The organism is Staphylococcus sp. FSL W8-0056, assembly GCF_037963075.1.
Taxonomy (GTDB): Bacteria; Bacillota; Bacilli; order Staphylococcales; family Staphylococcaceae; genus Staphylococcus; species Staphylococcus aureus.
Map to the genome: position 1 here is coordinate 1,843,138 of NZ_CP150142.1, position 57,671 is coordinate 1,900,808.

The 57,671-nt window shown below is 33.5% G+C and carries 53 protein-coding genes and 2 pseudogenes (2 of these 55 only partly in view); 13 read left to right on the forward strand and 42 right to left on the reverse strand.

What is annotated here, in order from left to right; genetic code table 11:
- From atpA to fdaB, 21 genes are all read right to left on the reverse strand, one after another.
- A protein-coding gene (atpA, locus tag NSS86_RS09395) for a F0F1 ATP synthase subunit alpha (RefSeq protein WP_000974881.1) crosses the window boundary here: on the reverse strand, window positions 1–1,123 show its 5' portion. The gene continues 386 nt to the left of window position 1, outside the view; only the first 1,123 of its 1,509 coding nucleotides appear in the window; it begins with the start codon at window positions 1,121–1,123; the stop codon falls past the left edge of the window.
- Window positions 1,124–1,144: 21 nt separating this feature from the next.
- The gene (locus NSS86_RS09400) at window positions 1,145–1,684 is read right to left on the reverse strand and encodes a F0F1 ATP synthase subunit delta (protein WP_000241344.1); all 540 of its coding nucleotides are present in this window, start codon (window positions 1,682–1,684) and stop codon (window positions 1,145–1,147) included.
- The gene (locus NSS86_RS09405) at window positions 1,684–2,205 is read right to left on the reverse strand and encodes a F0F1 ATP synthase subunit B (RefSeq protein WP_000140679.1); all 522 of its coding nucleotides are present in this window, start codon (window positions 2,203–2,205) and stop codon (window positions 1,684–1,686) included. The genes NSS86_RS09400 and NSS86_RS09405 overlap by 1 nt, the downstream gene beginning before the upstream one ends.
- A gap of 197 nt (window positions 2,206–2,402) precedes the next feature.
- Window positions 2,403–2,615, reverse strand: a complete 213-nt coding sequence (gene atpE / locus NSS86_RS09410; RefSeq protein ID WP_001048816.1) for a F0F1 ATP synthase subunit C — start codon at window positions 2,613–2,615, stop codon at window positions 2,403–2,405.
- Window positions 2,616–2,657: 42 nt separating this feature from the next.
- The gene (atpB, locus tag NSS86_RS09415) at window positions 2,658–3,386 is read right to left on the reverse strand and encodes a F0F1 ATP synthase subunit A (protein WP_000349655.1); all 729 of its coding nucleotides are present in this window, start codon (window positions 3,384–3,386) and stop codon (window positions 2,658–2,660) included.
- A 20-nt stretch (window positions 3,387–3,406) separates the two neighbouring features.
- On the reverse strand, window positions 3,407–3,859 hold the full coding sequence (locus NSS86_RS09420; protein WP_001801792.1) for an ATP synthase subunit I: 453 nt from the start codon (window positions 3,857–3,859) through the stop codon (window positions 3,407–3,409).
- 67 nt (window positions 3,860–3,926) lie between these two features.
- The gene (gene wecB / locus NSS86_RS09425) at window positions 3,927–5,054 is read right to left on the reverse strand and encodes a UDP-N-acetylglucosamine 2-epimerase (non-hydrolyzing) (protein ID WP_000723418.1); all 1,128 of its coding nucleotides are present in this window, start codon (window positions 5,052–5,054) and stop codon (window positions 3,927–3,929) included.
- A gap of 23 nt (window positions 5,055–5,077) precedes the next feature.
- Complete coding sequence (gene upp, locus NSS86_RS09430; RefSeq protein WP_000048712.1) at window positions 5,078–5,707, reverse strand: uracil phosphoribosyltransferase; 630 nt, start codon at window positions 5,705–5,707, stop codon at window positions 5,078–5,080.
- 27 nt (window positions 5,708–5,734) lie between these two features.
- The gene (glyA, locus tag NSS86_RS09435) at window positions 5,735–6,973 is read right to left on the reverse strand and encodes a serine hydroxymethyltransferase (protein WP_000120494.1); all 1,239 of its coding nucleotides are present in this window, start codon (window positions 6,971–6,973) and stop codon (window positions 5,735–5,737) included.
- 26 nt (window positions 6,974–6,999) lie between these two features.
- Entirely contained in the window at window positions 7,000–7,524 is a 525-nt protein-coding gene (locus NSS86_RS09440) for a TIGR01440 family protein (RefSeq protein ID WP_000654187.1), read from the reverse strand.
- Between the two features lie 106 nt (window positions 7,525–7,630).
- Window positions 7,631–8,050: a low molecular weight protein arginine phosphatase gene (locus NSS86_RS09445; protein ID WP_000697334.1), complete on the reverse strand. Its 420-nt coding sequence runs from the start codon at window positions 8,048–8,050 to the stop codon at window positions 7,631–7,633.
- Complete coding sequence (locus NSS86_RS09450; protein ID WP_000379895.1) at window positions 8,047–9,093, reverse strand: L-threonylcarbamoyladenylate synthase; 1,047 nt, start codon at window positions 9,091–9,093, stop codon at window positions 8,047–8,049. The genes NSS86_RS09445 and NSS86_RS09450 overlap by 4 nt, the downstream gene beginning before the upstream one ends.
- Before the next feature lie 83 nt (window positions 9,094–9,176).
- Window positions 9,177–10,013, reverse strand: coding sequence for a peptide chain release factor N(5)-glutamine methyltransferase (gene prmC, locus NSS86_RS09455; RefSeq protein ID WP_000248728.1), 837 nt, complete (start codon window positions 10,011–10,013; stop codon window positions 9,177–9,179).
- Window positions 10,000–11,076 carry a peptide chain release factor 1 gene (gene prfA, locus NSS86_RS09460; protein ID WP_000460242.1) on the reverse strand — a complete coding sequence of 359 codons (1,077 nt, stop codon included), beginning with the start codon at window positions 11,074–11,076 and terminating at the stop codon, window positions 10,000–10,002. Before prfA ends, prmC begins: the two co-directional genes overlap by 14 nt.
- Window positions 11,077–11,676: a thymidine kinase gene (locus NSS86_RS09465; protein ID WP_000273358.1), complete on the reverse strand. Its 600-nt coding sequence runs from the start codon at window positions 11,674–11,676 to the stop codon at window positions 11,077–11,079. It abuts the gene before it with no gap.
- A gap of 346 nt (window positions 11,677–12,022) precedes the next feature.
- Window positions 12,023–12,277 carry a type B 50S ribosomal protein L31 gene (locus NSS86_RS09470; RefSeq protein WP_000808968.1) on the reverse strand — a complete coding sequence of 85 codons (255 nt, stop codon included), beginning with the start codon at window positions 12,275–12,277 and terminating at the stop codon, window positions 12,023–12,025.
- 117 nt (window positions 12,278–12,394) lie between these two features.
- Window positions 12,395–13,711 carry a transcription termination factor Rho gene (gene rho, locus NSS86_RS09475; RefSeq protein ID WP_001115101.1) on the reverse strand — a complete coding sequence of 439 codons (1,317 nt, stop codon included), beginning with the start codon at window positions 13,709–13,711 and terminating at the stop codon, window positions 12,395–12,397.
- A 246-nt stretch (window positions 13,712–13,957) separates the two neighbouring features.
- On the reverse strand, window positions 13,958–15,385 hold the full coding sequence (locus NSS86_RS09480; RefSeq protein WP_001206093.1) for an aldehyde dehydrogenase family protein: 1,428 nt from the start codon (window positions 15,383–15,385) through the stop codon (window positions 13,958–13,960).
- A gap of 237 nt (window positions 15,386–15,622) precedes the next feature.
- On the reverse strand, window positions 15,623–15,958 hold the full coding sequence (locus NSS86_RS09485) for a helix-turn-helix domain-containing protein (RefSeq protein WP_000451438.1): 336 nt from the start codon (window positions 15,956–15,958) through the stop codon (window positions 15,623–15,625).
- An 88-nt stretch (window positions 15,959–16,046) separates the two neighbouring features.
- Window positions 16,047–17,306 (reverse strand): UDP-N-acetylglucosamine 1-carboxyvinyltransferase, encoded by a 1,260-nt coding sequence (locus tag NSS86_RS09490; protein ID WP_000046602.1) that lies wholly within the window; start codon window positions 17,304–17,306, stop codon window positions 16,047–16,049.
- A gap of 465 nt (window positions 17,307–17,771) precedes the next feature.
- A complete protein-coding gene (gene fdaB / locus NSS86_RS09495) occupies window positions 17,772–18,632 on the reverse strand; it encodes a class IIb fructose-bisphosphate aldolase FdaB (RefSeq protein ID WP_001131841.1) in 861 nt (286 codons plus the stop codon).
- A gap of 217 nt (window positions 18,633–18,849) precedes the next feature.
- Between fdaB and NSS86_RS09500 the strand changes: the two genes are divergently transcribed.
- Window positions 18,850–19,371: a DUF2529 domain-containing protein gene (locus tag NSS86_RS09500; protein ID WP_000036002.1), complete on the forward strand. Its 522-nt coding sequence runs from the start codon at window positions 18,850–18,852 to the stop codon at window positions 19,369–19,371.
- A 108-nt stretch (window positions 19,372–19,479) separates the two neighbouring features.
- Here the strand turns inward: NSS86_RS09500 and NSS86_RS09505 are convergent, their stop codons facing one another.
- The 3 genes from NSS86_RS09505 to NSS86_RS09515 all read right to left on the reverse strand — a co-directional run bounded on the left by NSS86_RS09505 (window position 19,480) and on the right by NSS86_RS09515 (window position 22,928).
- Window positions 19,480–21,090 (reverse strand): CTP synthase, encoded by a 1,611-nt coding sequence (locus tag NSS86_RS09505; protein WP_000159960.1) that lies wholly within the window; start codon window positions 21,088–21,090, stop codon window positions 19,480–19,482.
- A gap of 335 nt (window positions 21,091–21,425) precedes the next feature.
- Window positions 21,426–21,956, reverse strand: coding sequence for a DNA-directed RNA polymerase subunit delta (gene rpoE, locus NSS86_RS09510; protein WP_000701483.1), 531 nt, complete (start codon window positions 21,954–21,956; stop codon window positions 21,426–21,428).
- A gap of 111 nt (window positions 21,957–22,067) precedes the next feature.
- Complete coding sequence (locus tag NSS86_RS09515) at window positions 22,068–22,928, reverse strand: GNAT family N-acetyltransferase (protein WP_001040743.1); 861 nt, start codon at window positions 22,926–22,928, stop codon at window positions 22,068–22,070.
- Between the two features lie 424 nt (window positions 22,929–23,352).
- On the opposite strand from NSS86_RS09515, the gene coaW reads away from it, so the two are divergent.
- On the forward strand, window positions 23,353–24,156 hold the full coding sequence (gene coaW / locus NSS86_RS09520; protein ID WP_000862728.1) for a type II pantothenate kinase: 804 nt from the start codon (window positions 23,353–23,355) through the stop codon (window positions 24,154–24,156).
- 130 nt (window positions 24,157–24,286) lie between these two features.
- On the opposite strand, the gene NSS86_RS09525 is transcribed toward coaW, so the two are convergent.
- The 3 genes from NSS86_RS09525 to NSS86_RS09535 form a co-directional block, all read right to left on the reverse strand.
- Entirely contained in the window at window positions 24,287–24,958 is a 672-nt protein-coding gene (locus tag NSS86_RS09525) for a DUF2750 domain-containing protein (RefSeq protein ID WP_000120549.1), read from the reverse strand.
- Window positions 24,959–25,356: 398 nt separating this feature from the next.
- The gene (locus NSS86_RS09530; protein ID WP_000183717.1) at window positions 25,357–26,550 is read right to left on the reverse strand and encodes a hypothetical protein; all 1,194 of its coding nucleotides are present in this window, start codon (window positions 26,548–26,550) and stop codon (window positions 25,357–25,359) included.
- The gene (locus tag NSS86_RS09535; RefSeq protein ID WP_001291497.1) at window positions 26,550–27,734 is read right to left on the reverse strand and encodes a M20 family metallopeptidase; all 1,185 of its coding nucleotides are present in this window, start codon (window positions 27,732–27,734) and stop codon (window positions 26,550–26,552) included. The genes NSS86_RS09530 and NSS86_RS09535 overlap by 1 nt, the downstream gene beginning before the upstream one ends.
- Before the next feature lie 310 nt (window positions 27,735–28,044).
- Between NSS86_RS09535 and NSS86_RS09540 the strand changes: the two genes are divergently transcribed.
- Window positions 28,045–28,515 (forward strand): S-ribosylhomocysteine lyase, encoded by a 471-nt coding sequence (locus NSS86_RS09540; protein WP_000164421.1) that lies wholly within the window; start codon window positions 28,045–28,047, stop codon window positions 28,513–28,515.
- 151 nt (window positions 28,516–28,666) lie between these two features.
- Here the strand turns inward: NSS86_RS09540 and NSS86_RS09545 are convergent, their stop codons facing one another.
- From NSS86_RS09545 to deoC, 3 genes are all read right to left on the reverse strand, one after another.
- Window positions 28,667–29,017: a membrane protein gene (locus NSS86_RS09545; RefSeq protein WP_001024035.1), complete on the reverse strand. Its 351-nt coding sequence runs from the start codon at window positions 29,015–29,017 to the stop codon at window positions 28,667–28,669.
- 13 nt (window positions 29,018–29,030) lie between these two features.
- On the reverse strand, window positions 29,031–30,332 hold the full coding sequence (locus NSS86_RS09550; RefSeq protein ID WP_001242298.1) for a pyrimidine-nucleoside phosphorylase: 1,302 nt from the start codon (window positions 30,330–30,332) through the stop codon (window positions 29,031–29,033).
- 278 nt (window positions 30,333–30,610) lie between these two features.
- Window positions 30,611–31,273, reverse strand: coding sequence for a deoxyribose-phosphate aldolase (gene deoC, locus NSS86_RS09555; protein ID WP_001083318.1), 663 nt, complete (start codon window positions 31,271–31,273; stop codon window positions 30,611–30,613).
- Between the two features lie 313 nt (window positions 31,274–31,586).
- Between deoC and deoD the strand changes: the two genes are divergently transcribed.
- Complete coding sequence (deoD, locus tag NSS86_RS09560; RefSeq protein ID WP_000160304.1) at window positions 31,587–32,297, forward strand: purine-nucleoside phosphorylase; 711 nt, start codon at window positions 31,587–31,589, stop codon at window positions 32,295–32,297.
- Between the two features lie 120 nt (window positions 32,298–32,417).
- Here the strand turns inward: deoD and NSS86_RS09565 are convergent, their stop codons facing one another.
- The 6 genes from NSS86_RS09565 to NSS86_RS09590 all read right to left on the reverse strand — a co-directional run bounded on the left by NSS86_RS09565 (window position 32,418) and on the right by NSS86_RS09590 (window position 38,276).
- Window positions 32,418–32,861, reverse strand: a complete 444-nt coding sequence (locus NSS86_RS09565; RefSeq protein ID WP_000070866.1) for a Dps family protein — start codon at window positions 32,859–32,861, stop codon at window positions 32,418–32,420.
- A 199-nt stretch (window positions 32,862–33,060) separates the two neighbouring features.
- A complete protein-coding gene (locus NSS86_RS09570) occupies window positions 33,061–33,474 on the reverse strand; it encodes a thiol-disulfide oxidoreductase DCC family protein (RefSeq protein WP_001123303.1) in 414 nt (137 codons plus the stop codon).
- 456 nt (window positions 33,475–33,930) lie between these two features.
- On the reverse strand, window positions 33,931–35,304 hold the full coding sequence (locus NSS86_RS09575; protein WP_000123398.1) for an EVE domain-containing protein: 1,374 nt from the start codon (window positions 35,302–35,304) through the stop codon (window positions 33,931–33,933).
- Window positions 35,305–35,975: 671 nt separating this feature from the next.
- A complete protein-coding gene (locus NSS86_RS09580; protein WP_000808817.1) occupies window positions 35,976–36,206 on the reverse strand; it encodes a hypothetical protein in 231 nt (76 codons plus the stop codon).
- Between the two features lie 30 nt (window positions 36,207–36,236).
- Window positions 36,237–37,175: a type I phosphomannose isomerase catalytic subunit gene (locus NSS86_RS09585; RefSeq protein WP_001127960.1), complete on the reverse strand. Its 939-nt coding sequence runs from the start codon at window positions 37,173–37,175 to the stop codon at window positions 36,237–36,239.
- Window positions 37,176–37,610: 435 nt separating this feature from the next.
- A complete protein-coding gene (locus NSS86_RS09590) occupies window positions 37,611–38,276 on the reverse strand; it encodes an SDR family oxidoreductase (RefSeq protein ID WP_001024095.1) in 666 nt (221 codons plus the stop codon).
- A 151-nt stretch (window positions 38,277–38,427) separates the two neighbouring features.
- Between NSS86_RS09590 and czrA the strand changes: the two genes are divergently transcribed.
- From czrA to NSS86_RS09610, 4 genes and pseudogenes are all read left to right on the forward strand, one after another.
- A complete protein-coding gene (gene czrA, locus NSS86_RS09595; protein ID WP_000003759.1) occupies window positions 38,428–38,748 on the forward strand; it encodes a Zn(II)-responsive metalloregulatory transcriptional repressor CzrA in 321 nt (106 codons plus the stop codon).
- 1 nt (window position 38,749) lies between these two features.
- Window positions 38,750–39,727, forward strand: a complete 978-nt coding sequence (gene czrB / locus NSS86_RS09600) for a CDF family zinc efflux transporter CzrB (protein WP_000019734.1) — start codon at window positions 38,750–38,752, stop codon at window positions 39,725–39,727.
- A gap of 265 nt (window positions 39,728–39,992) precedes the next feature.
- Entirely contained in the window at window positions 39,993–41,084 is a 1,092-nt protein-coding gene (locus tag NSS86_RS09605; RefSeq protein ID WP_000495669.1) for a hypothetical protein, read from the forward strand.
- Window positions 41,085–41,403: 319 nt separating this feature from the next.
- Window positions 41,404–41,478, forward strand: a pseudogene (locus NSS86_RS09610) (hypothetical protein); the annotation flags it as partial.
- Between the two features lie 38 nt (window positions 41,479–41,516).
- On the opposite strand, the gene NSS86_RS09615 reads toward NSS86_RS09610, so the two are convergent.
- Window positions 41,517–41,621, reverse strand: a complete 105-nt coding sequence (locus NSS86_RS09615) for a hypothetical protein (protein ID WP_001802298.1) — start codon at window positions 41,619–41,621, stop codon at window positions 41,517–41,519.
- 160 nt (window positions 41,622–41,781) lie between these two features.
- Window positions 41,782–41,880 (reverse strand): annotated as a pseudogene (locus tag NSS86_RS09620) (resolvase); the annotation flags it as partial.
- A 420-nt stretch (window positions 41,881–42,300) separates the two neighbouring features.
- On the opposite strand from NSS86_RS09620, the gene NSS86_RS09625 reads away from it, so the two are divergent.
- Window positions 42,301–42,459 (forward strand): hypothetical protein, encoded by a 159-nt coding sequence (locus NSS86_RS09625; RefSeq protein ID WP_001792784.1) that lies wholly within the window; start codon window positions 42,301–42,303, stop codon window positions 42,457–42,459.
- A gap of 657 nt (window positions 42,460–43,116) precedes the next feature.
- Here the strand turns inward: NSS86_RS09625 and NSS86_RS09630 are convergent.
- The 3 genes from NSS86_RS09630 to glmS form a co-directional block, all read right to left on the reverse strand.
- Window positions 43,117–43,974: a Cof-type HAD-IIB family hydrolase gene (locus NSS86_RS09630; RefSeq protein ID WP_000370925.1), complete on the reverse strand. Its 858-nt coding sequence runs from the start codon at window positions 43,972–43,974 to the stop codon at window positions 43,117–43,119.
- Between the two features lie 67 nt (window positions 43,975–44,041).
- On the reverse strand, window positions 44,042–44,824 hold the full coding sequence (locus NSS86_RS09635) for an ABC transporter ATP-binding protein (RefSeq protein ID WP_000908182.1): 783 nt from the start codon (window positions 44,822–44,824) through the stop codon (window positions 44,042–44,044).
- 231 nt (window positions 44,825–45,055) lie between these two features.
- Window positions 45,056–46,861, reverse strand: coding sequence for a glutamine--fructose-6-phosphate transaminase (isomerizing) (gene glmS, locus NSS86_RS09640; RefSeq protein WP_000334463.1), 1,806 nt, complete (start codon window positions 46,859–46,861; stop codon window positions 45,056–45,058).
- A 680-nt stretch (window positions 46,862–47,541) separates the two neighbouring features.
- Between glmS and NSS86_RS09645 the strand changes: the two genes are divergently transcribed.
- From NSS86_RS09645 to NSS86_RS09660, 4 genes are read left to right on the forward strand one after another with little or no spacing between them, the layout of a single operon-like run.
- Window positions 47,542–49,080: a PTS mannitol transporter subunit IICB gene (locus NSS86_RS09645; RefSeq protein ID WP_000083807.1), complete on the forward strand. Its 1,539-nt coding sequence runs from the start codon at window positions 47,542–47,544 to the stop codon at window positions 49,078–49,080.
- Window positions 49,081–49,114: 34 nt separating this feature from the next.
- A complete protein-coding gene (locus NSS86_RS09650; RefSeq protein ID WP_000927371.1) occupies window positions 49,115–51,247 on the forward strand; it encodes a BglG family transcription antiterminator in 2,133 nt (710 codons plus the stop codon).
- A gap of 11 nt (window positions 51,248–51,258) precedes the next feature.
- Window positions 51,259–51,693 (forward strand): PTS sugar transporter subunit IIA, encoded by a 435-nt coding sequence (locus tag NSS86_RS09655; RefSeq protein ID WP_001292149.1) that lies wholly within the window; start codon window positions 51,259–51,261, stop codon window positions 51,691–51,693.
- Window positions 51,693–52,799: a mannitol-1-phosphate 5-dehydrogenase gene (locus NSS86_RS09660; protein ID WP_000648723.1), complete on the forward strand. Its 1,107-nt coding sequence runs from the start codon at window positions 51,693–51,695 to the stop codon at window positions 52,797–52,799. The genes NSS86_RS09655 and NSS86_RS09660 overlap by 1 nt, the downstream gene beginning before the upstream one ends.
- Before the next feature lie 318 nt (window positions 52,800–53,117).
- Here the strand turns inward: NSS86_RS09660 and NSS86_RS09665 are convergent, their stop codons facing one another.
- Window positions 53,118–57,671, reverse strand: partial view of a SasC/FmtB family protein gene (locus NSS86_RS09665; protein WP_001048272.1) — the 3' portion only. 2,370 nt of this gene lie beyond the right edge of the window; 4,554 of the gene's 6,924 nt are visible here — the last part of the coding sequence; its start codon lies beyond the right edge, outside the window; it ends in the stop codon at window positions 53,118–53,120.

Genomic DNA, 57,671 nt, shown 5'->3' on the forward strand with positions numbered 1-57,671 from the left:
TTGCTTTAATTTGTGCAGATCCACCAACACGAGATACAGATTGTCCGGCATTAATCGCTGGTCTTACACCTGAGAAGAATAAATCAGATTGTAAGAAGATTTGTCCATCTGTAATTGAAATAACGTTTGTTGGTACATAAGCTGAAATATCACCAGCTTGTGTTTCGATAATTGGTAATGCAGTAATTGAACCGCCACCTAAGTCATCGTTTAATTTTGCTGCTCTTTCTAATAATCTACTATGTAAGTAGAATACGTCACCTGGGTATGCTTCACGACCTGGAGGTCTACGTAATAATAATGATAACTCACGATAAGCTGCTGCTTGTTTAGTTAAATCATCATAAACGATTAAAACATGTTTACCGTTAAACATGAATTCTTCACCCATTGTTACACCTGAATATGGTGCAATATATAATAATGGAGAAGGTTCAGAAGCTGATGCTGCTACAACAATAGTGTAGTCTAAAGCGCCTGCTTGTCTTAACTTTTCAACATTTGCTCTTACTGTTGAATCTTTTTGACCAATAGCAACATAGATACAAATCGTACCTTGATCTTTTTGGTTCAAAATTGTGTCAATTGCAATTGTTGTTTTACCTGTTTGACGGTCACCAATGATTAACTCACGTTGACCTCTACCAATTGGTACTAAAGCATCAATTGCTTTGATACCTGTTTGTAATGGCTCATCTACTGATTTACGATCCATTACACCAGTAGCTTTTTTCTCTACTGGACGTGTTTTAGTTGTGTTAATCGGTCCTTGTCCATCAATAGGTTGTCCTAATGGATTAACAACTCTTCCGATTAGTTCTTCACCTACTGGTACTTCCATGATACGACCAGTACGTTTAACTTCGTCACCTTCAGTAATACCTGTATATGGTCCTAAAATAACCACACCCACGTTTGACTCTTCAAGGTTTTGGGCTAAACCAAGTACGCCGTTATGGAATTCTACTAGCTCACCAGCCATAACGTCATTTAATCCGTGAATTAATGCAATACCATCACCAATTTGTAATACAGTACCTACATCAGTTACGGACATTTCTGACTCATAATTTTCAATTTGTGAGCGAAGTAATGCACTGATTTCTTCAGCTTTTATGGCCATCTATGTCACTCCTCTTTATAATTAATTAACTCTTCTAAATTTTCTTTGTAATTGGACAAGATCATTTCTAACACTACCATCTAATACAGTTGTGCCGACTTTAACTCTAAATCCACCAATTAAATCTGGATTAATTTTTGTATCTACAATAACTTTAGATAACTTCGTTTGTTGAGTTACTAGTTTGACAATCTTATCTAACTCTTCTTGACTCAATTCATATGTTGACTCAATTGTTGCAAAATCTTGATTGTAGTGTCCGTTATATAAGCTTTGGAACGCCTTGAATACGTCAGCTATTAATGAGATATGTCTATTATCTGCTAACACGTACATCATATTTTTAATGTATGGATTAATGTCAGTAAATACACCATTAATCAACTCACGACGTTGTTCTGCTGTTTGAGTTGGATTACTGTCAACCATTTTCAATTGCTCAATTTTATCTTTTACTGCTTCATTTATAACTGTTAATTCTTCATTAATAGTCTCTAAATTATTTGTATCTAATGACACGTCAAATAATGCTTTAGCATACTTGTTAGCTACTTTTACCATTATTTATCGCCTGCCTCTTTTAGATACTTGTCAACCAATGCTTTTTGGTCTTGTTCAGAAATTTCTTTTCTAAGAACTTTAGAAGCAATTAACACTGATAGTTCAGATACTTGATTATTAATATCTGCAATGGCACGTTCTTTTTGGCTATTGATTTCACTTTGTGCTGTTTCAATCATACCGTTTGCACGTACGTTTGCTTCATGAATAATTTGTTCTTGCTGTTGACGTGCTTGAACCTTAGCATCTTCTAAAATCTTTTGAACTTCTTCTTGTGTTTCTTTAAGTTTTTGTTTATTTTCTTCTTCAAGTTTCTGTGCATTTAACTTAGCTTGTTCTGCGTCATCGATATCTCTGTTAATATCTCTTTCACGTTTATCCATTACATCTTTCAATGGACCCCATGCGAACTTTTTAAGTAACGCAAGTAACACGATGAAAGTTAGGACCTGTACAATCACAGTACCCCACTCAACGCCTCCAGCTGCACCAAGAACGAATAAGTTAGCTGTTTCAGTCACGGGTTCATGACACTCCTTTCATTAAAATAATCGCTAGTGTTATATAGAAAAAAACGACGAGGTTAGGACCTACTGAATTTATGCGATAGGCATGGTGCATTCATATCTCAACTATTTAATAAAGTTCAAAGATATTACTATATATGCATCATGAATTATGTCCTATGCGCTTTGTCCCGACCTCTTTTATCTGTTAATTATCCAGCAAATGTCATGAATGCAATTACTACACCGATGATAGGTAATGCCTCAACTAAACCTACACCAATGAACATGATACCCATTAATTGACCACGTGCTTCTGGTTGACGTGCTACACCTTCAACTGTTCTTGAAACGATTAAACCGTTACCGATACCTGCTCCTAATGCTGATAAACCAATTGCGATTGCTGCTGCGATTAAATTCATAATTTAATTTCCTCCTGTGATTGTATATAATTATTGAAATTTTTAGTGTTCATCTGCCACTTTATGTGACATATAAACCATCGAAAGCATAATAAAGATATATGCTTGGATTGTTCCTACAAATATTGAAAATGCTTGCCAAACAATTAATCCTGGGATACTAATAATCCAACCCCATGCTGGTTCGTTAAAGAATAAGCCAGCAAGTAATGTTAATAGTATCTCACCTGCAAATATGTTACCGTACAAACGCAGACCAAGCGTTAATGTTGAAGTGAACTCTTCAAAAACATTAATAATTGCCAATGGCCAAAACGGCTGTACATAACCTTTAAGATATTGTTTCGTACCACGCATTTTAATTCCATAAAAGTGAGTTAACAGTATTATCGTTGTAGACAACGTTAAAGTCACTGTTGCATCAGCTGTCGGTGATTTCCACCACAATGTGTGATCTTTCGTTACTATAGAAAACGGAAGACCTAACATATTAGCTATAAAAATGTACAGAATCAGCGTTACTGCTAAGAAGTGGAATTGACCACCTTTTTTCCAAGCCATGTTACCTTCAATGATTCCCCTCACGAAATCAAAAATCCATTCAACGAAATTTTGTTTGCCAGTTGGTCTTTTTTTCAAATTACGCGTACAAATGATAGCAAGTAGAAAAACAAGAAACGCCGTAACAAGTATCATCAATATACTTGATAAATTGAAAACGATATCAAAACCGAATAAATTCCAACTCACGAGCGGGGATTTGTGATCCATAATCTCACCTCTTTCTTAATTTATTTGCTCACCTTTAGTAAAGGACGTATGATAACTACAACATATGAAATCATTAAACCAATAATTATACCGATGATACTTACATGCGCTTTATTAAGGTACCAAATCATACAGGCAATAATTGCAACTAAGTATCGCCACATATTTCCAGTTGAAATATGCATAGTGTCTGGTCTTTTAGCTTTAGCTAAATAGCATTCAAAAATACATGTGTTGATTGCAGAACCAGTAACACCAATGATTAATCCTAAGATAAATGCATGGTGTGTATAAAGGTATAATCCTCCCAATATTATTATTAGATAAAAATAATATTGAATGAACTGTTTAAAAATGTTGTAGAAACGACTCATTTTATATGCCTCCGTGTGACTGATATCAATCATGAAAACCGTTCCACTCATACAAACTAAATGATAATATAGGCGATTTGTGGTGTCAATTCTATTCAAATTGTTGTAAAAAAATAAGCATAGTTAGACACAATTTAGACACAATTAGACAAAAAGTCTATTTTCCTCAGAAATCGCTTGGTTTTTCAGTGATTAAATTCAAATAATACTTAATATGATTAACTATTCTTTCTGAAGCAAATCCATCACCGTAAGGATTAGATGCTTCAGACATTTGATGATATAATCTCTCATCATCGATTAATTCTTTTGCAGCTTGATACACATTTTGCTTATTTGTTCCAATGACTTTTAATGTGCCAGCTTCAACACCTTCAGGACGTTCTGTAACGCTTCGCAAAACTAAAACTGGCTTATTAAATGATGGCGCTTCTTCCTGAATTCCACCTGAATCTGTCAAAATAAAATAAGATTTTTTAGCAAAATTATGGAAATCTACTACGTCCAAAGGTTCAATCAATTCAATTCTGTCATGACTACCTAAAATCTTTTGAGCCACCTCTCGAACTTTCGGGTTTTTATGCATTGGATATACCAGTGCTAAATCAGTATACTCATCTATTAAGCGTCTAACCGCTTTAAATATATTTTCCATGGGTTTCCCGATATTTTCTCGTCGGTGTGCTGTCATAAGAATGAATTTTTTGTCATGGTATTTATCCATGATGTTAGATTTATAATTGTCATCAACTGTATATTTCATAGCATCAATCGCAGTATTACCAGTGACAACAACACTTTCTGAATATTTCCCTTCACTTAACAAATGCGATGCAGCATTTTTAGTAGGTGCAAAATGTAAGTCAGCTAATACACCAACTAATTGTCTATTCACCTCTTCTGGAAAAGGTGAATATTTATCATAACTTCTAAGCCCTGCTTCAACGTGTCCAATCGGCACTTGGTTATAAAATGCCGCTAAACCACCTGCAAATGTCGTCATCGTATCACCATGTACAAGTACCATGTCTGGTTTTTCTAATTGAATCACTTGTTCTAATTGAGTGATTGATTTAGAAGTTATCTCAGAAAGTGTCTGTCCTGATTTCATAATATTCAAATCGTATTTTGGTTTGATTTCAAAGGTACTTAATACTGAATCAAGCATTTCTCTATGCTGTGCTGTAACAACAACAATTGGCTCGAGCATTTTTTCTTGTTCCAAAGCTTTAACTAAAGGAGCCATCTTTATGGCTTCGGGTCTTGTTCCAAATATGGTCATAATCTTTTTCATCAAACTACTTATCTCCGATTCTTCTATTTAGTACCAAACAATCTATCTCCAGCGTCGCCTAACCCTGGTGTGATATATGCTTTATCATTTAGCTTTTCATCAAGTGCAGCAATATAAATATCTACATCCGGATGTGCTTCATGCATCTTTTCTACGCCTTCTGGTGCTGCAATTAAACACATGAAGCGAATATTTTTAGCGCCACGTTTCTTCAATGAAGTAATAGCTTCAATTGCTGATGCGCCTGTTGCTAACATAGGATCAACAACAATGATTTGTCTTTCAGTAATATCTTGAGGTAACTTAGCAAAATACTCTACAGCCTTTAATGTTTCGGGATCTCGATATAAACCGATATGTCCAACTCTGGCTGCAGGTACTAAACTTAAAATACCATCAGTCATACCTAAACCAGCTCTTAAAATTGGAACGATAGCTAATTTTTTACCAGCTAATCGTTTAGCCGTCATTTTAGTTACAGGCGTTTCAATATCAACATCCTGAAGCTCTAAGTCTCTAGTTACTTCATATGCCATCAACATACCAACTTCGTCTACAAGTTCTCTAAATTCTTTAGTACCTGTATTTACATCTCTAATATAGCTTAGTTTGTGTTGAATTAATGGATGATCGAAAACGTGTACTTTACTCATAAAAATTACTCCTATCTTTGTGTATGTTTATTGATATAGAGGATATTCAGCTGTTAATTTCGCAACGCGTTCTTTAGCTTGTTGTAATTTTTCTTCATCTTTACTATTTTTCAATGCTAAACTGATGATTTTTGCAACTTCCTCAAAAGCTTTTTCATCAAATCCACGCGTTGTTGCAGCAGGTGTACCTAAACGTATACCACTCGTTACAAAAGGTTTTTCTTGATCGAACGGAATGGTATTTTTGTTACATGTGATACCAACTGAATCTAAAGTCTCTTCAGCTTCTTTACCAGTAAGTCCTATAGACCCTTTTACATCAACAGCTACTAAGTGATTATCTGTACCGCCAGAAACAATTCTAAATCCTTCATTAATTAATGCTTCTGCAAGAACTTTTGCGTTTTTAACCACTTGTTGTTGATACGTTTTGAAATTATTTTCTAACGCTTCTCCAAAAGCAACTGCTTTTGCTGCAATAACATGCTCAAGAGGTCCACCTTGAATACCAGGGAAAATTGTTTTATCTATGTCTTTTTTATATTCTTCCTTACATAAAATCATACCACCACGTGGTCCGCGTAATGTTTTGTGTGTTGTAGTTGTTACAAAATCAGCATATTCTACTGGATTTGGATGTAAACCTGCCGCTACTAATCCTGCAATATGTGCCATGTCTACCATTAACTTAGCGTTTACTTCATCTGCGATTTCTTTAAACTTTTTGAAGTCAATTGTTCTTGAATATGCTGATGCTCCTGCCACAATAAGCTTAGGCTTATGCTCTAACGCTAATTTACGAACTTCATCATAATTGATTCGTTCTGTGTCTTTATCTACTCCATATTCAACGAAATTGTAGAATTTACCACTAAAATTAACAGGCGCTCCATGTGTCAAGTGACCACCATGACTCAAATTCATACCTAAAACTGTGTCGCCCATTTCTAATGCAACTAAGTAAACAGCCATGTTCGCTTGTGAACCTGAATGTGGTTGAACATTGACATGTTCAGCTCCAAACAATGCTTTAGCACGATCAATTGCGATGCTTTCAGTAACATCTACAAACTCACATCCACCATAATATCGGCGTCCTGGATAGCCTTCAGCATACTTATTAGTCAACACTGAACCTTGTGCTTCCATAACCGCTTCCGATACAAAATTTTCCGATGCGATTAACTCTATGTTGCTATTTTGTCTCTGAAATTCTCTCTCGATTGCTTCTGCGATAACTTTATCTTGCTTGGTGATATAAGACATAAAATCTCCCCTTCTTTCAAAAAAACTTATTTGTATTTAGCACGTTCGCCACCAATCTTTTTCGGCCTAGATGTGGCAATAGTTACAATTGCCTGTCCTACTTGCTTTACTGAGGTCCTTACAGGTACACATACATGTTTAATATGCATGCCTATTAATGTTTGACCAATATCAATTCCACAAGGAACAGTAATATGTTCGACCACGATCGGATCCTTCATATGCTGAAAAGCGTATGTTGCCAAACTCCCTCCAGCATGTACATCTGGAACGACGGAAACTTCTTCCATTGTTAATGGATTATACTGATATTTTTCTATTGTTATCGCTCTGTTGATATGTTCACATCCTTGAAAAGCAAAAGTAACGCCTGTCTCTTTACTCACAACATCTAATGCATTAAAAATAGTTTCTGCAACTTCCATCGAACCGACAGTCCCTATTTTTTCGCCAATGACTTCCGATGTTGAACATCCAATTAAACATATATCTCCTTTATTAAAAAAGGACATATCTTTTAATTCGTCTAATAACATTGTCAAATCTTTCATAAAAGCCCACCCTTCCTAAAAATAAAAAAGGAATATAGCAAAGTGCTACACTCCTCTATTATAACTTATTTAACTGTTAACATATACTAATTATACAGAATTCCTACTAGCAAATAATATCTTTTAATTTTAAAATTAAACTTACAAGTTCTTCATAGGTATGTACATACATTTCTTTTGTTCCACCGTATGGATCTATAACTTCTCCTGCTTCTTTTACATATTCATGCAATGTGAAAACATGATTTTGCAAACCAAAGTGTGCCTCTATTAATTCTTTGTGCGAATACGACATCGTCAAAATAATATCTGCTTTCAAATCTGCTTCAGTAAATTGTTGCGATAAGGTCGTTTCAGCTAAATGATGTTCTTCAACTAAGTCTTCAACATAATTCGAAACACCTTGATTGTTCACAGCGAATATACCTCTTGATTCAAATTGATGATTTGGCATAACCTCTTTTGCAATACTTTCCGCTAATGGGCTACGACATGTGTTACCTGTACAAACGAATAAAATCTTCATAGTTCACATCCTTTAATAATGTGATTACCTGCAGCTTTTAACATGCGATTCATAATTGCTTCTGTATTATCATTCAGCTCAAAGCCGTATATATACGCCGCTGAAATATTTTCATTTTCATCAAGTGAATGTAACACATCATAAAGATTATGACTTGCTTGTTTAACATCATTGTCATCCTGACATAATTGAATGAATTGCGCTTCACTTGGTATAAACGCCACCTTATTACTCGGCACAATAAAAGCTATAGAAGACCAATCTTTACCGTCATTTCCAATTTTGCTCTCAATATCTGTAATAATTGTAAGTGGTGTATTGGGTGAGTAATGCTTATACTTCATACCTGGTGCAATTGGCTGTTCAGTATCATTATAATCAGCATGGGCGATACTATTCGGAAGTATTTCTGTAATCATTGCTGCTGTTATAGAACCAGGTCTTGCAATTTTATAAGGAAAAGATGTGCAATCTAAAACCGTACTTTCTAATCCTTCTTCACTTTGTTCAGCTTGAACAATACCATCTATACGGGCATTCAAATCTTGATATACATGATTGAAAGTTGTTGGTGAAGGTCTACCACTTAAATTAGCACTTGGAGCAGCTAGAGGTTCATTTATGATTTGTAATAATTGTCTACCTACAGAATGGCTTGGCATTCTAACAGCAACTGATGATAAACCTCCAGAAACTTTTCGACATAGATAGCCTGGCTTTAGCGGCAATATAAACGAAATAGGGCCCGGCCAGAATGCCTGCATTAACTTTTCTACGCGTGGATCCAAAGTATATGTAAAATCTTTTAATTGAACTTTACTGTGTATATGAACAATAAGCGGATTGTCAGATGGACGGCCTTTAGCTTCATATATTTTAGCTACAGCTTCTTCATCTGTCGCATTTGCTGCAAGTCCATAAACTGTTTCAGTTGGTAAACCTATTAAACCACCGTTTAAAACAATGTCTTTTATTTCATTAATTTTAGGATATTGCTGTAAATCTTCATTATATTCTCTAACATCCCAAATTTTAGTATCCAACTTAATCACGCCTTTCTTATTTATCATAATATAAAGCAAAAAGCTATGCACTTAACTAATCATAGCAAAGGCATAACTTCTAATTACCATTTAAATGAGACGATTCGATCGTGGCCATTTATATCTTTAATAATGTCGATTTTTTTGTCAGGAAATTTATTTAAAATTATTGATTTAAGTGCCTCACCTTGATTGTAACCAATTTCAAAAACAACTGGGCTGCCTTTTTCCATAACGTGAGGTAAATCTCCAATGATTGATTCATAAATAGCATATCCATGGTTATCTGCAAACAATGCCTGATGTGGTTCGAATCTCGTAACCGTTGGAGACATCGTAACCATATCTTTTTCATCTATATATGGTGGATTAGATATCAAGCCGTTCAACTTGATACCTTCTTTAATTAAGGGCTTTAATGCATCCCCTGTTAAAAATTGTATTTGTAATTGATGCTTCTCAGCATTATTACGAGCCATATTCATTGCTTCAAGTGAAATATCAGTAGCAATAACATTTAAATCCGGCTTTTCACATTTCAAAGTAATTGCAAGTACACCACTACCCGTTCCGATATCTACGATTGTTGCATCATCTTCTAACTGTTGTAAGAAATGCAACATTACTTCTTCAGTTTCAGGTCTTGGTATCAAACAATTTGAGTTTACATCAAACGTTCTACCATAAAATGAGGCAAAGCCAACTATATACTGTATAGGCTCTCCTAATAACATACGTTGTAATGCTAAGTCGAACTTCATAATCATCGCTTTCGGCATATCATCATGCATGTGAACTACAAAGTCCGTACGCGTCCATTGAAATACATCTAACATTAACCATTCAGCTCGTGTTTGTTCAAACCCTTTTTGTTGTGTTAAATGAATTGCTTCATCTAACTTTTCTTTATAATTCACCATTATTAAGTTCTTTCAATTTATCTGTCTGCTCTGATAAAGTCAGTGCATCTATAATTTCTTCTAAATGGCCTTCCATAATTTGCCCTAATTTTTGAAGCGTTAGACCTATACGATGGTCTGTTACACGGCTTTGTGGATAATTATAAGTTCGAATACGTTCTGAACGATCACCAGTACCGACTGCTGATTTACGTTGTGACGCATACTTTTGTTGTTCTTCTTGAACTTTCATATCGTATAAACGTGCTTTTAACACTTTCATTGCTTTTTCACGGTTTTGAATTTGAGACTTCTCAGAAGATGTTGCAATGACACCAGTTGGTAAATGGGTAATACGTACTGCAGAGTCAGTTGTGTTTACGTGCTGACCACCTGCACCACTTGAACGATACGTGTCGATTTTTAAATCTTCATTTCTAATTTCAATTTCTACATCTTCAACTTCTGGTAAAACTGCCACTGTAGCTGTTGAAGTATGAATACGTCCACCTGATTCTGTTTCAGGCACACGTTGAACGCGGTGCGCACCATTTTCAAATTTCAATTTACTATACGCGCCATTACCAGAAACTGAGAAACTAATTTCTTTGTAACCACCATGGTCACTTTCAGACGCTTCTACTATTTCAGTTTTGAATCCTTGTGATTCAGCATACTTTGAATACATACGCATTAAATCACCAGCAAAAATCGCAGCCTCATCACCACCTGCTGCTGCTCTTATTTCTACAATAACGTCTTTGTCATCATTAGGATCTTTAGGAATCAATAATATTTTAAGCTCTTCTTCAAGATTTGGAAGTTCAGCTTTAATACCATTACTCTCCTCTTTTAACATTTCTACTTCTTCTTTATCATCAGTCTCACTTAACATTTCTTCAATATCAGCTAATTCTTCTTTTTTAGCTTTATAGTTACGATAAACATCTACAGTTTTTTGTAAATCAGCTTGCTCTTTAGAATATTTACGTAATTTATCTGAATCATTTACAACATCTGGGTCACTTAACAGTTCATTTAACTGTTCGTATCTTTCTTCTACAATATCTAATTGATCAAACACTTATAATTCCTCCTTATTATTATCACTAGGTGCTACGATATGGTGCGCGCGACAACGTGGCTCATAACTTTCATTGGCACCTACTAAGATAATCGGATCATCGATTTTAGCTGGTTTACCATTTATTAATCGTTGCGTTCTACTAGATGAAGAACCACAAACAGCACAAACTGCTTGAAGTTTCGTTACTTGTTCACTGACAGCCATCAATTTAGGCATTGGTTCGAACGGTTCGCCCCTAAAATCCATATCTAATCCAGCAACAATAACACGGTGTCCATCTGCTGATAGTTTTTCTACTATACTTACAATTTCATCGTCAAAAAATTGCACTTCGTCTATTCCTATAACATCAACATTAGTTAAGTTGTGCGTCATAATTTCACTTGCTTTAGAAATATTAATCGCTTCAATGGCATTACCATTATGAGAGACCACTTTTTCTTTATGATATCGATCATCAATCGCCGGTTTAAATACAACGACTTTTTGTTTAGCGTATATACCCCTTCTTAGACGTCTTATTAGTTCTTCGGATTTACCGCTAAACATACTACCTGTAATACATTCTATCCAACCGGAATGGTAAGTTTCATACATTGAGAGTTCCACCTTTTTCAAAACATAATCGCTTTATTATATCATATTTCAAATATTCATAAATGTCTTTTTCATAATTATATCGATATTGTACATGAACAATTATTTTATAAATTTGTCTTGCATATTTATATACAGCTATTCTAATTTGTTGCTTCTTATTCGTGCGGTGTTTCTACTCAATACAAACTTTAATAAAGGGGGAAATTTATCATTATGTATTAACAACATGGTATTGAGTCACTTCTTTGAACACAGTCGTAAGTATATACCCTTACTACGCTTATAAATAAAAAAGCTGTCTACAATTCCATTATAGGATGCAGACAGCTTAACGATTACTATATTAGTTGTTTGATTTAAGACCAAACTTTTTGTTGAAACGTTCCACACGTCCATCCGCAGCAGCGAATTTTTGACGTCCAGTGTAGAATGGATGTGAATCAGATGAAATATCTAAACGAATAACTGGGTATTCTTTTCCATCTTCCCACTCCATCATTTCTGAAGATGTTTTTGTAGAACCGCTTAAGAATTTGAAGTTTGTAGTAGTATCTAAAAAGATTACTTGGTGATACTCAGGATGAATTCCTTGTTTCATTATTTTCAGCTCCTTTGCCCTGAACCATCTGGAACAGAGTTATTTGTGAGTTTTTACCCAATACTGTGTAATTATAAAGGTAATTAATTCAAAACGCAAGCCCCTATATAATGTTTATTAAATTATAGGTCGACCCGTTTTAGTACTTTCTTCTGCAGACTTTTGTAGCTGCTTGAAGAAATCTTCATTATTCTTAGACCTTTTAAGTTTGCGAATAAATCTTTCAGTAAAGTCAGTTGAGTCAGTGAATAGATTTCTTAATTGCCATAATGTGTCTAATTCAGATTTACTTATTAACAATTCTTCTTTACGCGTTGAACTTCTGCCAATATCAATTGCAGGGAAGATACGACGTTCAGACAATTTACGATCTAAATGTAACTCCATGTTACCTGTTCCTTTAAATTCTTCGTAAATCATATCGTCCATACGTGAACCCGTATCAACTAATGCAGTTGCAAGTATTGTTAAACTTCCACCCGCTTCAATATTTCTCGCTGCACCGAAGAATGCTTTTGGTTTGTGTAAAGATGCAGGATCTAAACCACCTGATAATGTACGACCACTTGGTGGAATAACTAAGTTATAAGCGCGTGCTAATCTCGTTATAGAATCCATTAAAATAATGACATCTTCCCCAATTTCTACTAAACGCTTTGCACGTTCAAGTAATAATTCAGCTACTTTAACATGGTGTTCTGGTGGTTCGTCAAACGTTGAATGAACGACTTCAGCAGCTTCTACTGAGCGTTCTAAATCTGTCACCTCTTCAGGACGCTCGCCAACTAACAAAATAAATAGCTTTGCATCTGGTTTGTTCGTACTGATTGCATTCGCTATTTCTTTTAATAACGATGTTTTACCTGCTTTAGGTGGCGCCACTATTAAACCACGTTGACCTAAACCAATCGGTGTTACTAAATCCATGATGCGCGTTGAATAATTTTGTGTTTCTGTCTCTAATTTAATACGCTCATCTGGATAAAGTGGTGTCAAAGCTTGGAAATGCGGACGTTTCTTCACTTCTTCTGCGTTATGGTCATTGACAAAGTCAACTTGTAATAAGCCATAATATTTTTCGTTATCTTTAGGTTTTCTAACTTTCCCAGTTACTTTATCCCCACGTTTAATTTCAAAACGACGAATTTGGCTAGCAGATATATAAATATCTTTTTCCCCTTTAGAATAGTTCACTGTTCTTAAAAAACCATAACCATCTGGTTGTATATCATCTAAGATACCTTCCATATAATAGTTACCATCTTTTTCCATTTGTGCTTCCATAATAGCTAGAACAAGTTCTTTTTTATTTAATTTACTATAGTTCGTCAACTTAAGAGTTTTAGCTTTTTGAGTGAGTTCCTTGGTAGTATAGTTCTTGTACAATTCGTGGAATGATTCATACTGAGGAGATGTACGTTCTCTTTCAGGCATATAGTTTACACCCATTTCATTATTTTTTAGTTAGTAAGTAATAGATAGGCATGACAATGCATAAATAACTGTGCTAGCACAATCCCATTATGCTAATCCCCAACCTTTTAAATACATGAATAACTATAGCAAATTTTTATTTTAATTACAAAATCTATTTATAAAAATTGCAAAATTAAAACAGTACACAAAACTTAATTAGTCATGTGCACTGTTTTATTGCGATTTTTAATTCAAAAATCAAATTTATTTAAAATATCCAGCTATAGATTTCACTTCTAAGAACTCTTCAATACCATAATCGCCCCATTCACGACCTAAACCAGATTGTTTATAGCCACCAAATGGTAAATCTGGCTTTCTACCTGCTTCGTTTATTTCTACTGTACCTGCTTCAATAGAACGAGCTACTTTATGCAATGTTTCTTTGTCCTTACCAATAACATATCCTGCCAAACCATATTTTGTATCATTTGCAATTTGAATCGCTTCATCTAAATCGTTATAAGTGATAACTGACATTACTGGCCCAAAAATTTCTTCTTGTGCTATCGTCATTTGATTATCTACATTAATAAAAATTGTCGGACGTGCAAAGTATCCTTTTTCAAGTCCTTCTGGTTTACCAGGACCACCATAAAATAATTCAGCACCTTCTTCAATACCTTTATTAATATAATTTTGTACTTGATCAAATTGTTTTTTACTAATGATAGGGCCTACTTGTGTACCATCTTCTCTTGGATTACCGACACGCACTTGGCTAAATTGTTCTTTTAATTCAGCTAAGAATGCATCTTTAATTTTGTTAGGCACTAAAACACGTGTACCAGCTGTACATACTTGACCAGTATTATTAACAACTTTGCCTGTTGTTGCTTTAGCCGCTTCTTTAATATCTACGTCATCTAGGACGATATATGGTGATTTGCCACCAAGCTCTAATGATACCTTTTTAAAATCTTTAGCGGCTTTTTCCATAATTTTAGAACCAGTAGGGCCTGATCCTGTGAATGACATCATGCGTACTTTAGGATGTTCAGATAAAGGATTCCCAACACCAGCACCATCACCATTAACAAGGTTAAATACACCTTTAGGAACACCGACTTTATCAAAAATCTCAGCTAAAATAACAGCTGCAAATGGTGTTTCTTCAGATGGTTTAAGTACAACTGGACTACCAGCCGCAAATGCTGCTGCTAATTTTAATGATGTTTGGTTTGTAGGGAAGTTCCACGGTGTAATTAATCCAGATACACCGATTGCTTCTTTAACAACTAAATCATCTCCGCGGCGTTCTTCAAATTCGTAGTTATCTAATGCGTCTCTCGCTGCAACAAAATGGTTTAGTCCCATTTGATAATGGACACGCTCAGATAATGATAAAGGAGCACCTAATTCATCCGTAATAGCTTGTACAATATCGTCTTTTCTGTTTTCATATTCTTTTACAATTTTATCTAATAACGCTTGTCTTTCTTTCACAGATGTATGACGGAACTCTAAATAAACATCGTCTGCCGCCTCGACGGCTTTATCAACATCAGCTTTATTACCTTTAGCAACTTTCCCGATTACTTCTTCGGTTGCTGGATTTATAACTTCTATCGTTTCATTACTATTACTTTCTACCCATTCGCCATTAATGTATTGCTTTGTGTAGTCTCTCATTATTCTTTCACTCCTCAAGAATGATTTATATATTATTTATCCGTAATGCATACGATATAAACATTACATTCCATTATGATACGCTCCATTTTAATATGTTCAAAATAAAATGCTTTAAAATTTTGCTGCATCTATTTTTTTATATTTTTAAATAAAAATAACTATTCCCACATCATCGCAAATAATGCGAAGACTTAGAAATAGTTATAATCAATGCTATGTTTAAACGTCATGTAATTATTTAGCAGTACGTTGATCTGTTAAATCGACATATGATTGCGCCCATGCTTCAATTGGATGTAAAGCCTCTGCTAACGCTTTACCTTTTTCAGTTAGCACATAAATAATTTGTACTGGACTCGTAGAAATGATTTGCTTCTCAACTAACTCCCATTGTGCAAGCTCTGACAACTTAAGACTTAAAGCACGTGGTGTTATTGTTTTCAAATCTCTTTTCATATCGGAAAAGTGTGCTGAACAGTCATTACATCTTGAGAGATAATTAATGATTAATCCATTCCAACTTCTACCAAGTATTTTAAAAGTTTCTTCGAGATACGGACATACTTCCATCATCTTCACCTCTCATCAATAAATTTAGAATGTAAACGAACACCCTTTTTTAATCAGTATAATTATTATACCACAAAACAAGATAAATCTATACAGTTTCCGTCCAAATATCTGCACCTAAAGCTTTTAAGTGTTCTACAATATCTGTATAACCTCTATAAATATGTTTTACATTGTAAATTGTAGTTACACCCTCAGCAATTAAACCAGCAATAATTAAACAAGCTCCTGCTCTTAAATCGCTAGCATAAACTTCAGCACCATGTAATGTTGATGGTTTTATCGTTGCTGTGCCTTCGTCAACTTCAATATTTGCACCCATGCGCTTTAATTCTTCAACATGTTTAAAACGCTCCGGATAAATCGTATCAGTTACAAATGAAGGACCATTTGCCATAAATAATAATGGTGTAATAGGCTGTTGCAAATCAGTAGCAAAACCTGGATATACTAGTGTTTTAATATCAACAAATTGATATGGCGCATTATTATTGATGCGAATTCTTTCGTCTCTTACATCAACATTCACACCTAATTCACTAAATTTAGCAGTTAATGTTTCTACATGTTTCGGAACAATATTATTTAATATAACATTTTCTCCACATGCTGCAGCGATACACATATATGTGCCTGCTTCAATTCTATCAGGTATAACTTGATACTCAGAACCATGTAATTCTTTGACACCATTGATTTTAATTGTTGATGTGCCCGCTCCCTTAATATTAGCTCCCATACTTGTTAAGAAGTTAGCAACATCAACTACTTCCGGTTCTTTAGCAGCATTTTCAATTACAGTTTGTCCTGTTGCATAAACTGCAGCTAGCATAATGTTAATTGTTGCACCTACGCTAACCATATCTAGAAAAATATGCGCACCTTTTAATTCTTTAGCTTCAATTTTCATTGATGTCGTGCTTGATTCATCAATTTCAGCACCTAAAGCTTTAAATCCTTTAATATGTTGATCAATTGGACGTGGCCCAAGTGGACATCCTCCCGGTAAACCAATCACACATTTTTTAAATCTACCTAACATGGCACCCATCATATAGTATGAAGCACGTAATGATTCAACTTTATTATTTGGTAATGCAGCATTTTGTATTTCAGTTGTATCAACTTCTAATTCCGTACCATTTAGTGATGCCTTAATATTTAAATCTTCTAATAAACTCACTAAAGTTTTAACATCAGAGATTTGCGGTAACCCTTCTAATTTCACATGTCCTTGAGCTAATAATGTTGCAGGAATGATAGCTACAGCACTGTTTTTCGCGCCACTGATATTAACTTCCCCATTTAGTGTGCGTCCACCTCTTATTTTTATTACCTCTTGAGCCATATCATTTATCTCCTTTGTCCATTACTTTTTAATTTTTTGCATTATTAGCATTATAAATTAATTTTACTTTATTTGTAAAATAGTTTATTTTAATCGTTAAAATCTTGTCTTTCTATTTTCGATTGATTAATAACAAATCATTCACCTTTACTAATATATGCTGTTCTTCCCCACTTGACCATGGTCTAAAGTCTGATTATTCAACTAAATATTGACGTTGTTTTGATAATTATTTAGTTTTAATTCTACGATTTGTACGTAAACTTTTTTCATAAATTGCTCATTTTCCTTATAATTATATCACAATCAATTTTGGTATATTTTACCATTTTTACGCTTTCATTTTAAAATCAAACTGTTTTATTTATTACTTATACGACATAAAAAAGAAGCAAACACCATTTTGTCTGCTTCTTTTAAAATTAATATCCCTACGTTATTAATAACTTAAAAACTAAATATTAATTATTTAGCGCGGTTTGAAGTACCGAACTCTTTAATTTTACCTTTAACTGTTTCTTTGATGGCTTCACGTGCAGGTCCTAAGTATTTACGAGGATCGTAAACTTCTTTGTCGTTATTTAAAACGTCACGAACTGCTTTTGCTGAAGCGATTTGGTTTTCAGTGTTTACGTTAATTTTAGCTGTACCAAATGGAATTGCTTTTTGGATATCTTTAGTCGGGATACCAGTACCACCGTGTAATACTAATGGTAAACCTGTAGATAAACCGATTTCTTCCATTTCTTTAAATCCTAATTTTGGTTCACCTTTGTATGGACCATGAACTGAACCTAATGCTGGCGCTAATGCATCAATACCAGTTTTTTCAACTAGTTCTTGACATTCTTTAGGATCAGCATAAATGATGCCGTCTGCTACAACATCATCTTCTTGTCCACCAACAGTACCTAATTCAGCTTCTACAGAAACACCTTTTTCATGAGCGTATTCAACAACTTTTTTAGTTGTTGCTACGTTTTCTTCGAATGGGCTGTGTGAAGCATCGATCATTACTGATGTGAAACCAGCATCGATAGCTTCTTTACATTTTTCAAAGCTTGAACCATGGTCTAAATGGATTGCTACAGGAATAGTGATGTTTAAGTCATGCATTAACCCTTCAACCATTTTAACAATTGTGTAGAAACCGCTCATGTAACGAGCAGCACCTTCAGAAACACCTAAAATTACAGGTGCATTTTCTTCTTGTGACGCTTCTAAAATTGCTTGAGTGAATTCTAGGTTATTAATATTGTATTGACCTACCGCATAACCATTTTCTTTTGCATCAATTAACATTTCTTTCATTGAAACTAAAGGCATGAAAGTTCCTCCTTGAGTGCTTACGCACGTATTTTTCAAAGTAATTATATCAAAAAAATAGCGTCAATGCATTGAAATACTGCAGATTAAATGTGTATTTTTTGAAAAATGCGATAGTTATACTAAATGCAAACGTATACATTTTTATACAATTTAAGCCGTTGCATAATATGTAGTCATTAATTACAATATTTTATAAGTAGATTGGAGGATAAAGATGTCAAAAATCTTAAACACACAACTAATAGGTATCTTTAATAGGCTAGAAAAACAATCTTTAGAAATTCAAATGGCCGCCCAATGTTTAATTCAAGCAATTGGTGGCGAAGGTTATGTTTATGTAAAAGGTTATGATGATTTACAGTTTTTCGAAAGTTTCATTCTACATAGTGATGAGCGTTTAAAATCTAGCCGAAAACTTGACGCTATTAAAGACTTTAAAGAAATTGACTCAACTGATCGTGTATTATTATTCGCACCATTTTATAATGATCAAGTTGCATTAGATATTCAAAAACTTATCGACTTAGATATCGATGTGGTCTTAATAAGCAACAAACCTAAAACAGATGATTTCCCTGATCATCTCGTACATTTTATCGATTTATCTACACCAAGACCTATAGTCTATACTGAAGATTATGATAAGATTGTCCAGCCACATGCGATAGCATTGAATTATGTATACTATGACATTTATACACAAATGATTGAAATGACAAGAGACTTAGAATTATAAAAGTCACTATTGTTATTTCATACCTTGTCACTAACATAATATTAAAATTATACGAAAAACCGGTACTTTCAATGTTTAACAATGAAAGTACCGGTTTTATTAGCAAATTTATTTATTTTGTTGATATTTTAATGAAGCTTCAATAAATGATTTAAAAATCGGGTGCGGACGATTTGGTCTAGATAAGAATTCTGGGTGGAATTGACAAGCAATAAAGAAATCATTTGTCGGAATCTCTACCATTTCTACTAAACGTCCATCTGGACTTGTACCAGAAATTACCATACCATTTGCTTCTAATTGTTCTCTATAGTCATTATTAAATTCATAACGATGACGATGTCTTTCTTCAATTTCCGCTTTACCATAAACATCTTGTGCCAATGTGCCTTCTTTAATAGAACATGGATATAAGCCTAAGCGTAATGTACCACCTAAATCTTCGATATCTTTTTGTTCTGGTAATAAATCTATAATTGGGTATGGTGTTGCTGGGTCTAATTCAGCTGAATGTGCGCCTTCAAGTCCTAATACGTTTCTTGAAAATTCAACTGTTGCAAGTTGCATTCCTAAACAAATACCAAAGAATGGTACATTGTTTTCTCTAGCATACTTAATTGCACTAATTTTACCTTCACTTGCACGGAAACCAAATCCACCTGGTACTAAAATACCGTCGACATCTGCAAGGTATTCGGCTGCATTTTCATCTGTTACTTCACTTGAATCAATCCATCTAATGTCAATATCTTTGGCAAAAGGATATCCAGCATGTTTCAATGATTCAACAACTGATAAATATGCATCTTGTAAGCTAACATATTTACCTACTAAACCAATTGTAATTTTACCATCTAAATTATTAACGATATCTAACAACTGTTTCCATTCATCAAGCTGTGTTTCATATTTCGCGTTTAATTGTAAACGTTTAATAACGATATCATCCATATTTTGTTGGCTTAATTGTAATGGAATTTCGTATAAAGAGTCTGCATCACGACATTCAATAACACTTTCTTTATTAATGTCACAGAATAATGCAATTTTATCTTTTAAATCTTGTGTCATTTCATATTCAGTTCTTACAACGATTAAGTCTGGTTGAATACCTAAGCCTCGTAATTCTTTAACACTATGTTGTGTTGGCTTCGTTTTCATTTCTCCAGCAGCTTTAATATAAGGCAGTAATGTACAGTGAACATACATAACATTTTCTCTACCTAAATCGCTACGAATTTGACGAATCGCTTCAATAAACGGTAATGACTCAATATCACCTGTTGTACCGCCAATTTCAGTGATAACAACGTCTGCATTCGTACTTTCCCCTGCAAGTAATAAACGTTCTTTAATTTCATTTGTAATATGCGGAATAACTTGAACTGTTCCGCCTAAGTAATCACCACGACGTTCTTTTTTCAATACGTGTGAATACACTTTACCGGCTGTCACATTTGAAAACTTGTTTAAATTAATATCAATAAATCTTTCGTAATGTCCTAAGTCTAGGTCAGTTTCTGCACCATCATCCGTTACGAATACTTCACCATGTTGATAAGGACTCATTGTACCTGGGTCAACATTTAAGTATGGATCGAATTTTTGAATTGTTACATTTAGACCTCTATCTTTTAATAATCTACCTAGAGAAGATGCTGTAATACCCTTCCCTAATGATGAAACTACGCCACCTGTTACAAAAATAAATTTTGTCATGTCTTGACCTCCTAATTATTAAAGGGAATGCTTCCTCATCAATTGTAAAAATTACGTAAAACATAACATTAAAGCAAGCTCATTCAAGTTGTTTATTTGTCGAATTCGACAAAATTAAATTCTGTTTACTTACCGTTTCCATACTGCTATGTCACTATGTATATCATTTACAACTTTGATTTTTGCGTTATCATTTCTTGATTTACTCAATTAAATAAAAAAACGCTCCCTCTCACAAATTCTGTAAGGGGAGCGTATAAATTTTATACACGTGTCCTATTTAAAGGAGCCCGAATAAAATTTTATCATCTTTCAACTAAAAGTCAAACAAAAAATTAATCGTTGAAGTCTTCTTCGTCTTCAAACACTTCTTCGTCTTCGTCTAGTTCATCTTCATCTTCTTCAATGACTATATCCGAATGATTGATTTCTTCTTCAACCTGCTCATCTTCTGGATCATTTAGTTCTTCTTGATCATCTGTTTGAGCTGGAATATCATCGTCGTCATCCATTTCATCTTCGCCCAATAATTTTAAGTTTTGATCTTCTTCATCATCTGCATCCAGAATATCGAATTTTTGAATAGTTGGTGCGATTTTCTCTTCAATATCATCTACCGAATACCAATCACGTAATCCCCATAAATTTTCTCCAACATTTAAAAAACGACCATCTGTGTTTAAATCTGTGTAAAATTGTACAACGCGATTTTCAATTTCTTCGTACTCATAATCACCTAACGCTCTAAACTCATCGATGATATCATATAAGTTCATAGTTTCGCCTTTATCATTCAATAATGTATAAGCCATATCAATAAATGATTTTTCATCAACCATTTGTTTTGTATAATCTTGAATTTTCATTGCCCAATACTTCCTTTCGAAGGATATAATCTAAATTTATACGTCTGAATTCATTTATATATAGTAACAAAACTAAATTATAAATGACAATATCATATTTCGCAATCACTGTTAGTAATTTAAATATTTTTCAAAAACGACATAATCATCAGTTTGTTCGATTTCAACGAAATTACTATTTAAACATAATGGTTTAAAATCATTATTCTCTCCAAACAGAATCATCGTAATCACATTAAGGTTGTCATAGTTTTTTCTTAAGTAAGTTGGCAATTGTCGCAGCGCACTTGAACCAATACCATTAAAGCGATATGATTTATCCACTTCAATAGCAGCAATGTTCATGCGTTCACCAATCTGCTCCAATGCGATAAAGCCAACCTTTTGGCCATCAATCATTAAATTAATGATATGTACATTGGTCACTTCTGAACGACTTTCTTCTTCAAGCTTTAATGACGAAACATGTTTTGAATCTAAGTCCAAGTAATATAGTCGTTCTTTGCCAATTGGTCCTTCTTCTTTAGTCGCTGTATGCATGAATCCAGCACGTTCGTATAGGTTCCAAGCATTGTCATTTTCCGCATCTACTACTAGATATAGATGATTAAAATCAGGAAATACACCTTGAACATATTGCGGCAATGACATCATTATTTTCGTGCCATATCCAAAACCTTGATATTTTTCATTAATCGATAATGAACGAATATAAACGACATTTTCAGGTGTATCATAACCTTCATGCTGATAGTAACGATGTAATACAAAAAAGCCCACCACTTCATTTTTATCGTTTATTGCTACGTTAGCAATCCTATCAACATCATTAATTGCATCATCAATAACTTCTTTAGGTAAAGATGAATATATTTGTTGTCTTTCATTCAAGTCAAAATCATTAATTGCTGAACGATATTGTTCATCAAATGCTTTTAAAGTGATACCTTCAAAACAAAGTTCTTTAGCCATATATTTAACCCCTATCTTTTTATATATGAAGCATGAATCCCCATATTATTTTACCTATTATTTCACTACGATACCATTATTTACTCTAAGTTAAATAAATTACTTATTTATATTTTTTTAAATTTCAAAATTAATGTGCTATTCCTCATTACTCATCATTTTAATCAGAGACTTACAAATACACTGCGTACGAACTACTTTTAATATTGCGTCACTAACTAACAATCCTATACAACTTCAAAATTCCTAGAAAATAATATATATAACTTAACGTCTACGTTTGTAATACATTAATTGCGATGCGCTTACAATATCGAAATACAATGGCATCAAATTTGTTAATAATTACTATTATTACTTGTTTTTTAGTCATTTTACTATACTATTATTTAAGGATAGACATTAATAATGAGGTGGGAATCTTATGAAAGTTGGCATTGACGCTGGCGGTACACTAATTAAAATCGTTCAAGAGCAAGATAACCAACGTACTTTTAAAACTGAATTAACTAAAAATATTGATCAAGTTGTGGAATGGTTAAACCAACAGCAAATTGAAAAATTATGCTTAACTGGAGGTAATGCAGGTGTCATTGCTGAAAACATCAACATTCCTGCACAAATTTTTGTAGAGTTTGATGCTGCATCTCAAGGACTAGGTATTTTGTTAAAAGAGCAAGGCCATGACTTAGCAGATTATATTTTTGCAAATGTTGGTACCGGTACGTCACTACATTATTTCGACGGCCAATCACAACGTCGTGTAGGCGGTATCGGTACAGGTGGAGGCATGATTCAAGGACTCGGTTATTTACTAAGTCAAATCACTGATTATAAACAGTTAACTGACATGGCACAACACGGTGATCGTAACACTATCGATTTAAAGGTTAGACATATTTATAAAGATACCGAACCACCCATTCCCGGTGATTTAACAGCAGCTAATTTTGGTCATGTACTACATCATTTAGATGCTGATTTTACACCTAGCAATAAATTAGCAGCCGTTATTGGTGTCGTTGGCGAAGTTGTTACGACAATGGCCATTACTGTTGCACGTGAATTTAAAACTGAAAATATCGTTTATATCGGTTCTTCATTCCATAATAACGCTTTATTACGCAAAGTTGTGGAAGATTATACTGTGTTACGCGGTTGCAAACCGTACTATGTTGAAAACGGCGCATTTTCAGGTGCTATTGGTGCATTATATTTAGGTAAATAGAAAAAGACCATTTATATGCGCGTTGTTTTAAATAAACGCTATATAAATGGCCTTTTATTTTATGGTCTACGTGTTTTGGAATACGTATTGTTCCATTTATTATCACTTAATTACTTACAACTCAATTCAATTAAAATGTAAGTTCATTAGACAATTTTTGCGCTGAAACAATTGTACCAACCACGCCAGTTTTTAAATCTATTGCAACGGCTTTATGATCATCTCTAAGTTCATCTAGCCATTCTCCGAAAACAGAACCTTCAATCGTAATTAAATCACACTCTTCAAAATCTTCATCTCGAACTTTTAACGCTCTGTTTTTAATACTCCATACAGGCATAATATGCGGCTTTTTTTCGTCGCTATCATTTTCACTAATGAGAATAAACTGCTTACTACCTTTTTTAGTTAAGCCGTATACTTCATCATATTTTGCTACATCTTGGACAAATTCTTTGATTCTAATTTTATCTAATTCCGTCATCACTTCTTGTGTAACAGCTACAACGTTTAGTAGATGCCCTTCTTCTTCCATTGTTTGATTCATAATAATATGGTCTTGTTCATCAAACAATTCATCTAATTCATAAGTAGCAAAACGATCAACGTCCATTTTTACAACTTTATCAAATGGAATATCACGACTTGTTAAAAATGATACGGCCACACTTTCTTCTGTCCAAACGCCTACATACGCTTCACTTTTATAATTTAGGCGTACTAGTTTTTTATTTTTAGAGGCGAAATAAATACATTCATTTATTAATATATCTCTAAAGAATGGATATGCTTTATAAGACATGCTTGACCCTCACTTTTTAAAATATGTCATACATAAAATAGTAAATGACTCCAACAAGTTAGTCAATTAGACATATTATGAATTCAATTTAATGTCATGTTTTTCATTTTAAAAATTCAATAGCATTAAATTTTACGTATACACAAATTCGGTCTATAACACGAAACATATCTAGTTACTAAAAATTTCAAAACGATAACCTTTAGTATACCTTTATCAACAAAATGGCAACTCTTATAACATAGTGAAATAAAAGTCGCCATTTAATATTAGTATTACAAAGTATTGCCATATCATAAATTTAATTACTGTTGACTAGAATCGAAAAAAGCTTGTTACAAACGCATATTCAGTCAACTACTGGCAACACAACATTGTAGCGCCTTATGTTCCGAACTCTAATAGTGTTCAAGTTCAGCTAAAAATGCGCGTTCATTCTCCAGTACTGTTTCTTTTGAATCACCATGCCAAATACAGCCAAACCTTGATTTAACTTTATCTTCACCGTACCAATCACCATCATAATAAGATAACGGGTATAAACTACCTTCTTTGACATATTTCAAAATCGTATTGAAGAAATGTGTGTTATCACCTTTTGAATGATAACTATAAAACTTTTGATATCCTGAATTCAACTCGTTAGCAAGTAATAACATGCTCGTTGAACCATTTTGTCTAAAGTTTAAATCAATCGCATAAACGTTATCATCCTCATCGACGAGTAGGTCAAAACCAGCTACACCAAAGAATCCTTGATTCACACCGTTTTCCATAATTTGTCTACCTGCTTCTATAACGTGCTCTGGTACATTAGTAGTATTTTCATTTCCGTTATAAAATCCGTACTTATCCGTTAATTGCGTTGCCGCACCAAGATATTGAATGCCTAGCGATTCCGAGTATGCAAACTGAACGCAATAATTCGCTTTTTCTTCAATCTTCTGTTCGATAATAAGCGAATTCGTTTCAGCAGTTGCCTCTTTAATACGCGTTATCGCTTTTTGTAAATCTGCATCATGATAACAAATCATAACGCCATAGCCACCTGCTGTCGGAAGATCATCTCCCGGCTTAATTACTAACGGGAATTCCCAATTCTTAATCTCGTTTTCGAATTGCTCAATTTTTACAACTTTTCTTTTTGGTAAAAACTTCCCATTTGTCCATTCAGGTATTCTTGCTTTATTATTTAAAGCAACAAATAACGTTTTATCTAATGCATAATATTGCTGATTCAAGATTGTTTCATCATGAATATATTGAAAATAAATCTTTTTATTTTCCTTATGTGCCAATTGTTTGATCAAGTTTTCGTAAGATTGCTGATTGTTAAATGTAAAAATTGAGTTCGGTACTTCCTTACCAATAACTTGAAATAGCTGATGCAATTTGTCTGTCGCACTAGCTTCGTGAACAATAACAGGTAATTGATTTGCTATTAATAACTCCCTACCAGTTAAAAAATTAGATTGATGTTCGTCCGGTTTCAACCATGGATTCGATATATACGAAGGTCTTGACGTATAGACAACATCTTTGTCATATAAATCACTTAACGTTAAGTTCGGCTCATTACCATTATTTGTCATTACTTCCCATTCCCTTTCAAATGCGCATGCTCTTCAATAATGTCTTGATAAACGTCTTGATTTGTAATTAACTCTAACCCCATCAACGCCATTATTTTAGCACCTTTAATTAATGCTTCATCACCATGTACACTCGCAGCCGCCTCTCTAAATCTATGCGTATGTCCTACTAAATTACGTGATCCTATTTTAATATGAGGATGTATTGTTGGCACAACATGACTTACGTTCCCTGTATCCGTAGAGCCATAACCAAAATCATCATCAATAACTGCTTCACCAACTTCTTCAGCATATTTAGCAAATAAATCATCTAATTTCGGCGTTTTAATGAATTCATTCACACCGTTTTGAATTGGACCAAATTCATAATCACAACCAGTCTGTATCGCAGCTCCACGTGCGATTTGATTTACTTTTTCTGTTAATATATCCAATTCTTTACGCGTCATTGCTCTAGTATAAAAACGAGCATGTGTATAGTCTGGAATAATATTAGCTGCTTTCCCGCCATCTAAAATCACACCATGCACACGTTGATCTTTTTTAATATGTTGTCGTAGTTGTGCTACACCATTAAAATAACTAATCATAGCGTCTAATGCATTTAACGCTTCATCTGCATTTTCAGAGGCATGAGCACTTTTTCCGTAAAATTTAACATCTAAAACATCCACTGCCAAAGTATCAATCGTTTTATAAGTTTCATTTCCCGGATGAATCATTAAGGCAATGTCTATTTGATCAATCACACCAGCCTTGACATAAGAAGCTTTAGCGCTACCATTTTCCCCACCTTCTTCAGCTGGACATCCAAGAACGACTACTTTACCACCAATTTGGTCAATCACTTGCTTCAAACCAATTGCACCAAGCACACTTGCAGTTCCAATGATATTATGACCACAAGCATGACCCAACCCTGGCAAAGCATCGTATTCTGCTAAAAAACCTATAGCTGGCCCGTCAAGACCTGAATCATATGTCGCTATAAACCCAGTTGCATGCCCAGCAATCTCGGTTTCAATTTCAAAATCATGCTCTTTCAAACGATCTATTAAAGTTCGAGACGCAAATATTTCTTCATTACCAAGTTCAGGACGTTCATGAATTCTATGACTGATTTCGATATAACTATATTTATTTGTTTCTATATAATCGAGAATTTGTTGTTTTTCACTCATTTTTTACTATCTCCCTTTTACCCTACACTCATTTTAATCATCCACAATATTTTGTTCTTTCAAAATGAATTATTACTTATTCTATCGGTTTTATCTCATGATGTCATCTAGTTTTTCTTTATTTACAAAATTTTCTAATAACTAAAAGCCTTTCATAAATTTATAAAACAGTTTCAAATTGTAAAACATAAGCCCTATTGTTACAATTTAAGTATTGTTAGAAACACAACTTACAACAAACTTAAGTTTTATATTGCAACAAATCATAAGCGTTTTATAGTTTTGAGTAGTAAATAGGAGGAAATTCAAAATGACAAAAATGAATGTTGAAAGTTTCAATTTAGATCATACTAAAGTGGTTGCCCCATTTATTAGATTAGCGGGAACGATGGAAGGATTAAACGGAGATGTCATTCACAAATACGACATTCGTTTCAAACAACCAAACAAAGAACATATGGATATGCCAGGACTACATTCATTAGAACATTTAATGGCTGAAAATATTAGAAATCATAGTGACAAAGTTGTTGATTTAAGTCCTATGGGTTGCCAAACTGGTTTCTATGTATCATTTATTAATCATGATAATTATGATGATGTATTAAATATTGTTGAAGCAACTTTAAATGATGTGCTAAATGCTACTGAAGTGCCTGCTTGTAATGAAGTACAATGTGGCTGGGCAGCAAGTCATTCATTAGAAGGTGCTAAAACTATCGCTCAAGCATTTCTAGACAAACGAAACGAATGGCATGATGTTTTCGGTACAGGAAAATAAATCTTAGTCAATCAAGTTAATCAGAAAAGCAGTCGAACAATGATGTTACAATCGCCATTGTCCAACTGCTTTTTATTATGCTTCAAAGTCAAAAAATCGAACAAATGAAAAAGTAAAATCTTTAACATTTGTCCGATTTATTTGAGAACCACTATAATTTCTTAATTAGTCCCATTAACACGAACTGCATAGGTAACCTTAAATATAGTTGCCATGTTGGCAATTGTTTATCTCCTAAAGGTAACTTTTTAACTGCCATATAGATATTAGCTGGGAATACAGCTAGCAAGAATAGATTGATTGTATTTTTCAAGCATTGAGATGGTCTTTTAATTAAAAGTGCAAGTCCAAATAATATCTCAAAGATTCCTGTAACAAGAACCGCTGTTTTTCGAAGTGGCAAACATTTCGGTATGATATTTCTAAATTGTCGTTCTCGTGTAAAATGCAATACACCTATTACACTAAAACCTATTCCTAATAAATATCTTAGTATGTTCAATCAGCTTCAACTCCTACTCTGTAATGATTTTATGAATTAATGTAGGCGATACAACATGATCAGCAATTGTTATGCTTGAATCTAATTTTTTAACAACATCGTCTACATCTTGGCGATTACTGTGAATCGTTAATAATGATTCTCCTTCTTCTACTTTATCACCAATTTTTTTATTTAAAACAATACCAACCGCTAAATCAATATCATCCTCTTTTGTTAAACGTCCCGCTCCTAACATCATCGAAGCGACACCTATATCGTTAGAGACTAATTCAGTCACATAACCTGATTTTTTAGCTTTATATTCAATTTGATATTGAGCTTGTGGCAAACGCTCTGGATGGTCAATAACAGTTTCGTCGCCACCTTGGTTTTTAATAAATGTTTTGAATTTTTCTAATGCTGCACCTGAATTAATTGCCTCAATTAGCAACGCTCTCGCTTCTTCAAGCGTTTCAGCTTTGTTTGCAAGTACAACCATTTGAGAACCTAATGTTAATACAAGTTCTGTTAAATCTTTCGGACCTTGTCCTTTCAACGTATCAATTGCTTCTTGTAACTCAAGCGCATTGCCAATCGCACGTCCAAGTGGCTGATTCATATCAGAAATAATCGCCATCGTATTACGTCCCACATTATTACCAATACGTACCATTGCGTGCGCTAATGCTTCAGCATCTTCTAATGTTTTCATAAATGCACCGCTACCAGTTTTTACATCTAATACAATTGCATCTGCACCAGCAGCAATCTTTTTACTCATAATTGAAGAGGCAATTAATGGTATTGAATTGACAGTACCAGTAACATCCCTTAAGGCATATAATTTTTTGTCTGCAGGAGTTAAATTTCCTGATTGTCCTACAACTGCCACTTTATTTTCATTAACCAATTTCACAAATGTTGCTTCATCTATTTCAACATGAAAACCATCAATTGCTTCTAATTTATCAATCGTACCACCTGTATGACCTAATCCACGCCCACTCATTTTTGCAACAGGAACATCTACAGCTGCTACTAATGGTGCTAAAACCAATGTAGTTGTATCTCCTACACCACCTGTTGAGTGCTTATCTACTTTGACACCTTTAATATCACTCAAATCTATCATATCACCAGAATTAACCATAGCCATCGTTAATGCTGCACACTCATCATCATTCATATCTTGGAAATAAATCGCCATTGCTAAACTTGATGCTTGGTAATCAGGAATATCCCCTTTAACATAGCCGTCAATAAAGAAATTAATTTCTTCCGTTGTTAGTGTATGACCGTCACGCTTTTTCTCAATAATGTCTATCATTCTCATTTTTATCATCCTTTTCTTAAAAAGCTTAGGACAAAGCATCTGCGCTTTCTCTAGTCCATTTTTAAAAGCACAAGCGAAAATTATTATAGCAAGCTATCGATTTCATTTTTAATATCACAATTTCAATGCGATGTTATTATTCTTAAATAGATTGGTTATAACGTTAAAGTCCCTATTAAATTATCTTAGAATCATCATGGCATTTATGATGTCTTAAAGCTGATATCGACATACTTATATATGGTTACGATGTCCCATGCTTACATATTTTTATAAAATTAGTAATCTGAATCTGCTTCTAAACCTTGCATAATTTGAACGCCTGCGCTCGCACCAATACGTGTCGCACCTGCTTCAACCATTTTATTGAAATCTTCTAAATTACGTACGCCACCTGATGCTTTTACTTCTACATCAGCACCTACTGTATCTTTCATTAATTTAACGTCTTCTGCAGTCGCACCGCCACCTGCAAAACCTGTTGAAGTTTTAACGAAGTCCGCACCAGCCACTTTTGTTAATTCACTCGCTTTTACGATTTCGTCATGGTCCAACAATACCGTCTCAATAATCACTTTTACTGTGTGACCTTTCGCAGCTTTCACCACTGCTTCAATGTCTTGTTGTACATCATCAAAACGTCCATCTTTTAATGCGCCGATGTTGATGACCATGTCAATTTCATCTGCACCATTTTGAATCGCATCTTCTGTTTCAAATGCTTTCGTCGCAGTTGTCGATGCACCTAATGGGAATCCTATTACCGTACAAACTAACACCTCTGAATCAGCTAGTCGCTCTGCTGCATATTTAACATGCGTTGGATTCACACATACAGATTTAAAATGGTATGCTTTCGCTTCATCGATGATTTGATCGATTTGCGTACGTGTTGACTCAGGCTTCAATAAAGTGTGATCAATCAATTTTGCACTATTCATTTCTATCTCCTCCTTTATGGTTGATTATAAAAATACGGTTGTAAATTAGTTGATTGAGCGTCAGGTTCATTTAAATATCAGGTTAGATGTTCGCTTTTTATGTAACCGCATACATATACTATTACATTAATTCATTTCCCATAAACAAACAATACAATTGAACGTGATATCTTCATTATGAACGATGACTTGACAACAAGCTAATCAGGATTATATTTTTATAATTCTTTAATTCTATAGTACAAAAATTCGCAAAAAAGGGAAACAAATGTTATCTTAAAATTATTAATGAATATTAAGGAGAAGATAACAAATGACAAAAGGTACACCACATATTCAACCAAATGGAGTAAAAATTGCTAAAACAGTATTAATGCCTGGCGATCCGCTACGCGCAAAATATATTGCTGATAATTTTTTAGAAAATGTTGAACAATTTAACGATGTACGTAACATGTTTGGTTACACTGGTACATATAAAGGTAAAGAAGTTTCTGTAATGGGTTCTGGTATGGGTATTCCAAGTATTGGTATTTACTCATATGAGTTATACAACTTCTTTGATGTAGATACAATCATTCGTATCGGTTCTTGTGGCGCATTACAAGAAAATGTTAACTTATACGATGTTATTATTGCACAAGCTGCATCAACTAATTCAAATTATGTAGATCAATACAATATTCCAGGTCATTTCGCGCCTATCGCTGACTTCGAGTTAGTAACTAAAGCTAAAAATGTCGCTGACCAAATCGGTGCTACTACACACGTAGGTAACGTATTATCTTCTGATACATTTTACAATGCCGATCCAACATTCAATGATGCTTGGAAAAAAATGGGTATTTTAGGTATCGAAATGGAATCAGCTGGTTTATATTTAAATGCGATTCATGCTGGTAAAAAAGCACTTGGTATTTTCACAGTAAGTGATCATATTTTACGTGACGAAGCTACTACACCTGAAGAACGTCAAAATTCATTTACACAAATGATGGAAATCGCTTTAGAAATCGCAGAGTAACTTATTTAAATTGACTTTAATTGCTCTTTAACAATGCGATTAAACTCAAAAAGCCAACACATTCTGGGCGTATCCCCATTTATGTGTTGGCTTTTATTTATATTATTACTTATCTGTAGATTAGCTTAAGTAAGATTTAAACATCCAATTATGTTTATCTACTGATGTTTGCATACCTATAAACATATCTTCTGATACATCATCGCCAGCATTACCAGCAATTTCGATTGCGTTTTCTAATTGTTTTGAGATATTTGTGAAGTCTTGTGATAATTCTTCAACCATTTGTTCTGCAGAGTAACCTTTCGCAGCTTCTTTAACAATTGATTGCTCTAAGCATTCAGTTAATGTACCTACAGGGTTTCCTCCTACCGCTAAAATTCTTTCAGCTAATTCGTCTACATATTGGCTTGCTTCATTATATAATTCTTCAAATTTAACGTGTAATGAGAAGAAGTTAGGTCCTTTCACATACCAGTGGAAATTATGTAGCTTTGTGTAAGCTACTGTCCAGTTTGCTACTTGTTGATTCAATTCTTTTACAACATCTTGTTGATTACTCATATTTAATACACTCCTTAAAATTGTCTACGTCTTGCTTGTTTATATTAATTATTATATTATAATGATTCTAATCTGTAAAGTGTTTTTACTCTCTTTTTTATAATTATTCTAATCTAAATGTAAGGTGTTCCGCTTTTTAAATGTCTAAATTTTAATTCATCATCTAGTATATCCATTATCAATTAGCAAGTATGTTTTATCAATCAGTAAGTTTTACTTTCGCATTATCATCTAAAAAGAACGATTTTTCATAATCATTTGGTTGGTGCCATGTTGTTTTCCACATTCTATTTCTATTATTAGCAAACATTCGATAACCGAAATTACGGACTGGTTTAGGTACAAGCCATAAACCTACGCCCAATAATTTAGTTCGATTAGGTAGTGCTGTGATTAGTTTAATAATCGCCTGCGATTCAAAATATATACGATCACCTTTCTGTAAAATCACACTATTTTTATTTGCCGCTTCTGGATGTTGTTTAAAAAATTGTTGTCCAACTTCACCTTTTAACGTGGCAAATTGATAATTTCTTGGTAGGTCATGTTGAATTAACCAAATGACATAGTTATAACAATATATACAGTTTCCATCATAATATACGATTGGCATAATTTATTCGCTCCTTTAATAGTACTTATAGTCATTTTTCCTAATTTAAAAACATTTAAACAAGGTTGTCACTTGATAAGTCCTCGCGACACGAAATTGCCATAAAATTTATTTTTCAGTTTTATATTTATTGTATAATGTATTTTTTATTTACTTTAAATTTCTCAATCTACAGTGTAATCTTATTTCTTATTATTAACTTAGCGTTTGGTCATTCGTCTTATTCAACATACGACTGGAAAACTCATATAAAGTTTTAATTCAGTAACATAAATTCATTTATATTCATATACTGTCTTTATTATTTATTAAAATAAAAACGAGCAATCTATCATAAGCTCTTAATTAGCTCTTATGGTTGATTACCCGTCATTTTTCTTTATGCGGTTATTCAAATATGCAATTATGCAATTTTTAATCCTATCCTTACTTCTTTTCAAAAACTACCATATATCATTAGTCATGTTTGACTTTGACTATACGTGTGTATTTTAAAAACTGCTCTGAATATTTCTCCTTAATTTCCTCTAAACTGTCATATGTAATACCTACAATATGCCAATTAGGATTGAAATAATAGAAAGAATCTTTTTGTCGTGACCATTTAATCATATTACCGTCTTTATTATAACGTGGTAATGTTACTTCATAGCCTTCTAACACATTAATATACGTTTGGAAAATGTCTGTATCTATACGATTAAAATTGTCAATAACTAAATAACTTTTATCCTTTTTAGGCATTAATTGAGTAATAAACCCTTCACGATAGTATAATGCCCCTGTTTCATTTGGTAAATACTTGCCATAAAGCATATCTTCTGAAAAATCAGGATGACCTGTTGTTATAACAGGATTTGCATTCGCTTTTTGCAATAAGTCATTAGCCGCTTTTAAGCCCTCTTCTTTTCGATCTACAACAAGTAAAATAAATGGCTTTAACGCTTCTTCTTTTTCACTTTCAAGCATATCTGGTTTTTTAACCATTTCAAATGGAGATTTCAATCCATTATTATCGCTCATTTCAATAATTGCATCATACTGTGCTTGTGACATACTTGCAATAGCCTGTTTTGCATTTTCTTGAAGGAAATATAAATTTTTCAATTTAGGATGCTTATTTAATGTACTTAATGTAATCGGCGTAATGTCTTTCTCATAAGACACTTCAATCACTGTACTATTTGTTCTACCAGGAATTGGTGGTTTTTCATGAATATGCTTTGAAACTTCTCCAATTCCAACGACAGATTGATTTTTCGTTCGATTATAAAAAATAATATTGTCGCCTTCTTCTAACTGAGTATAAAAATGATAACCATTACGTTTAATACCGTTGTACGTGTGCGTATAAATCGTATATTGGTTTCCAGGTTCAAATTCTTCAGTTTCAGCTAAAAAGAAATAACGTGGTATCTTAATTTCGCCTTTACCAAGACCACTTATTAAATCAAACTCTTCTGCAGTGATTTGGTTGAACAATGTCTCTTTCATATTACTCATACGAAATTCCAAAGCTTCACTACGCTTTAAATAATCAGCTGTTAATGGTTTCAATTGTTCATTAAAACGAAACTGTACACGTATTTTATTTTGTGCACCTGTTTCAACACTAATAATTTCACCACATCCAAGTAGTCCAGTATCCGTCTGAACTTGATAAAAGATGACTTGATCTCCTACTTTAGCCTTTTTAAACGCTCTAAATCCTTGAGATGGGTTAAAATGTGCGCCTGATTCAAATAAAGCTGTTTGTCCTACTAACGGTTCATTATGATTCCAACGGTTATATCCACAATTCAACCAAAAATAATTCGTTTCTGCTGTCATCTTAATACTCCTTAACCTGAATAAATTTTAGAAACACTATGAATTACATTCTTTTAGTGTTTCTTATGCAGTTGGACGCGTATGCGAACAACTGTATACCCTTTGTTCACTGCGATTTTAATCGCATTTCCTATAACATTGTAGCGCCCAGGACATTAATTTACGTCCCAGACCCTTATCGTTTTCACTTCTAAGTAAGTCGAACTATTTTGCTTTACAACAAGTGCGACTCTAAATACAGTTGGACACACATACGAGCAACTGTATACCTTTTAATCAGTTTTCTATATTTTATTTATTATATCTGTCTTAATGATAAAAATTGTTACAGACAGTTTAACATATTTAGCTACCTATTTTGCATATAAAAAACATGCTTGCATACACTATGCAATAAAAATTACAAATTTATATATGATACCACTATGCTTGCTTATCTCTATAGCGCCATTGATACACATTTTTAAATATCTATACTGCCGTTAGAATTTTATCATGTCTTAATTTTCATTAAATATTAATTACTTCATTTTATATAAACCAACAAAAACCCCCTCACTACTATGCAAGTGAGAGGTTATGTTGATGTGCTTTATTTTCATCAATGTCATTAACACGATCATATTTCTTCTGTTAATGCACTGTACTTTATTCAAACGCGCTATCGACAATTAATTTGAAGCTACAAAGGTACCGCATAATGGCAGCACATTAATTAACAATGCGCTAAACTTTAATGAGGCGCTGATTTGCTTGTCTTTAAAAGTCAACATAGCACTGATAATTCCTAAAATAGCTACTATACGTGGAATTGTCATGCTCGGATACTGCGGTATATGTAAGAAAGCACCAAGACCTGCTATCACACCACATACTAACGCAATATATAGAAATTGCTTCAAATCATTCACTCCTAAATTGTTATTACACTATTACACATAGCTAATCATCAATGTGAAATCGCCTTCAAAGACACTATCCAAATCTTCAGAAGTCAAAATAAAGTTTGTACCAGTAGTCAGTTTGAAAATTTCACCATCGACAATCATTTGTCCTTCACCTTCCAACACTGTAACTAAACAGAACTCTCTAGGCTTCATATAATTTAACGTGCCAGAAATTTCCCATTTAACCAATGTAAAGAAATCATTCGATACAATGTGTGTACACTTATGGTTTTCAATAATTTCACTTTCAGGCAAAATATTAGGTAATGGTGCATTGTACTGAATAACGTCTAAAGCTTTTTCAATATTTAACGGTCTATCATTATATTGATTATCTTGACGATTGAAATCATAAAGTCTATATGTAATGTCTGACGATTGCATCGTTTCGTATGCTAATATTCCTGAAGAAATAGTATGTACTGTTCCTGCTGGAATAAAATAGAATTCTCCAGGTTTTACTTTAATATATCTAAGTATCGACTCTATCGTTCCGTGTTGAACATGATTCGCAACTTCTTCTCTAGACTCTGCTAATGTCCCTATAACTATTTCTGCATCTTCTTCTGCATCTATAATATACCAACATTCAGATTTGCCATATTGCCCGTTTTCATGCTCATAAGCATAAGAATTATCAGGGTGCACATGAATAGAAAGTGATTCTCTTGCATCCACTATTTTAGTTAGAAGCGGAAAATCTTTGCTTGGGAAATCACCAAACAATTCACGATGTTCTGACCAAATACGGTCTAATGTTTGACCTTGATATGGTCCATTAATAATCTCGCTCGTACCATTTGGATGTGCTGACACACACCAACATTCCCCAGTTGTATCATTGTCTAATTGATATCCAAACTCACTTAGACGTTGACCGCCCCATAATTTTGTTTTTAAAATTGGTTGTAAAAATAATGGCATTGTTGCACCTCCATTGTGATTAAGTAAGCAATAGAACTCTGATGTTGTTGTTCCATTATATTTTGATTTTGTTCTCATTTACATCGTATTATAAACTTCCACATTTCAAATTAACTATTAGTGATTGTACCATATTTACTAACATTGCAGTACTGCCAATTAAAGCGCTTCACTTAAATTTACAGTACTTTAACATTTTTAAAAATTAATAGCATAGAGATTATCTCTCTCTTACATTTGTACACATTTCCCTTTAAATTTACTCGCCCATTATACCAATTAATAAACAACTTTAATAGTTGTGCCATACATTGTTCAAATTCTTTGTAAAATGCATAGACAATACGTACTTATTCATACTTATAATTCATCATTTTCAAAAAAATAACGAGTTACGAAAACGTAACCCGCTTCAAATCATATTTACTATCCTTATTAATCCTTTTCAATTTCAAATTGAGTTAAAGCATCTTTAATGTCCTGCTCACCACTAATAATTTGAAACTCTTGGTGATTAAAATGATTGGATGTGACAATTTCTTTTAATACTGTCGCAACATCTTCTCTAGGAATTTCACCTTTACCATCAAAATATTGTGCAGCTTCTATCTTTCCAGATCCTGCTGCATTTGTAAGTGCCCCTGGATGTAAAATTGTATAATTCAAACCTGAACGTCTTAAATAGTCATCAGCGTAATGTTTAGCTATTGTATATGGCTTTAAATCACCGCTATCATCAAAAGCCTGACGTCTCGAATCATATGTTGAAACCATGACATAGTGTTTAATATTAGCCTCTTTACTCGCAATCATTGATTTAACAGCACCATCTAAATCGACAATAATTGTTTTATCTGCACCCGTGTTCCCTCCAGAACCTACTGAAAAGATAACTTTATCGAATGGTTTAAACGTCTCAGTTAAAGTCTCTATTGAATCATTTTCAACATCAACAAGAATTGCTTTCATACCTTGTGATTTTAACGCATTAAGTTGATCTGATTGCCTAACACCAGCAGTAAATGGTACATTTTCTTTTGCTAATTGTTGCACTAGTAACGAACCTACACCGCCATTAGCACCTATAACCAAAATATTCATTTACAACACTCTCCTATTTATTATTCTCTATGCCATACCACTTTATGAGATATGTAAAACTTGTTACAACTATAAAAATCAATTGACATACTACTGGGAACGTATTAAATTAATATATGAACAAATATTCATATGAAAGGATTGTCATATAATGTCAGAACAATATTCAGAAATAAATACAGATACATTAGAACGCGTAACTGAAATTTTCAAGGCATTAGGCGATTACAATCGAATACGTATCATGGAATTGTTATCAGTCAGTGAAGCAAGTGTTGGTCACATTTCACATCAATTGAATTTATCTCAATCAAATGTCTCGCACCAATTAAAATTACTTAAAAGTGTGCATCTTGTGAAAGCAAAACGACAAGGCCAATCAATGATTTATTCATTAGATGACATCCACGTAGCAACTATGTTAAAGCAAGCCATACATCACGCGAATCATCCTAAAGAAAGTGGGTTATAATATGTCTCATTCACATCATCATGACCATATGCATAGTCATGTAACTACAAATAATAAGAAAGTATTGTTTATATCGTTTTTAATAATCGGTCTATATATGTTTATCGAAATCATCGGCGGTCTCCTTGCTAACAGCTTGGCATTACTATCTGACGGTATCCATATGTTTAGCGACACATTCTCATTAGGTGTTGCACTTGTCGCATTTATTTATGCTGAAAAGAATGCCACAACTACAAAAACATTTGGTTATAAACGTTTCGAAGTACTCGCAGCGTTATTTAACGGTGTAACGCTTTTTGTAATAAGTATTTTGATTGTTTTTGAAGCGATTAAACGTTTCTTTGTTCCTTCTGAAGTTCAATCAAAAGAAATGTTAATCATTAGTATTATCGGTTTAATTGTCAATATCGTTGTTGCATTCTTTATGTTTAAAGGCGGCGACACTTCACACAATTTAAATATGCGTGGTGCTTTTCTACATGTTATCGGAGACTTATTAGGTTCAGTTGGCGCCATTACTGCAGCTATTTTAATTTGGGCATTTGGATGGACAATCGCCGATCCTATCGCAAGTATTTTAGTTTCCGTTATTATTTTAAAAAGTGCTTGGGGTATCACAAAATCTTCAATTAACATTTTAATGGAAGGCACACCAAGTGATGTTGATATAGATGAAGTTATAACTACTATTAAAAAGGATTCACGAATACAAAGTGTGCATGATTGCCATGTTTGGACAATTTCAAATGATATGAATGCATTGAGTTGTCATGTTGTTGTAGACCATACATTGACAATGAAAGAATGTGAATTATTATTAGAAAACATTGAGCATGATTTATTACATTTAAATATTCACCATATGACTATTCAATTAGAAACGCCTAATCACAAACATGATGAATCGATTATATGTTCAGGAACACATAGTCATTCACATAACCATCATGCTCATCATCACGCGCATGTACATTAATAATTTTAACCTACTGCCATTGCATCGATTAAACTTTTCAATGGCAGTAGGTTTTTTATGTCTTTATGGCGACTTGTTTGGTCTTTGATGATGCAATGTTTATTAACAAATTTTCAACTATTATTTCTTACATTAGTCATATTTTTGACAATTTACTATTATAATTCTCTAACTTTAGTCACTTTAATTAATTTTTATTAGATATTAATATGAAAATAACGTGTTTTTTGTTATTGTATTTATATGAAGAAAAGGAGGCACCACTTTGTTTACTTACTTTAAATCAGCATTTAAAAATGCTAAACCACAATTATTAATAACATTGATATATGCACTTATAGCATTTGCTGTAATTGCAGTTGTATATTTACTTGCTAATTTCCAGCTTGCTAAGTATGCACAAACTATTGCAATTTATTCACAATTTGGGCAAAAACCACCAGTAGATGCATATTTAAAAGTTATCGCTGTATTACTTATAGCAGCTGTAGTTTCACTGTTTGTTTTAGTTCAAATTTTTATCGGAATTACAAATGTTATGAAACGGGCAATGAGTCATGAAAAAGTAAAATTTACCGATTTATTTATTGCATTTAAAAAAGGTAATTATTTAAAGAGCGTTCTGATCGGTCTTGTATCTATAGCAATGATTATCGTTCTTTCACTTCTGACATCATTACTATACAAATTATTTTCTCCAGTATCAGAAATGATTATGAATTCAGTACAATCATCATATGCAGATAGTACACACCTGATTGGTATTGCTATTACAACTCAAAGCATCATAATCATTGTTGTTTTATTGATTAAAGCAATTATTACTTGGTTATTGTTAATACCTATTTTCAACTTTATGACTAGTTTCGTTGAATCAACTAACGATAAAGTAAAAACACACTTAGCTAATGGATTTAAAGCAATGAAAAATGGTCAAAAAACATTTTTCAAATTTTTCATTGGAATACTATTATTAAACTTAATTATTATTTTATTTAAAACACCTGTTGGTTACTTGATTTCATTTAATACGCAATCACTCTCTCAAAGTGTTGCAGAAAATATCATAAGAGTTTATACAGTAATGACAATCATTTTATTCGTTGTTATTCATGCAATCATTTTAATGGGTATCGTTCAATATTACTTAAAACGTGGTCAAAAAATTACTAAAGATAAAGTAAAAACAGCTGACAAGGATAAAAAAGTTGTCACTGAACCAAAAAATACAAAAGTAGAAAATGGTAAAGTGACAACATCTGTTGAAACAAAAACAGAAAAAGCACAAGATTCATTAAATGATAATACAACAAAAACGATGACTTCAGATAAACCAGAAGACAATCAACCAAAATAAATTTTGGAGCCCCTTACAACTTTAGTTGTTAGGGGCTCTTATGCATGCGCTTAGCGCAGGCGCTCCTACTTTTCAACTTTAGTTGTTAGGGGCTTCTTTCTAAAATAACTAAGTGAATTATCTATATATGAAGAGGTCTCCAATACTTTTTATATAATTCGTGATTACATTCTATACTTTTAATTGTATTTTCTGCTGTATGGAAAGTTGGTTTTATTAATTCTGATTATGTTCAGAACTACAATTCATAAGAAAAATGTGTTAAAATATATTTGTAGTAAGTAGAAGCAAAAGATGAAAATCTTTAACTCTTGAAACACAAAAAGGGCAACACTCGGAAACATGTTACCCTAATGAGCCCGTTAAAAAGACGGTGACCTTATATTTTATTTAAAAATAGCCTTCAAAATGCCGGTCAAAGCGAATAGAAGGTTATTTTTTATGGTCTTGAGTACTAATCAATACTAAACCAATGATTGTTAATACAACCATCAGCATTTCAAAATCAGACATGCTAGTCCTTTCTAGGAGTAACAACTATAACCATAGGCATCACCCCTTTATTAAGAGATTAGCCACCATCTATCCAACTTGCTCAATAAATATTATAACATGCACACTTTTAAACAGTAATTCATAGTATAAGTTTTTTCATTTCTTAATCAACTCGATAAACAGTTGAGTGACATACCCTTGTCTAACTAGCTATTTCTTCCCCTGTTATCGTTTGTTCATCATATAAAAATTTAATTTCTCATTTTTTATTCTCTGATAAAGAAGAGCACCAACCTTTTCGGCTGATATGCTCCCTTCAAAATAGACATTGAAAAATGAAAACTTTGAAAGAGAAATCGTCAGTCTATTATTGATAAGTATTATCCTATCCTCGAAAAATTACTTTCAGACACTAGTGAACAAAAATTTTACTATAAGCGTATACTTTGGCAATATTCGAAGGAAAAACATGGATTAACCTGTGCATATTATACATTTAGAGCTTATATACTTAAACATGATGAATTTACTCCTTATATTATGAAATGTTATCAATAGATGTCGCCTAAAGATACAACAAGATTCGAGACAAAACCTGATCATCAAGCACAGTTTGACTGGAAAGAAAGCATTAACTTTAAAACGAAAGATAATCAAAGGATTCCACTATATATAGGTGTGCTACTACTTTATTATTCTCGTTTTATAATCATGCATAACAATGAGTAAATCAAGTGATGCCTTATTTAATTCATTAACACAATCGTTTGAGCTAATAGAAGGTGTATATAATGAACTTGTAACGGATAACTTGAAAATAGTCATGTATAAGCCAAGAAAAGAAAGTACAAGTGGTCGAATAAATCGTAGATTTAAATAATTCGCTGATGGTTTTAAATTTCAAGTAAAACCTTGTATTTCCGGCCTCCCTAGAAAAAGATAAAGTTGAATCAATAACAAAAATATTAGATGAAATTAATGCTTACCAAGACGAATTGCATTTGGAAGAGATTCCTAAGTTTTTTTAATCTTAATGAACGATTTAACTACTAAGTTCATACTAGTACAGGTAAATTGCCTATTACTGCCTAAGAGAAAGAAAAAATTTTCTTACAACCACTACAGAATGTGAATGTAAAAAACTCATATAAAGTGAAACATATCTTACTTATGGAATGAAATGTTTGATTATCCCAAAATCACAAATGCGATTTTGGAGTTGTTAGGGGCTCTAACGCAAATACACCCCTACTTAAAATAACGGTAGTTGTTATAGTATACTTAAATGCATAAACCATATAAAAGGTGATGCTAATATGACATACGGTTCAATTGTAGCTATACTCTGTGCCCTATTTGTGATTTTCTTCATTCCATATATGGAGAAGAAAGACAAAAAGAAGAAGTAACACTAGTATCTGGATTACTAGCATACAAAGGAGCAGTAAGACATTTTCTAATAGAAAATAACTTTACTGCTCTTTGTACATTACTCATCAACTATTGTAAATTAAATAATAAATAACTACCTATTTTATTAATCAGCTAAAAAATGCTTTGCTAAATATTTTGCTGCGCCATCCTCTTCATTCGTGTATGCCGTTACATCTGAAGTTAATGCTTGGATTTCAGGGCGTGCATTTTTCATAGCAACTGTATAATGACCAAATTCAAACATTGCTCTATCATTGTCGCTATCTCCAATAACTAACGTTTCTTCTTGATGAATACCAAAATGTGCAATCATTTCTTTAATGCCTGTACCTTTATCAGTTTGATAAGCCATTGTTTCCGCATTAAATCTTGATGAATTTGAAACACTAATCTGTAGTTGCACATGATTTTGCTTTAATTCATCTCTAAATGCTGTTATTTTTTCTAAATTAGAACTGAATAGATAAATTTTTGAATATTCACCTTCAGGAAACTTAGTTACCCAATCTATCTTACCAGCAAGCGCATCTTGTCTTGAAGACCATTCACTATGACTTACGCCATTAATAGGATCTTGACTACGAATCATATCTCGCATCCATGTTTCATCTTCTTTTAAAGAAACTCTATTACCTTCAAAAGGAAATACCTCATAATAAATTTGTTGGCGCTTAGCTAAATTAGTAATTTGTTGCACTTGAGCCAATGATAAACCATGCTTGAAGATAATTTCTCCATCTACTTCTCCAATTGTTCCATTTGAACTAATGATGCCATTAACCGCAAAATCTTGAGGTACAAGTTGATGTATTTCAGAATGCGAACGTCCTGTTGCCAAAAATACTTTATATCCTTTCTCTCTCAATTGATTAATGACATCTTTCGTATACGTTGATGCTTGATTATTTTCATGTAAAATTGTTCCATCCATGTCCAAAAATATTGCTTTTACGTTATCCATATTGCCCTCCACTGTCCATTTTATCTTAATTAAATTTTGTCATTATTACTTATTATTTGCAAAATATTTACTCTAACATTGCCATAGAAAATCGATTATTCCATCTTTGAACTGCTACATTTTTCTGGAAAAATCGTGACATGTTTTCAGATGTCAAAATATCATCTATTAATCCTTGTTGTACACTTTCCCCATCTTTTAATAGCAAAATTTTAGTAAAGTTACCAGTAATTTCTTCAATAAAGTGCGTCACATAAATCATCGCAAGCGTTGGATATGAATCTGACAATGAGTCAAGTATATTCAATAGTGACTCACGAGCAATAAAGTCTAAACCAGCTGCTGGCTCATCTAAAATTAAAACCTGAGGTTGCCCCATTAAAGCTCGTGCAATCATCACTCGTTGTTTTTCACCTGTAGATAAATAACCAATATATTGTTGCGCTTTAGCAGATATTCCAACTAATTTAAGTAAATGATGTGCTTCATTACGTACCTCATCATCAATATCTTGATAAACACCAATTGATTTAAAAGCACCGCTTATCACCACATCGATTACTCTTTCACCCTCTTGAAACTTTTCCAGTAAACTATGAGATACAAAACCTATATGTTGTCGTACAGTCTCTGCAGAATACCCTACCTTGCCTGGCATTTTACCAAATAGATTAACACCGCCAGTTGTCGCAGGCTCATATGCATTTAATATATTTAATAGCGTTGTCTTACCAGCACCATTCAACCCATATAATATCCATTTATCACCTTTAGCAATTTGCCAAGAAATATTTTTTAAAATTGTTTTTCCTTGCTTCATTCGCCCAATTTGATCTAATTGAATTAACATGCGAGGTCACCCCTTTATTGCTACTCCATACTTCTCATAAAATCATATTAACATAACACCCTTAATTGTCAGACTATTTAAATAAATAAAACACTTCCTTTTTACGCATTTCTGCCAAATTAAGATGAAGTAAAAGCTAAGTCGACCTAAAAAAGCACCCTTCTAGTCGATTAATCTAAAAGGGTGCCATATACTTTAATTTTAATACATGATTGATTCTAAAAAAGTGAATTATTCTACAGTAACTGATTTAGCAAGGTTACGTGGTTTATCCACATCTAAATCTCTGTGTAATGCTGCATAATATGAAATCAATTGTAATGCAACTACTGAAACTAATGGTGTCAATAATTCATGTACATGAGGAATGACATAAGTGTCGCCTTCTTTTTCAAGACCCTCCATAGAAATAATACATGGATGTGCACCACGTGCTACTACTTCTTTAACGTTACCACGAATTGATAAATTAACGTTTTCTTGAGTTGCTAAAGCAACAACTGGTGTGCCATCTTCGATTAATGCAATCGTACCATGTTTAAGTTCGCCACCAGCAAAACCTTCTGCTTGAATGTAAGAAATTTCTTTAAGTTTTAACGCACCTTCTAAACTTACGTTATAGTCAATAGTACGTCCGATAAAGAATGCATTGCGTGTTGTTTCTAAGAAATCTGTTGCAATTTGTTCCATAATTGGTGCATCGTCAACAATTGCTTCTATTGCTGTTGTTACTTTTGCTAATTCTCTCAATAAATCAATATCTGCTTCACGACCGTGCTCTTTTGCAACGATTTGAGACAAGATTGATAATACTGCAATTTGTGCAGTATATGCTTTTGTAGATGCAACTGCGATTTCAGGACCCGCATGTAATAACAATGTGTGGTCTGCTTCACGTGATAAAGTTGAACCTGCAACATTAGTGATTGTTAATGATTTATGACCTAATTTATTAGTTTCAACTAATACTGCACGGCTATCTGCTGTTTCACCTGATTGAGAAATATAAACGAACAATGGTTTTTCAGATAATAATGGCATGTTGTAGACAAACTCTGATGCAACGTGTACTTCAGTTGGTACGCCAGCCCATTTTTCTAAAAATTCTTTACCTACTAAACCTGCATGGTAGCTTGTACCTGCTGCAATAACGTAAATGCGGTCTGCTTCTTTAACATCATTGATGATGTCTTGATCAATTTTCAAGTTACCTTCTGCATCTTGATATTCTTGAATAATACGACGCATTACTGCTGGTTGTTCATGAATTTCTTTTAACATGTAGTGTGCATAAACACCTTTTTCAGCATCTGATGCATCAATTTCAGCAATATATGAATCACGTTCTACAACGTTTCCATCTGCATCTTTAATAATAACTTCATCTTTTTTAACAATAACGATTTCATGGTCATGGATTTCTTTATATTCGCTTGTCACTTGTAACATTGCAAGTGCGTCTGATGCGATAACATTGAAACCTTCACCAACACCTAATAATAATGGTGATTTATTTTTAGCAACATAGATTGTGTCTTTGTCTTCAGCATCTAATAAACCTAATGCATATGAACCATGTAATAATGACACAACTTTTGTAAATGCTTCTTCAGTTGAAAGTCCTTGATTTGAAAAGTATTCAACTAATTGAACGATAACTTCTGTATCTGTTTCTGAAATGAATGATACACCTTGTAAGTATTCACCTTTTAACTCTTCATAGTTTTCAATAACACCGTTATGAACTAGAGTAAAACGGCCATTTGATGATTGATGTGGATGAGAGTTTTCATGATTCGGTACACCGTGTGTTGCCCAACGTGTGTGACCGATTCCAACAGGTCCATCAAAATCGCTACTATCAGCAACTTTACGTAATTCTGCAATACGACCTTTTTCTTTAAATACAGTTGTATTATCATCATTTACTACCGCGATACCTGCAGAGTCATAACCTCTGTATTCTAATTTTTCTAAACCTTTTAATAATAATTCTTTGGCATTATCATAGCCAATATAACCAACAATTCCACACATAACGACATTTTCCTCCATATTGGAATAGTACGCGTAAATTATGATTTATTGCCGATAATTTAGATTGACAATCTGCTTTCATAATATAAATAGGAACATGCTATTATCGCATTCATCCATAACAAATTAAGCATAGTTATTTTTACAACTATACAAATTGCTCACACTGTACTTTCCATATTAATATTTTTTATATTCAATTTCTGGCGATCTTATTAACTTTGTCCATTAAGTCACCCTAATGTTTTACTTAATAAGCTAACGAATGAGCCACATCCGGGATAGCATCCGCCGATCTATTCGATCACTATCCTCCTCGTCTACAAATACATATATTGCACTCTATAAAGGCCACTCATATATTAACCTTTAATCTTCAAATACAAATATTTATTTGCACAGGCGCTTTAACTGTACTGCCGAACTTTCCCCCTTTCCATTAATCATTATTGTACAACGGTGTTGTTTTGTTTTGCAAATATTTTCACAATAAAATTTTAAAAATCCTAAAACAATTTTTTTGTTTTACTTTTTCAAAATATCTATACTGTCACATTGATGACACTTTATTTAATTTTGTCACATTTATTTTGACAAAGTTGATTTTTGTTTATATTGAGTAACAAGTAACGTCTCTATACACTATATATAGTCACATATATTAAAAAAGAGGTGTAAATATGTCGCAAACTGAAGAGAAAAAAGGAATTGGTCGTCGCGTTCAAGCATTCGGATCATTTTTGAGTAGTATGATTATGCCAAACATTGGTGCATTCATCGCTTGGGGTTTCATCGCGGCCATTTTTATAGATAATGGATGGTTACCTAACAAAGATTTAGCTACTTTAGCAGGACCAATGATTACTTATTTAATCCCATTATTGATCGCATTTAGTGGTGGTCGTTTAATTTATGATTTACGTGGTGGTATCATCGCAGCAACAGCAACTATGGGGGTCATCGTTGCATTACCTGATACACCAATGTTACTTGGTGCAATGATTATGGGTCCACTTGTTGGTTGGTTAATGAAGAAGACCGACCAATTGATTCAACCTAGAACGCCACAAGGTTTTGAAATGTTATTTAATAACTTTTCTGCTGGTATTTTAGGATTTATCATGACGATTGCAGGATTTAAAATTTTAGCACCACTTATGAAATTTATTATGCATATTTTATCAGTGGCAGTTGAAGCATTAGTACATGCACACCTACTTCCACTTGTAAGTATTTTAGTAGAGCCTGCAAAAATTGTATTTTTAAACAATGCGATTAACCATGGTGTATTCACACCGCTTGGTGCAGATCAAGCTGCAAAAGCTGGTCAATCAATTTTATACACAATTGAATCTAACCCTGGACCAGGTTTAGGTATCTTACTTGCTTATATGATTTTTGGAAAAGGCACTGCAAAAGCAACGTCATATGGTGCTGGAATTATCCACTTCTTAGGTGGTATTCATGAAATTTATTTCCCATATGTATTAATGCGTCCTTTATTATTTATCGCTGTTATTTTAGGTGGAATGACTGGTGTTGCAACTTATCAAGCAACAGGATTTGGATTTAAAAGTCCCGCGTCACCAGGTTCATTTATAGTTTACTGTTTAAATGCACCTAGAGGTGAATTCTTGCACATGTTGCTCGGTGTCTTCCTTGCTGCACTTGTATCATTCGTTGTAGCTGCTTTAATTATGAAGTTCACTAGAGAACCAAAGCAGGATTTAGAAGCTGCGACAGCTCAAATGGAAAATACTAAAGGGAAAAAATCAAGCGTTGCTTCTAAGTTAGTATCTTCTGATAAAAATGTTAATACAGAAGAAAATGCTAGTGGTAATGTTAGTGAAACATCTTCATCAGATGATGATCCTGAAGCGCTATTGGATAATTACAACACTGAAGATGTTGATGCACACAATTACAATAATATAAATCATGTTATTTTTGCCTGCGATGCGGGTATGGGTTCTAGTGCAATGGGTGCAAGCATGTTACGTAATAAATTTAAAAAGGCGGGCATTAATGATATTACAGTTACAAATACTGCGATTAATCAATTGCCAAAAGATGCTCAATTAGTTATCACTCAGAAAAAACTAACTGATCGTGCTATTAAACAAACACCAAATGCCATCCATATTTCAGTGGATAATTTCCTTAATTCACCAAGATATGAAGAACTTTTAAATAATCTAAAAAAAGATGATCAAGCATAATAATTAAATAAATTAAAAAATGGAGGATACCGCCATGTTATTGAGTACACGTGAAAAAGAAATGATAGCCCTATTGATTAAGTACCACAGTCAATATATCACTATACACGACATTGCTCAGCAACTTGCGGTGTCCTCTCGTACTATTCACCGTGAATTAAAAGGTGTTGAAGCATATTTAACTTCATTTTCATTAACTTTAGAACGCGCAAACAAAAAAGGGCTACGCATTGCTGGCGCAGATTCTGATTTAAACGATTTGAAGCAATCGATTGCACAACATCAAACCATTGACTTATCTGTTGAAGAGCAGAAAGTAATTATTATATACGCTTTGATACAAGCCAAGGAGCCAGTTAAACAATATAGTTTAGCGCAAGAAATTGGCGTTTCTGTCCAGACTTTAGCAAAGATGTTAGATGATTTAGAGCTTGATTTAAATAAGTACCAACTATCTTTATCTCGAAAGCGTGGCGAAGGCATTTACTTGGTAGGTACTGAATCAAAGAAACGTGAATTTTTAAGTCAATTAATGGTGAATAACTTAAATAGTACTAGCGTTTATTCAGTAATTGAAAATCATTTTGTCTTTCATTCATTAAATCAAATCCACAAAGACTTTGTTGACTTAGAGCGCATTTTTAATGTTGAAAGACTATTAATGGACTACCTAAGTGCCTTACCCTACCAACTTACCGAATCAAGTTATTTAACTTTAACTGTCCATATCGTGCTATCCATTTCACGTATAAAAAATGGAGAGTATGTCGCATTAAACGATGATATTTATGATTCTGTACAAAACACATTTGAACACAAAGTAGCAAGCGAACTTGCTGATAAACTTGGTCAAATATATGACGTCACGTTTAATCAGGCAGAAATTGCTTTCATTACTATCCATTTACGTGGAGCTAAACGAAAAAATCTTAATGATACATCATTAAATAATCGTTGTGAAGAAAACAAAATTAAAGCGTTTGTTAACAAAGTAGAAATGATTTCCGGTATGACATTTGCAGATTTGGATACTTTAGTAGATGGACTGACGCTACACCTTAATCCTGCAATCAATCGTTTGCAAGCTAATATCGAGACCTATAATCCGTTAACAGACATGATTAAGTTCAAATATCCAAGACTATTTGAAAATGTAAGATTAGCTTTAAATGATTGTTGGCCTGATTTGATTTTTCCAGAGAGTGAAATTGCTTTTATAGTTTTACACTTTGGTGGCTCGATTAAAAACCAAGGTAATCGATTTTTAAACATATTAGTCGTTTGCAGCAGTGGTATGGGAACTAGTCGTCTATTATCAACTCGTCTAGAGCAAGTTTTTAGTGAGATTGAGCGTATTACACAAGCATCAGTCAGCGATTTGAAGTCACTAGATTTAAGTCAATATGATGGCATTATTTCTACTGTGAATTTAGACATCGACTCCCCCTATTTAACGGTAAACCCATTATTACCAGATAGTGATATCAGTTATGTCGCACAGTTTTTAAATACAAAGTCTACGTTCCAAGAGACGCATGATAAATCATCAAACATGATTGATAAGGATGATGTTCATGTTGAAACGAAAGATGTTGATGGCAACACATCTTTTGAAAATGAACAAACTTCATACTTAACTTCAGTTTTCGAAAAACATTTAAGTGACGAAAAATCAGAACAATTATTGCATCATATGCGTTCGGGTTTAACTTTGCTTGATTCAGTGAAAATAGTTAGTACCGAAGTTAAACAGTGGCAAACATATATCGCAGATTATCTATATCAATGCGATGTAATAAACGATCCAACGTCATTCGCTGAACTACTAGAGCAACGATTGATTGACAATCCAGGATGGATATTAAGTCCATATCCTGTTGCAATACCACACCTAAGAGACAATATGATTAAACACCCTATGATTCTAATCACAGTTTTAGAAGAACCGTTAACATTGCCTAGTATTCAAAATGACAATCAAACAATTAAATATATGATTTCCATGTTTATTCCTGACAATGATTTTATGGCATCACTGGTAAGTGACTTGTCCGAATTTTTAAGTTTGAAATTAGAATCTATTGATACTTTTATGGAAAATCCACAGGAACTTGAAACATTATTAAGAAACAAATTTTTAGAACGAATTAAAAAACAATTTATTTAGGAGTGTACAAAATGAGCGAATTATTTAGTAATGACAATATCTTTTTAAATGTAAATGTTAACAGCCAAAATGAAGCAATTGAAAAAGCAGGTAAAGCCTTAGTTGATAGTGGTGCTGTAACAGATGCTTATATTCAAGCAATGAAAGATCGTGAGCAAGTTGTATCAACATTTATGGGAAATGGCTTAGCAATTCCTCATGGCACAGATGAAGCTAAAACAAATGTGATTCACTCAGGTTTAACATTATTACAAATCCCTGAAGGCGTTGACTGGGATGGCGAAGTAGTTAAAGTTGTAGTGGGAATCGCTGGTAAAGATGGCGAACATTTAGACTTGTTATCTAAAATTGCAATTACATTTAGCGAAGAAGAAAATGTGGATCGTATCGTTCAAGCAAAATCTGCAGAAGAAATTAAACAAGTATTCGAGGAGGCAGATGCATAATGAAAGCAGTTCACTTTGGTGCTGGTAACATAGGTCGTGGTTTCATTGGTTATATTCTTGCAGACAACAATGTTAAAGTAACATTTGCAGACGTCAATGAAGAAATCATTAATGCTTTAGCTCATGATCATCAATACGATGTTATTTTAGCTGATGAGTCTAAAACAACGACGCGCGTGAATAATGTTGATGCAATTAATTCAATGCAACCTTCTGAAGCGTTGAAACAAGCAATTCTAGAAGCTGATATTATTACAACAGCTGTTGGTGTTAACATACTACCTATTATTGCTAAATCTTTTGCGCCTTTCTTAAAAGAAAAAACAAACCATGTTAATATTGTTGCTTGTGAGAATGCTATTATGGCAACTGATACATTGAAAAAAGCAGTACTTGATATTACTGGCCCTCTTGGTAACAATATTCATTTTGCTAACTCAGCAGTTGATAGAATTGTACCATTACAAAAGAATGAAAATATATTAGACGTTATGGTTGAGCCATTTTACGAATGGGTTGTTGAAAAAGATGCATGGTATGGTCCAGAACTAAACCATATTAAATATGTTGATGATTTAACACCATATATTGAGCGTAAATTATTAACTGTGAATACAGGACATGCATATTTAGCGTATGCTGGTAAATTTGCAGGTAAAGCTACCGTATTAGACGCTGTAAAAGATAGTTCAATTGAAGCTGGCTTACGCCGTGTTTTAGCTGAAACAAGTCAATATATTACTAATGAATTTGATTTTACTGAAGCGGAACAAGCTGGTTATGTTGAAAAAATAATAGACCGTTTCAACAATTCTTATTTATCTGATGAAGTGACACGTGTCGGACGAGGTACGTTACGTAAAATTGGCCCTAAAGATAGAATTATAAAACCATTAACATATCTTTATAATAAAGATTTAGAACGCACTGGTTTATTAAATACAGCTGCATTGTTATTGAAGTATGATGATACAGCAGACCAAGAAACTGTTGAGAAAAATAATTACATTAAAGAACACGGTTTAAAAGCGTTTTTAAGCGAATATGCTAAAGTTGACGATGGCTTAGCCGATGAAATAATTGAAGCGTACAATTCACTTTCATAATTTATTGAGCTTTGTTTGAAACAAGAAGTTTCCAACGTTATTCGTTAACAATCAGTAATAATGTAGTAGTTCCGTTGAATTAACAATATTAAATTTCTGAACATAAAAAATACTCCCTTCAACATAGACACTTAACTTGTGTTATGTATGAAAGGAGTATTTTTGCGTTAATAATTTGTTTTATTTTCGAGCCACAGCGACCTATTCAATTGCTATTGGTCATTACTAAAACAAATTCATATTAACTGTTAGACTTGGTTACTTAGTAAGGAATATTTCCCTATGAAATAACTAGATGTTCACATTCTTGAATAAATTTTATTCTTCAGTTTGTTGGTCTTTCTTAGTGAATCTTCTAATTAAGAATGCCATACCTGCACCTAGAGCTAATTCAGCATATGGTAAATCGTCATTATGTGACATACCAGTATCTGGTAAAGTTTTAGCTTGTTGTTTAGGCTTATTAACTTTTCCTTGTTGGTCTGATTTTGCATTTGCTTTGTTTTCTTCAGGCTTAGTTACATTAAGCATATCTTGATGCATACTATGACTACCATTTGAAACTGTTGCTGGAGATGCATTGGCACCGTCGTTTTGCGTAGCTTTATTGTTTGCAACTGGGCCAACTGATTTTTGCGTATCATTAGTATCTGCTGTTGCCGTATCATCTTTTTGGCTAACATTAGTTGAAGTCATTTTATCTTTTGCTTCAGAAGATGCAGATGTTGATGGTTTATTCGAAACTTCAGTATCAGCTTTGCTTGGCGATTTATCTGCTTCGTTAGATGCAACGTTAGTTTCAGACTTAAGTTGTCCTGCATCAGTTTGATTTGTCGTACTTTCTTCTTTATCTTTTGATGTATTAGAAGGTACATTTGGTTCTGTTATGTCTGCTGAAGGCAATGTTTCAGTTGTTGATTCAACCATACTTTGATTTGTTGAATCTCTACCATCTTTTTCTGCCTTAGCTTTATTTTCAGATTTTGGTTGTGCAACCTTGCCATTAGTTGATTGAGATTCAGCACTATTATTTACTTCAGCATTTTGTTTTGAATCATTTACAGATGCATTATCTTTACTATCAGCAGATGATGCTGCTTCTGTGCTCGCAGTTGTTGGAGCCGTTGCTGTTGATCCTGTTGGTGCATTCTCGTTTGTTGCTGTAGTTGTACTATTGTTATTTGTTGTGCTTTCTGCTGGCGTTGCATTATCTGTTTCTGTTACAGGTTTATCAGTTGTGCCGTTATTAGTTGATTCTACTTCTGGTTTACTAGTTACATCGTTATCCATTGTCGGACTGTTTGTTGATGCATCTGCACTAGAATTGTTATTAGCTTGCGGTTTATCCTTTGCATCATCAGTTGCTGATGTTACTGTTGTTTCACCTGTTGCCGCATCACTATTATTTGGTGTTGTCGGAGAAGCGTCTGCTTTGCCATTATCTGTCGTCTCAGATACGTTAGGTTGTCCAGTGTTTTCTGGTGTTGCATTAGCATTTGAATTTGCTGTTGCATCATTATTATCTGTACCATTATTAGTATCATTAGCATCTGGATCATTCTGAGGCACAATCGCTTCAATTGCAGGTATCGTTACATTTTGTAATTCAGCAACCTCTGTATTTGTTTGTGTTTTATCTAATTTATCAGCAAATCTGTCAAAATATCTACCTAAATCTGTACGTGCAATTTCTTTCGCCGATGCATCTGCATCTGCATTTTTAATTATTTCTATTTGCTTGTTAACCACTTCTCTAATTGCTTCCAAAGCATTTTTCTTAACTACTGGATTAATACGTTGTGCTTTAAGTTGTTCAAGCGCACTATTTTTGACAGTAGCGATTTCTGCATTTGTAGTTTGATCAGAAATATCTTCAGTTGCTTTTGATAAAATGTCTTCTAAAGCATTCGTAAACGCTTCTTTTTCTTCAGTTGTAGCATCAGCGTCGACATTTACACCTGCTTCAATCTGGTCTAGTGCAGTTTCTAATTCTTCGATAGCTTTTTGTTTTTCTGTTGAGTCAATTTGAATGTTATCAAATGCCTCAAGTCCTTGAGCTTTCGCTTTTTCAACTTCAGCAGTTGTTGTTGCATCAGTAATACCTTGTTTAGCTTGATCTGTAATTTGTTTAATCATTGCTAATGCTTCAGTTTTTTCTTCAGCAGTTAACTGGTCACTATGATCAATTGATTCTTTCGTATCTTCTGCTTTAGCTTCAATAGCTTGGTTCGCTTTAGGTTTAACAGTAGCATCTACTTGAATAGTATCAATTGCTGCTTTACCTTGTGTTAATGCATCATCAACGTCACCATTATCCACACCATTATTAATGTTTTCTAATGCAGTTTGAACATTTTGGTCAACTTGCTTAATTGCTTGTTGCTTTTCATCTTGTGTTGCATTAGTGTCAGCTGAAATATTATTTTTCTTCTGATCTGCATAAGCATATAAATCTGTTGTAGCTGATTCTTTTTTACCTGTTGGAATTGTGTAATCGTTAATATTATCTAAGTCATTATGAATTTGAACTTCAATGTCATCTTTAGAAGTAGCTTGATTAACATTTTGATCCGCAGTTTGTTTTAATTCAGCAAGTTTTTGTTTCGCTTCAGCAATTTCACTTGAAGTCGATGCGTTAGAGTTATCCGCTTCGTTTACTTTAGCATTATATGCATCTTCAATTTTAGCTAAAGCATCTTTTTTGTACTCACTAAATGTTTTAACTGCATTAATTTTAGCTTTTCCTTCTTTAACTGCATTATCAACATATTCATTTGTTGATGATTGATCGACATTTGTTTTCGCTTGATTTAATTCAGTATCAACTTCTTGTTTTGCATCATTAATTTCTTGTTGTGATGCATTTGGTGTTTGTTCTATTTGTGTTTTCTTATCAGCTGCAGCTTGATCTAATTCTTTTTTACCTGCTGGTTTCTTAACAGGATTTGCATGAAGTTGTTGAACTTTTTGTACTGCTGTATCTTTAGCAGTAGTTACATCACCTGTAGTAGTTGCTGCATTAATATTATTTAAACCTTCTTCATATGCTGCTCTAACTGGTCCAATATCGTTACCTTTTTCTTCATTAGTAGTCTCATTATTATTAAGTATTTCAGTTATTTTATTTTGCATTTCAGTTAGCAATTCTGCTCTTGCATTCGTTTTAACATCTGTTGATGCTTGAATTGGGTCAATTGCTTGAATTGCATTATCTTTTGCAGTGTTTACATCATCGATTGACTGTGCATTTTCAATATTTTGATTACCTTGTGTTAATTGTGCGTCTACTTGTTGATTTGCTTGTTCTTTTTCTTCAGTAGTCGCATCTGCAGTTTGTGCAATAAGCGCTTTTTGTTCGTTTGCTTTTGTTGCTAATTCATCTTTCGCAACATCTTTAATTGTTGTATCTGCAGTAATACCTTGAATATCAGCAACTGCTTGATCTTTAATTTGCGTAACATCATTAGTTGTTTGTGCATTTAAGATATCTTGATACGCTTTTTCTTTAGCTTTTAAAACTAAATCTTTTGCTGCATTTTTCTCTTCAGTTGTAGCGCCAGTTGTATTATCAATTGCTTGATTTTGAGTTGTCACAGCTTGATCAACTTCATTTTTCGCATTCGATTTAACTGCTGTTGCTGGTTGTGTGCTTTGAATTGAATTCTTTCCAGCGTCTTTCGCTGTATCTACACCATTATCATCAGTTGCAGCTGTAATATTATTTTTCGCGTCTGTAACTGCTGTTGCTAATTGTTGAATAGCTGCTTCTTTTTCTTCATTTGTAGCGTTCTGATCATTATTGATAACATTTGTTTGCGTTGCTTGTAATTGATCAATCTCATCTTTAGCCGCTTGTTTCTTAACAACTTTTGGTGTTACCGCATTAATTGCTGCTTCTGCATTAGCTTTCGCTTCATCAACTTGTGCGTTAGTAGTTGCTGCTGAAATGGCTTGATTTGCTTTACCATTTTCAGTATTTGCTTCTGCATCAGCTGCTTGTTTTTCTTCATCTGTTGCATCTGGTGTAGCTTGAATCTCTTGCAATTTGTTATTTAAAATTGCTGTGATTTCATTACGTGCAGTTGCTTTTTTATTAACTGTTGGTGTTACTTGATCAATACTAGTTTCACCTGTCGTTTTCGCTTGGTCTACATCATTTTGACTATTAGCAGCTTCAATGTTGCTATTTGCTTGTGTCACAGCATTATCTACGTCCGCATTAGCCGCTGCAATTTCTTCAGCAGTAATATCTTGCGTTTGAGCGATTGCTGTTTTACGTTCATTCGCTTTCGTAGCAATTGCTTGTTTCGCATTATCTTTAGTTGTTGTTGCTGGCTGAATCGCTTCAATTTTAGCAATTTCTGCATTTTTAGCCGCTTCAACTTCCACATTTGAATGAGCTGCATCTATTGCTGCATCAGCAGCCGTTTTTTCAGTTTGAACTTGTTGTTTAGCAGCTTCTTTTTCTTCTGTTGTTGAAGCATTGCTATTTTGGATTTCTTGTTTACGTGTATTATATGCGTTTTCTACTTCTGTATCAGCTGCAGGTTTAACTTTTGCTTGTGTTTGAATTGCATTGATTTTATCTAATACTTTTGCTTTAGTATCAGCCACTTCTTGTTGTGATTTAACAACTTGGATGTCATGTAAACCTTCTGTTTGAGCTGCATCTACTGCTGCATTTGCCTCTGCTACTTCTTCATCAGTTGCATTTGAAACTGTAGCATTTTGCGCTTTTCTAGCTGTAGCTGCTTGTCTAACTTCTTTATAAGCATCCATTTTAGTTTGAGTTGAATCCGTAATATTCTCAATTTTGAATATTTCTTCGTTTTTAACGCGTTCTAAATCTTGTGCAGTCGTTGTCGCTTCAAT

What these genes read in the sequence shown, in the direction of transcription:
- NSS86_RS09400 (WP_000241344.1), bottom strand. Translation starts at nt 1,684, where the DNA reads ATGGTAAAAGTAGCTAACAAGTATGCTAAAGCATTATTTGACGTGTCA.
- atpE (WP_001048816.1), bottom strand. Translation starts at nt 2,615, where the DNA reads ATGAATTTAATCGCAGCAGCAATCGCAATTGGTTTATCAGCATTAGGA.
- atpB (WP_000349655.1), bottom strand. Translation starts at nt 3,386, where the DNA reads ATGGATCACAAATCCCCGCTCGTGAGTTGGAATTTATTCGGTTTTGAT.
- wecB (WP_000723418.1), bottom strand. Translation starts at nt 5,054, where the DNA reads ATGAAAAAGATTATGACCATATTTGGAACAAGACCCGAAGCCATAAAG.
- upp (WP_000048712.1), bottom strand. Translation starts at nt 5,707, where the DNA reads ATGAGTAAAGTACACGTTTTCGATCATCCATTAATTCAACACAAACTA.
- glyA (WP_000120494.1), bottom strand. Translation starts at nt 6,973, where the DNA reads ATGTCTTATATCACCAAGCAAGATAAAGTTATCGCAGAAGCAATCGAG.
- NSS86_RS09440 (WP_000654187.1), bottom strand. Translation starts at nt 7,524, where the DNA reads ATGAAAGATTTGACAATGTTATTAGACGAATTAAAAGATATGTCCTTT.
- NSS86_RS09445 (WP_000697334.1), bottom strand. Translation starts at nt 8,050, where the DNA reads ATGAAGATTTTATTCGTTTGTACAGGTAACACATGTCGTAGCCCATTA.
- prmC (WP_000248728.1), bottom strand. Translation starts at nt 10,013, where the DNA reads ATGGTGAATTATAAAGAAAAGTTAGATGAAGCAATTCATTTAACACAA.
- NSS86_RS09465 (WP_000273358.1), bottom strand. Translation starts at nt 11,676, where the DNA reads ATGTATGAAACTTACCATTCCGGTTGGATAGAATGTATTACAGGTAGT.
- NSS86_RS09470 (WP_000808968.1), bottom strand. Translation starts at nt 12,277, where the DNA reads ATGAAACAAGGAATTCATCCTGAGTATCACCAAGTAATCTTTTTAGAT.
- rho (WP_001115101.1), bottom strand. Translation starts at nt 13,711, where the DNA reads ATGCCTGAAAGAGAACGTACATCTCCTCAGTATGAATCATTCCACGAA.
- NSS86_RS09480 (WP_001206093.1), bottom strand. Translation starts at nt 15,385, where the DNA reads ATGAGAGACTACACAAAGCAATACATTAATGGCGAATGGGTAGAAAGT.
- NSS86_RS09485 (WP_000451438.1), bottom strand. Translation starts at nt 15,958, where the DNA reads ATGGAAGTATGTCCGTATCTCGAAGAAACTTTTAAAATACTTGGTAGA.
- NSS86_RS09490 (WP_000046602.1), bottom strand. Translation starts at nt 17,306, where the DNA reads ATGGCTCAAGAGGTAATAAAAATAAGAGGTGGACGCACACTAAATGGG.
- fdaB (WP_001131841.1), bottom strand. Translation starts at nt 18,632, where the DNA reads ATGCCTTTAGTTTCAATGAAAGAAATGTTAATTGATGCAAAAGAAAAT.
- NSS86_RS09500 (WP_000036002.1), top strand. Translation starts at nt 18,850, where the DNA reads ATGTCAAAAATCTTAAACACACAACTAATAGGTATCTTTAATAGGCTA.
- NSS86_RS09505 (WP_000159960.1), bottom strand. Translation starts at nt 21,090, where the DNA reads ATGACAAAATTTATTTTTGTAACAGGTGGCGTAGTTTCATCATTAGGG.
- rpoE (WP_000701483.1), bottom strand. Translation starts at nt 21,956, where the DNA reads ATGAAAATTCAAGATTATACAAAACAAATGGTTGATGAAAAATCATTT.
- NSS86_RS09515 (WP_001040743.1), bottom strand. Translation starts at nt 22,928, where the DNA reads ATGGCTAAAGAACTTTGTTTTGAAGGTATCACTTTAAAAGCATTTGAT.
- coaW (WP_000862728.1), top strand. Translation starts at nt 23,353, where the DNA reads ATGAAAGTTGGCATTGACGCTGGCGGTACACTAATTAAAATCGTTCAA.
- NSS86_RS09525 (WP_000120549.1), bottom strand. Translation starts at nt 24,958, where the DNA reads ATGTCTTATAAAGCATATCCATTCTTTAGAGATATATTAATAAATGAA.
- NSS86_RS09530 (WP_000183717.1), bottom strand. Translation starts at nt 26,550, where the DNA reads ATGACAAATAATGGTAATGAGCCGAACTTAACGTTAAGTGATTTATAT.
- NSS86_RS09535 (WP_001291497.1), bottom strand. Translation starts at nt 27,734, where the DNA reads ATGAGTGAAAAACAACAAATTCTCGATTATATAGAAACAAATAAATAT.
- NSS86_RS09540 (WP_000164421.1), top strand. Translation starts at nt 28,045, where the DNA reads ATGACAAAAATGAATGTTGAAAGTTTCAATTTAGATCATACTAAAGTG.
- NSS86_RS09550 (WP_001242298.1), bottom strand. Translation starts at nt 30,332, where the DNA reads ATGAGAATGATAGACATTATTGAGAAAAAGCGTGACGGTCATACACTA.
- deoC (WP_001083318.1), bottom strand. Translation starts at nt 31,273, where the DNA reads ATGAATAGTGCAAAATTGATTGATCACACTTTATTGAAGCCTGAGTCA.
- deoD (WP_000160304.1), top strand. Translation starts at nt 31,587, where the DNA reads ATGACAAAAGGTACACCACATATTCAACCAAATGGAGTAAAAATTGCT.
- NSS86_RS09565 (WP_000070866.1), bottom strand. Translation starts at nt 32,861, where the DNA reads ATGAGTAATCAACAAGATGTTGTAAAAGAATTGAATCAACAAGTAGCA.
- NSS86_RS09570 (WP_001123303.1), bottom strand. Translation starts at nt 33,474, where the DNA reads ATGCCAATCGTATATTATGATGGAAACTGTATATATTGTTATAACTAT.
- NSS86_RS09575 (WP_000123398.1), bottom strand. Translation starts at nt 35,304, where the DNA reads ATGACAGCAGAAACGAATTATTTTTGGTTGAATTGTGGATATAACCGT.
- NSS86_RS09585 (WP_001127960.1), bottom strand. Translation starts at nt 37,175, where the DNA reads ATGCCATTATTTTTACAACCAATTTTAAAAACAAAATTATGGGGCGGT.
- NSS86_RS09590 (WP_001024095.1), bottom strand. Translation starts at nt 38,276, where the DNA reads ATGAATATTTTGGTTATAGGTGCTAATGGCGGTGTAGGTTCGTTACTA.
- czrA (WP_000003759.1), top strand. Translation starts at nt 38,428, where the DNA reads ATGTCAGAACAATATTCAGAAATAAATACAGATACATTAGAACGCGTA.
- czrB (WP_000019734.1), top strand. Translation starts at nt 38,750, where the DNA reads ATGTCTCATTCACATCATCATGACCATATGCATAGTCATGTAACTACA.
- NSS86_RS09625 (WP_001792784.1), top strand. Translation starts at nt 42,301, where the DNA reads ATGAGTAAATCAAGTGATGCCTTATTTAATTCATTAACACAATCGTTT.
- NSS86_RS09630 (WP_000370925.1), bottom strand. Translation starts at nt 43,974, where the DNA reads ATGGATAACGTAAAAGCAATATTTTTGGACATGGATGGAACAATTTTA.
- NSS86_RS09635 (WP_000908182.1), bottom strand. Translation starts at nt 44,824, where the DNA reads ATGTTAATTCAATTAGATCAAATTGGGCGAATGAAGCAAGGAAAAACA.
- glmS (WP_000334463.1), bottom strand. Translation starts at nt 46,861, where the DNA reads ATGTGTGGAATTGTTGGTTATATTGGCTATGATAATGCCAAAGAATTA.
- NSS86_RS09645 (WP_000083807.1), top strand. Translation starts at nt 47,542, where the DNA reads ATGTCGCAAACTGAAGAGAAAAAAGGAATTGGTCGTCGCGTTCAAGCA.
- NSS86_RS09650 (WP_000927371.1), top strand. Translation starts at nt 49,115, where the DNA reads ATGTTATTGAGTACACGTGAAAAAGAAATGATAGCCCTATTGATTAAG.
- NSS86_RS09655 (WP_001292149.1), top strand. Translation starts at nt 51,259, where the DNA reads ATGAGCGAATTATTTAGTAATGACAATATCTTTTTAAATGTAAATGTT.
- NSS86_RS09660 (WP_000648723.1), top strand. Translation starts at nt 51,693, where the DNA reads ATGAAAGCAGTTCACTTTGGTGCTGGTAACATAGGTCGTGGTTTCATT.